We start from the raw sequence: 52,012 nt of genomic DNA on the forward strand, positions 1-52,012 counted from the left end.
CAGCTGAGCTACGTAGCCATCTTTTTTCGCTTTGCCTTCATCGGCGGTGCGGGGCGCATTATGCGTATATCAGACAGATGCGTCAACTGCTTTTTTAAAAAAATATGCGTAATATCGCTTGTTTGTTTGGCTTGTAATCATATTGATGATAAAACCAACGATGTTGGTGAAATTATCCTCCAAGAAGATGTTGCAACAGTACACCATTGAGCATCGCTCGCTTTGTTAAGGCAAATGCACCAATTGCGGAACAGTGATTTAGTTCAGAAACAACGACGGGGAGATCTTCACGGAAGGCTTTTAACGACTGTGTGTTGATGCAGCTTTGAATAGCCGTAAGCAGAACTTGCTCAGCTTCCGTAATATCACCAGCAATAACTATTTTCTGGGGATTAAATAAATTAATGGCGATGGCAATAGCTTTACCAAGATTGTGCCCTACTTGCCTGATAACTTCGACTGCCAGAGGATCTCCCTGATTAGCTGCGAGGCATATGTCACGAATAGTGCAGCTATTTAAGGTTAATTTGCTTGGAAATCCCTGCCGTAATTGATGCTGTACTTTAGCCTCTATTGCTGAGTTAGATACAATAGTTTCCAGACAGCCAAAATTTCCGCAATGGCAACGTTCACCCAGTGGTTCGATTTGGATGTGACCTATTTCTCCCAGATTGCCACGTTTATTGAGCAAAATATTATTATTGATGATAACTCCTGCTCCTGTACCACGGTGAACGCGTACCAGAAGTGAGTCTTCACAATGGCGGGTGGCCCCGAAATAGTGCTCTGCCAACGCAAGGCTGCGAATGTCATGCCCGGTAAAGCAGGAGATATTGAAATGTTTCCGTAGGTTTTGCACCAATGGCCAATTGTCTACTTTTATGTGTGGCATGTAACGAACGATGCCGTTATCGGGATCCACCAAGCCGGGAAGAATGATTGAAATTGCGATCAATTCACGGATCCGCCGCTGATTTTTGGCAATGAAATTCTCAATGGCGCAGATAATCCGTTTTTCGATTTCCTGTTGTGTACTCTCCTGTACGGAGTAGTGCTCTTCGGCTAATTGTTTGGCACTCATATCAAATAATGCAATTGTCGCATCATGGCGTCCGAGCCGTATGCCAATAGTATGAAAGCGGCTGGTTTCTGTAACGATAGAAATAGCCCGACGCCCGCCAGTAGAAGCTTGCTGGTCAATTTCTTTTATCAGGCCGCGTTCTAATAACTGACGTGTGATTTTGGTGACACTGGCGGGCGCAAGCTGGCTTTCTTCTGCAATTTGAATACGGGATATCGGGCCATGTTGGTCTATCAAACGATAGACCACCGCACTATTGAGCTGTTTAACCAGGTCAATATTACCGATTTGCTTCTGTGCATTATGGTTACTCATCAGACTCTATGCTCACGATAGTTCAACTTCGTTTCCGATGTTTCCATTATCAATATCTTTGTTGGCTATGTTTTTGTTCGCTGTTTTTTCGTTAACCACGTTTTCGTGGACTATGTTTCCGTTAACTATGGTCTTGCAGATTTTGAAATTATGTGTGAATGCGGTCAGGTTTGCGACTTTGCCGACTTCAATCGTACCGAGGTGTTTATCAACACCGATGGCTTTGGCTGGATAAAGAGTTGCCATCCGCAATGTTTCATCCAAAGCGATACCGACATGTTCAACACTATTCTTGACGCTCTCTATCATTGTGACTGAGGAGCCGCTTAGTGTGCCATGTGCATCGACACATAATCCATCACGATAATATATTGTTTTATTAGCAAAAGTGAATTGCTCCAGGGTATTTGTCGCTGAATCAAGACCGGCAGGGACGATAGCATCTGTCACAAGAACTAATTTTTCATTTTTCAATCTCTTGGCGCTACGGATATTTGGCCATGATACATGCATACCATCACAAATAATGCCGGCATAGACTTCAGATGTATCATAAATAGCGCTGATTAGCCCAGGTTGGCGGCCGGAAATGGCAGGCATGGCATTATATAAGTGGGTAGAAAAAGTAATGCCATTACGGAACCCTCGCCGGGCCTCTTCATAAGTTGCATTGGAGTGACCAGCAGAAACAATAATACCCGCTTCAGTTAATTGGTGAATGCACTGCTCTTCGACCATCTCAGGAGCAAGGGTAATCTTGGTGATCACATCTGCATTAATACACAAATAATTGACCATCTCAGATGTTGGTTTGCGTATGTAGGCTGGATTGTGAGTCCCTTTTTTTATCGGATTGATGTAAGGCCCTTCCAGATGTAATCCAAGTGCCTGATTAGGATTGTTGACTAAGTAGATACGCATCACTTCAATGGCTTTAATCATCAGTTCATCAGGGCTGGTGATAAGTGTAGGCAGAAAACTGGTACAACCATGACGCTGATTAGTTTCCTGCATAATACGCAGCGTCTCTTCCGTAATGTATTCCAGCCGTTCATTATATTGAACCCCCCCACAGCCATTGACTTGCAGATCAATAAATCCGGGAGAGAGATTTACACCGTGTAAATCGTGTTTTTCAATATGTTCCGGTAATTCATTTTCTGGACAGACTTGCTTAATCAAACCATCTGCAATGATGACAGCATGTCCGTCCAGTCTTTCGTGTCCGGTATAGATAATACAGTTAGTTAAAGCGTACATTCTGGTCTCCTAATCGCCTGAATTAAGTACTAACTGGCGAACTCATTAAGAATTTCCGCCTCTAGCTGGTGAAAATATTTCACTGTTTTTACTCTTAACTCCATCGTTGCAGGTTCATCACAGACGATGATCGCTTTTGGGTGTATCTGCAAACAACTTACTGTCCACATATGGTTAACGTTGCCTTCAATTGCAGCTTGCAGGGCCAAGGCTTTTTGGGCCCCTGTCGCCAAAATCAAGATCTCTTCGGCATCCATTAATGTACCTACACCAATGGTTAAAGCATATTGGGGAACTAAGTCCACATTATTATCGAAAAAACGCGAGTTAGCTGTTCGCGTTTCCAGCGTTAACGTTTTAATCCGGGTACGTGAAGAAAGGGAGGACGCCGGTTCGTTAAAGGCGATATGACCGTCATTACCTACACCGCCCATAAACAGATGGATTTTTCCATACGACTTGATCTTATTTTCATAACGTAAACATTCAGCATCAACATCTTTCGCATTACCATTGAGTAAGTTTATGTTTTCTTTTGGGATATCGATGTGATTAAAGAAATTCTGATGCATGAAAGTGTGGTAACTCTGGGGATGATTTGCAGGAATACCGACATATTCATCCATATTGAAAGTGACGACATGCTTGAAACTGACTTTTCCTGCCTGATATAGCGCGATGAGTTCTTTATAAGTCGCCAGTGGTGTACTGCCAGTGGGCAGGCCGAGTACAAAAGGATGCTCTGTTGTTGGATGAAATTCGTTGATTTTACTAGCAATGTAGTGTGCAGACCATCGACCTACATCACTTGTATTTGTTAGGGGGATCAGCCTCATGATGACCTCTTTAAGCATTATTCATGGTTAAAAATGGAACCATACAAACCGTTGTCGAGGAAAGCCGTCTATCATACCTGTTCTTTGTAATGGTTCTACTTGTCGAAAGTTGAAATGTTATTTTTTATAGTAAAATAAGTTTTTGATTAAGGCCATATTTTGATTAAAAAAATATCAATTGTGGTGATTTTTATCACATATCAGAAGGATTTAATTTGTGATAAAAAATAATTTTTTTAGAATAAAAATATTTTAATAAGAAACACATAAGTGATGTCATTACATCATTCATTAAATAAAAGACTCCATTAATGGAGCTTTAAGGGGGCGTGAGTGAACATTCTAAGTTACTTACAACGGATTGGCCGGGCATTGATGGTGCCCGTGGCAACATTGCCCGCAGCGGCAATACTAGTTGGCGTTGGATATTGGATCGATCCAACGGGTTGGGGGGCCGATAACCCTCTGGCAGCGCTGCTTATTTCATCAGGAAATGCCATTCTCGAAAATATGGCAATATTATTTGCGATTGGGATTGCTTATGGTATGTCGAAAGATAAGGATGGTGCTGCCGCATTGACTGGATTAGTCGGATTTATGGTTGTCCTTAAACTATGCTCTCCTGCAGTCATCGCAATGATTAAAAATATTCCGATTGCTGAAGTGCCAGTCGCATTCAGTAAGATCAATAACCAGTTTGTTGGCATCTTAGTGGGCGTTATTTCAGCCGAACTTTATAACCGTCACAGCCATATTGAATTGCCTCAGGCATTATCATTTTTCAGTGGCCGTCGTTTAGTGCCTATATTGAATTCCTTCTTGATGGTCCTGCTCTCTTTTATCTTGATGTTTATCTGGCCTGTGATTTATAGCTGGCTGGTGGCATTTGGTGAAAGTATTACTAATCTTGGCTCAACGGGGGCAGGGCTTTATGCCTTCTTTAACCGTCTGTTAATACCGATAGGTTTACATCATGCCTTGAATTCAGTTTTTTGGTTTGATGTTGCGGGGATCAATGACATCCCTAACTTCTTGGCAGGAGCAAAATCTATTGCTGAAGGGACAGCCATTCCCGGTATTACCGGGCGTTATCAGGCAGGTTTCTTCCCCATTATGATGTTTGGTCTGCCGGGAGCGGCATTAGCGATTTACCACTGCGCGCGTCCTGAAAACAGAGCAATGGTTGGCGGTATTATGATGGCAGGCGCATTTGCTGCATTCTTTACTGGGGTAACGGAGCCACTTGAATTCTCTTTCATGTTTGTTGCACCTGTACTTTATGTCCTGCATGCCATTATGACGGGGATTTCAGTCTATATTGCGGCGACTATGCACTGGATTGCTGGTTTTGGTTTCACTGCTGGCTTTATTGACCTTCTGCTCTCTTCACGCAATCCGTTGGCCGTTCACTGGTACATGCTTATTCCACAAGGTTTGGTCTTCTTCTGTCTCTACTATGTGATATTTCGTTTCACGATCAAAAAGTTCAACCTGTTGACACTGGGGCGTGAATTGTTCTCCACCGGACAAACGGATGGTTATGATATCGATATGGCTGCAAAAACCATTGGCCCAGGTAATATTGAGGAAGAAGCGTATAAATATATTGCAGCAGTAGGCGGTTCAGGCAATTTAACGGGTATTGACTCCTGTATTACCCGTTTACGCTTATCAGTAAAAGACTCAGGTTTGATTAATGAACAAGCAGTCAAGCGGCTTGGCGCTTCCGGGATTATCCGTCTGAACAAAGAGAGTGTTCAGATTATTATTGGAACCCGCGCAGAATTGGTCGCCAATGCCATGAAGAAGGTTATCACCAAAGGACCTATTGCGGCTGAAACAGAACACCAGGCTTCAAAGCCTGACATTCAGGTAAAAAAAGATCGTAAGTCGCAAGAAAAAGTCATTTTAACCTTAATGGCTCCTGTAACAGGTGAATTGGTTAAATTAGAGGATGTCCCGGATGAAGCTTTTTCCAGCAAATTAGTGGGTGATGGGATTGCTATTAAACCGACCTCTGATACTGTTTTTTCACCGATTTCAGGTACGATAGTGAAAGTGTTCGATACTAATCATGCACTGTGTATTGAGGCAGATGACGGTGTTGAAGTGATTATCCACATGGGCATTGATACCGTTTCTTTACAAGGTAAGGGGTTTGAGCGTTTGGTTGAAGAAGGTGTAAAAGTGACAGTAGGGGAGCCATTATTGAAATTGGATCTTGAATACCTGAACACTCATGCTAAGTCAATGATAAGTCCGATTGTTATCAGTAATATTGATGACTATGCGGGTATCAGTATCATGGCTGAACGTCATGTTATTGCTAAAGAATCAAATTTATTTCAGGTAATGAAATAGATTAATCTATTTCTCCTTCCAGGCTAACGGTGATCGTTTCGACGATCACCGAATGATATAAAAATACTTCATTTGAATAGTTCTAATAATAAAGAACAATAAAAACTAAATCATTTTATATATTTATCTAATTTATCATTGATGTTATTGGATTTTTATCAGTTAAGAGTGTAAGCAGAGCGCTTAATAAGAGAAGGTTATAATTTTTATTTTTGGATTAGGAGGGAAAATGTCAGGGTGTTTTTCTGAAGATAAAATGAAACAATATTTGAAGTATTGGGATGATAGGGGTTATATCATTATTGAATCTGCGGTGAGCAGGCAACAAGTACGGGAAACAATATCGGATAAAAACAATTTTCATGATAGTGATATAGCAAAAATAAAACAGAATTATTGTGATGTTATGGTCATTTCTAATTGTGGAAACTATGGGAAAGGATACAGCATTCGGCGAGGTGTTGATTTGGCAAATGGAAAATATATCTGTTATACCAATATTGACTTCCCAATAAAAGAATCTGATTTTTTTAATGCCTATAATCAGATTAAATATAATAATATTGATTTAGTGATAGGGGAGCGTTTTTTAAACAATAAATCAAAGGCTAATTTTTACCGAAAAATAACCAGTAAAATTTTTCTAAAATAAAAGCGCTTATTACAGAGAAGACGAAAGCTATTATCGTTGTGCATCTTTATGATGTTGTTTGCGATATGGATCCTATACTCGCTATTACCCGTAAATATAATCTCAAAGTAATAGAAGACAGCGCCCAATGTTTGGGAGGTCAATATAAAGGTAAACCTGTCGGTACAATTGGTGATGTCAGTACATTTAGTTTCTGTCAGTCAAAACATTTTACCCAAAAGAGTAGACATCGCCTGAATCAGTCAATTATCGTGATGTTGTGTGTGAGACGGTTCGCTCTTTATTACCCCGAACAATCAGCCTGTATTTGCATCCTGGTTGGAGCGAAGAGCATATTATTTATTGTGCGGATCAGTTAATTGTGGTGCTGGAAAATCATCGCATTTGCTGATCTTACTTGGTGCTATTATTGAACGCCCCATGAGAAAAACGACAAGCCATTTTTTTATAATGGCTTGTCAGTATCCTTCACAGTTTTTAACGGAAAGTTAACGATATTGTACATAATTCATTGTACATAAATCGCTTTTTAGTACTAACTTTGCCCTTTTCGTCCATTTTCCATTAACTAAGTGTTGTTTCTCGGTTCAGCTTAATAGATTATAAAGGGTTTATTGAAACGCTTTTTGCATTGAGGAATAAAACGATGAGTGAGGCAGATGCTCGCCCGACAAACTTTATTCGTCAGATAATTGACGAAGATTTAGCAACTGGTAAACATACATCCGTACATACCCGTTTCCCACCTGAACCTAATGGCTATCTGCATATTGGACATGCGAAGTCGATCTGCCTGAATTTTGGCATCGCACAAGATTACCAGGGGCAATGCAACCTGCGTTTTGACGATACTAACCCGGTTAAAGAAGATATTGAGTACGTTGAATCGATTAAAAATGACGTCCAGTGGCTAGGATTTCAGTGGAGTGGTGATATTCGCTACTCTTCTAACTATTTCGATAATCTGTATGAATATGCGCTTGAATTGATCAATAAAGGTTTGGCGTATGTCGATGAGTTAAACCCAGATGAGATCCGCGAATATCGTGGTACGTTAAAAGAGCCGGGTAAAAATAGCCCGTACCGCGATCGCAGTGTGGAAGAGAACCTTGCCCTGTTCGAAAAAATGCGTGCTGGTGAATTTGCTGAAGGTAAAGCTTGTCTGCGGGCAAAAATTGACATGGCTTCTCCATTCATTGTCATGCGCGATCCGGTTCTGTATCGCATTAAATTTGCAGAACATCACCAATCTGGTAATAAATGGTGCATTTATCCGATGTACGATTTCACCCATTGTATTTCTGATGCCCTGGAAAGGATCACTCACTCTATATGTACGTTAGAGTTTCAGGATAACCGTCGTTTGTATGACTGGGTATTGGATAACATCACCATTGATTGCCATCCACGTCAGTATGAGTTTTCTCGTCTCAATCTGGAATACACGGTGATGTCCAAGCGTAAACTGAACCAGCTGGTGACAGAAAACGTTGTTGATGGTTGGGATGACCCACGTATGCCAACGATTTCCGGCTTGCGTCGTCGTGGCTATACTTCTGCTGCGATCCGTGAATTCTGCCGTCGTATCGGGGTGACTAAACAGGATAACAACGTTGAAATGGCCGCGTTGGAATCTTGTATCCGTGATGATTTGAATGAAAACGCGCCGCGTGCTATGGCAGTTCTTGATCCGGTAAAACTGGTGATTGAGAATATGCCGGAAGGTGAAGTCATTCTGACAATGCCTAACCATCCAAATAAACCAGAAATGGGTAGTCGTGAAGTGCCTTTCAGCCGTGAAATTTATATTGATCGCGCAGACTTCCGTGAAGAAGCAAACCGTCAGTATAAGCGTTTGGTTCTCGGTAAAGAAGTTCGTCTGCGTAACGCTTATGTGATTAAAGCTGAACGTGTCGAAAAAGATGAAAAAGGTAATATCACTACTATTTATTGTCACTATGATGAGCAGACGCTGAATAAAGATCCGGCTGACGGTCGCAAAGTGAAGGGGGTTATTCACTGGGTCAGTGCCGCACATGCTGCCCCTGCGGAATTCTATCTGTATGACCGTCTGTTCAGTGTACCGAACCCAGGGGCAGAAGAGGATTTCCTGTCTACGATTAATTCAGAGTCATTAGTGGTACGTAAAGGTTTTGTTGAACCGGGGCTGGCAAAAGCACAGTCGGAAAAAACGTATCAGTTCGAGCGTGAAGGGTATTTCTGTGCTGACAGCAAACTCTCAAGTCCTGAACGTTTAGTATTTAACCGTACTGTAGGCTTGCGTGATACTTGGGCGAAAATCTCTAAAGAATAATGTAAGTTGAATACACGAAAAAAGCGTGATTATTATCGCGCTTTTTTTATGCTTAAAAGTCTCGTAATGAAAATTAACTCCTCCTGCCAAGATTAAAAATTGCCTTATAGTCACATTTTGTATAGGGTTATTTCGCATTGATGCTATGTTGCGCAAAACCGTTGTACAAAACCGTTTTGTGATATCAAAAACAGTCTTCTGTTCTGGGCCAAAATAAAAAACTCGGACGAGGTCATTAATGAAAAGCATTAAATTACACACTTTAGCAGCAATTATCATGGCGGCTGGGTTCACGGCAGGTACTTATGCGGAAAATATTCATGCGGAAATGTCATCACAGCAGATAGTGGATTCACTTAGTCAGTTAAGCGTGAATTTTAGCATCGTAGACAACCAGGCCGGATCACATGGGACTGATTGTGCCATCTTAGGTGCAAATGGGGCCGCTTGTAATCGGGTTAATATCACACTGACCAATGGCGATCAGGTAATTGATTCTGCCGATTGGGCACTCTATTTTCATAGCATTCGCCAAATTCTGAACGTTGATCATGAGCAATACAAAATCACGCATATCACAGGTGATTTGCATAAATTAGAACCGACAGAAAAGTTCAGTGGGATCAAGGCCAAAGAGAAGATCTCACTGCCTATTATTGGTGAATACTGGCAGATTTACAGTACAGATTTTATGCCACGCTGGTATGCCACTTCCGGTGATGCGATTCCCAAGGTACTGACTAATACTGATACTGAGGATCTGAGTGCATTTTTATCTGATTTTAAAGGGGAGCAGTGGAAACGAACGACGACAGATAACAATATCCTGATGACACCTGAAAGCCGTTTTGAGAAAAACAGCCAGATGTCATTAATGGATGAGGTTAAATTGCGTGGGCAAATTATCCCAACGCCCAGAAAATTGTCCATTCATTCACAGGATGTCAATTTGTCTCATGGAGTGAGATTGGAACTGGGAGGGTTGAGTAACGCTTCAATTCGGGTTATCCGAGAGCGTTTTGCTGATTATAACATTAAGTTAACCGATAGCGGTTATCGGGTTGCGACTCAGATTAATGCTGACAAATTTACCGGTGATTGGCGGGTTAAAGGGGCTTATTCCCTGAATATCACGACTAAGGGAGCGCAAATTGTTGCTTTTGATGAATCCGGTGTATTTTATGGACTGCAATCACTGTTTTCTCTTCTTCCGGCCAATGGTGTACCGAAAATAGCCACATTAACAGCAAAAGATGCACCCAGATTTGAATATCGGGGGATTTTTCTCGATGTCGGACGGAATTTCCATAGTAAAGAAGCGGTCTTGCGTCTGCTCGATCAAATGGCGGCTTATAAACTGAATAAATTCCATTTCCATTTGAGTGATGATGAAGGCTGGCGTCTGGAAATTCCCGGTTTACCGGAATTAACAGAAATTGGCAGCAAACGTTGTCATGATTTAACTGAGACACAATGTTTGCTACCGCAATTAGGCTCAGGGCCAGCAAGTAATAATATGGGAAGTGGCTATTTTAGCCGTCAGGATTACATTGATATCTTGAAATATGCTAAGGCTCGTCAGATAGAGGTGATCCCAGAAATTGATATTCCGGCCCATGCCCGTGCAGCGGTAATGTCTATGGAAGCCCGTTATAAAAAGTTGGTGGCAGAAGGAAAGCTACAGGAAGCCAATGAGTACCGTTTGCTCGATCCGACGGATACCTCAAATACGACATCTGTACAGTTTTACGATCGCCATAGCTATCTGAACCCGTGTATGGATTCTTCCAAACGTTTTGTTGACAAAGTCATCAGTGAAATTGTTGCCATGCACAAAGAAGCCGGGACATCACTGAAAACATGGCACTTTGGCGGTGATGAAGCGAAAAATATTCGTTTAGGGGCGGGTTATCAGGATAAAGATGGCCCAATTGAACCGGGTAAAGGGATCATAAATAAAAAAATCGAAGACAAACCATGGGCAAAATCTCAGGCTTGTCAAAAAATGATTGCGAAGGGTACTATCAAAGATGTTGATGAGCTGGCCAGTTACTTTGCGATTGAAGTGAGTAAGATTGTCAATGCTCATGGTATTGAGGCGATGCAGTCATGGCAGGATGGTCTGAAACATGCAAAATCGGCGAAAGACTTTGCTACTCAGTATGTTACGGTAAACTTTTGGGATACGCTCTATTGGGGAGGTTATGATTCCGTTAATGACTGGGCAAACAAAGATTATCGTGTCGTTGTTTCCAGTCCTGATTATGTTTACCTGGATATGCCGTATGAAGTCAATCCGAAAGAGCGGGGCTATTATTGGGCATCCCGTTTTAATGATGAAGCCAAAATCTTCAGTTTTGCACCAAATAATATGCCACAAAATGCCGAAACTTCGATGGATATCAATGGTAATTACTTCAATACCACCAGTAATAAACGTTGGCCGGGGGCGTATGGAATGTCAGGGCTATTATGGAGTGAAACGGTACGTACTGATCAGCAAATGGAATATATGATTTATCCGCGTTTGCTGCCGCTGGCGGAACGTGCATGGCATCAAGCTGAATGGGAACAGAATTACCAACAGGGCAGGGAATATAAAGGCGGAATCACACGGTATATTGAAACCGATAAACTCAATAATGATTGGCGTCGTTTTGCCAATTTAATGGGGCAACGTGAGATGGCAAAACTGGATAAGGCGCATGTTGCATATCGATTACCAATACCGGGAGCAAGAATTGTGTCAGGGACATTGGAAGCAAACATTGCCTTGCCGGGGCTGGCAATTCAGTACTCGTTGAATGATGGTAAAACTTGGGAAATTTATGATGACAGACAAAGACCGCACGTTGAAGGTAATGTGAAAGTCCGTTCTGTTAGCACTGATGGTAAGCGTTTTAGTCGAATTGAAGACGTATATCAAAAATAATCGCCTGTAAAAAAAGCAACCTGCCGATTAGCTTAGGCTAATCGGCAGCAGCTTCTTTTGACAAGAGCAGATATTGGAAGTGAGTAGTATGTATCACTTCTTACCGTGCCTTCTTATCATGCTTTCTCATCATGTAACGTACTATCTTTGCGGCAATCACCTGTAGTACAGTGACCATACAGATAGAGACTATGATTTGACAACTTGATTCCATGACGTGCAGCAATATCTTTCTGACGTTCTTCAATGGACTCATCGCTGAACTCAATCACTTTACCACAGTCGAGGCAAATAAGATGGTCATGGTGATGTTGCTGAGTGAGTTCAAAAACCGATTTACCGCCTTCAAAATTATGGCGAGTGACAATGCCGGCATCATCGAACTGGTTCAACACGCGATAGACAGTGGCGAGGCCAATCTCTTCACCGATATCAATCAGTTTTTTATAGAGATCTTCCGCACTGACATGATGGCATTCTGGGTCCTGTAGCACTTCCAGAATTTTCAGGCGAGGAAGTGTTACTTTAAGTCCAGCATTTTTCAATGCTTTATTGTTGTCGGTCATGCGGATTCAGTCCTGTAACTTGAGTTTAGTGAACTTGTGATACTTGGGGTATCGTGAGAGAATCATGATTTAGTTTCACGCTGTAGATTATAGGCATGGATATTGAAAATGAAAACCATGCCCACCTCGCTATCATGACACATAATTCAAGAATTATCCCGCGCAAAAGGTAATTGTTTCCTTATATACACACGCGGATATCTTTTATGCGCCGAGGATCTCTGACAGGCTCATTTCAGTCTTAATCTGCTGTACCCAAGCATCAACACGCTCTTCGGTCAATTCTGGTTGGCGATCTTCATCAATAGCAAGACCAATGAAGTGATTATCGTCAGCCATACCTTTAGAGACTTCAAAATGATACCCTTCAGTTGGCCAGTGACCAACAATAATTGCACCACGAGGTTCAATAATATCGCGGATGGTGCCCATAGCATCACAGAAATATTCTGCATAATCTTCCTGATCACCACAACCAAACAGGGCAACTAACTTCCCTTCAAAATTGATCTCTTCCAGAGTTGGGAAGAAATCATCCCAGTCACATTGAGCTTCGCCGTAATACCAGGTTGGAATGCCTAGCAGCAGGATATCGAAGGCTTCAAGATCTTCCTTGCTGCTTTTGGCAATATCGTGAACTTCCGCAACATCAGCACCGCCCAGTTTTTCTTGGATCATTTTGGCAATGTTCTCTGTGTTGCCAGTGTCGCTGCCGAAGAATATACCTATTATTGCCATAAAGTAGATTAACCTCTTGTTCTATTAGTAGTGTATGAAATCTATACACGTCACGCTGAAATCAGCAGGAAAAATAGCAGTTTTATTAAAATGAAAAACGTTATTTTGACCAAACATCAGTGACAAGTCTGTCAGATTTGTGTGGTGACGCCGCTTCATTCTGTTGAATTAAAGCCGTTAATTGGTAAGGCGATTCTCTGTTGCCAGTTGAGCCAGCAACATCTGTTCAATCAATTCACTGCGGCTGATATTGCGCTGTTTTGCCAGATGGTTGAGAGCGCCAACAGCATCTTCATTGAGTTTTAGTTCCACCCGACGCAGTCCTTTGACTTTATCCCGGCGCAACTGGTTGCGTTTATTGATCCTAAGCTGTTCATCTCTGGACAGCGGATTTGTTTTAGGTCGCCCTGGCCTGCGTTCATCTGCGAACAAATCCAGTGTGGTGCGATCAGTTTGTTCTTTTGCCATAAATTCGATTGATAAAGGGCGTGTACCAATAATATAGCGGGCAATGATACCTTAGCTGGACGCGTGTCGCTACTGGTTGATGGGAGAGATTGTTGGTTGATTAGAGGGATTGTCGGGTTCAGCTAAAATTCAGACATAATAATGTCGGGAAAGTGGTGTATAGCGTGATGTATAACAAGTACGGTGTGAAAAAGAAATAAAATGGAGAAAAAGAGTCGCATTGGTCTGATTAAGGCAAATGCCTTAATCAGAAAGCGGTTGTAAGAGTTATGGAGTAAAGGCTTTTCGTATTAAATAAATAAGAGCATCAAGGCCTTCACGCCATTTAAAATCAGATCCCATGATTTGCCTTCCGATAGCACCGTCAACGGCGATCATCAACCAGGAAGCAGTCTGTTCAGCATTAAGTTTTTTATCAATTTCCCCATTCTCAATGCCTTTATTGAGTAGTCGCGTAAAACGCTCCCGGACTTTTTTCTCATTCTCGATAAATATCTTATTAATAGCAGGATTCCGGCTGGCCTCAGCGATAATCTCAATACTAAGGCGTGCATAGCCGGGTTCGTTATAGAGTTGTATCAGCTTTTCCAACAATTTTTCTATTGTGGCAACCACTGAATTTTCATCATGACAGGCAGCTAAAATTTCGTCATAGTCGTGACTGTCTTCTTCTGCAATCGCTTCAATAATGGCACTCTTGGTTGGATAGTAATGAAACAGGTTGCCGGGACTCATACCTGCTGCTTTGCAGATTTCTGCTGTTGATGTTGCATGAAATCCCTTCTCGATAAAACAGGAGATAGCCGCATCAATAATATGTTTACGTTTGGCTCGCTGTTTTTCGGTCTGTTTTTTCACCTTATATTCCTCCAAAGGCTAGATACAGAATCAAATTGATTCATCTATCAATGATAATTGAGATCGTCTTTTGTTACCGATGACAATTTTCTAAGATATGGAACGATATAGTTTTTAAAATCATCCACATAACTGTAAATAACGGGCACAAACAGCAAACTTAGCAATGTTGAACTGAGTAACCCACCAATGACGGCAATCGCCATCGGCGCACGGAAACTGGTATCTGCGCCGCTGGTGACTACCAGAGGGATCATCCCGGCAATCATGGCAATTGTTGTCATGATAATTGGCCTGACACGCTCTCTTCCTGCCTGAATAATGGCGTCAGTTCGTGACATACCAGAGCGGGATTTTTCGAGAATAAACTCAACCAGTAAGATTGAGTTTTTGGTGACAATTCCCATTAGCATTAATATGCCGATAATAACGGGCATATCAATCGTGGCATTATAGATAAGTAAAGCGATAATGGCACCACCGATAGCAAATGGCAGGGCAATCAGAATCGTCATGGGTTGTAAGAAATCTTTGAACAGAATCATCAGAATAGCCAATACCATCAGGATACTAAGCATCATGGTGGTAGAGAAACGTTCAAACATCTCATTCATGTATTCAATATCACCATATTGGATTCTTTTAACTTCTGGTGGCAATTTTTTCAATGTTGGTAATTGATTGATCTGCTCTAGTGCAGTGCCAATTGCGATACCATTCAGATCAGCCTCAATCACAGCTTTACGCTGTCTGGAAATGCGTTCTATAGTGTCAGGCCCTGAACCAAAGGAGATATCAGCGACCGATTTTATCGGGACATTAACCCCAGATGTGCTGTTAACGTACATATTACTTAGCACATTCAGATTATCCCTGTCCTCTTTGGATAATAAGACACGGATCGGAACCTGTCTGTCTGGTAAATTAAATTTAGAGACATTGGCGTTGATTTCACCGATAGTTGCGGTCTTAATCACTGCACCAATAGCATCTGTTGTTACTCCCGCTCTGGCAGCCTCAGCAATATTCGGGGTGATGATAATTTCCCGTTTGGGTAATGGTTGCAAAATTTGAATATTCTTTAATCCATTCAACTGCATCATTTCCTGACGCAACTGTCTTGTTGTCTGAGCCAGAATTTCTGGATAATCACTGGCTAAAACAATCGAAACATCCCGATTTCCATCACTACTGCCAAAGGTATAGCGAATATCCGGCGTTGCATCTAAGATAGGCGTCAGTGACTGTTCAAACTCTTTTTGTGACAATTTGCGATCATTGATGGGCACTAAATTGACGATAATAGTGCTTTTGCTTTGATTAATATCGCCGGCTGTTCCTTCAACACCTGCAATAGAGAAAATATCTACAATTTCTGGACGGGCTTTAAACTGTTTAATAATCTGCTGTAAAAGTTTATCGCTTTGCGCCACCTGTGTTCCGGGTGGGGCTTCAATATCTATTCTAGCGATACTGATATCGGATTTAGGTAAAAAGCCAGAGGGTAATAGCTCAAGCAGACTGAGTGAACCAAACAGAAAAACGACAGCTAATGCTAAGGCTGTTTTGCGAAATTTTAGTGTCTTATCCAGAATGGCAACATATTTCTTGATCCATTTCGGTGTTTCGGCTTTACCTGTTTCACTGTTTTGTTCAGACAATGCTTTTTTCGTTGATGCCTTTTTCGGTAATAACAGATAAGCGGACATCAGAGGAGTTACCATTCTGGCAACCAGTAAGGATGATAAAACTGCCGCAGATACGGTAATGCCGAAGGGGACAAAATATTTACCTACGAAACCGCCAACAAAGCTGACCGGCAGGAAAACAGCGACAATCGTAATAGTAATCGCGATGATTGCGAACCCAATGGCATTGGATGCCTTGATCGCTGCAATATAAGGCCTTTCTCCTCTTTCAATATATTTTTCTATGTTCTCTATTTCGACTATCGCATCATCAACTAAAATACCGATTACCAGCGTTAATGCTAATAATGTGATGCTATTTAATGTGTAACCAAATAAATGCAGAATAACAAATGTGGGTAAAATAGATAATGGCAACGCAATTGCTGCAATTAAAGTAGCACGCCAACTTTTCAGGAAGAAAAACACCACAATGACTGTTAATATTGCACCTTCGATTAATGTCTGCATAGTGGCGTTATAACTGGCCACTGTGTATTTCACATTTGATGAAACAAGTTTAATGTTAACATCAGGATTCTCGTTTTTAATTCTCTCTAATGCTTTTGTGACTCCTTTTTCTACCACGGTATCACTTGAACCTTTAGTGCGGAATACGGCAAAACCAATAACAGGTTTACCGTTCAGACGGGAAATAGACGTTGTTTCTGAATGGGAGTCTTTAATCGTGGCAATATCGCCCAAAGTGACCCAGTTATTATTCTCTAAAGGAAACTTTAATTTACGCAGATAATCTAATTGATTTTTGGCTCCTAAGATACGGATAGAATGACCTTGCTCTGCTATAACCATTCTCCCGCCAGGAATATTGGCATTACTCTGGAGCAATAACCGATTAATATCTGCAACACTGATCTTTAACGCAGCCAGTTTTACCGGGTCGGGTTCAACCAGTATTTCTCTGTTTGTCCCACCCGAACGGCTTATTTTTTGTACCCCTGGTACAGTTAATAGATGCTTACTTAATTTGTCATCAACAAACCAGGATAATTCGGTTAAATTTTTACTCTTTGACTGAACGGCATAATTCAGAATAGCTCCGCCTTCTACATCAATACGGTTTATTAAAGGCTCATCTATATTTTGAGGTAATTCTGCCCGAATTTGGGTAATTTGCTCACGAATATCATTAACGGCGACATTAGGATCAACCTTCAAATTAAATTCAATAACCGTTATAGAGACACCATCAGTAATGGTTGAGTTAATATGCCGAATTCCCGGTAAGCCAGAAACTGCCCGTTCGATAGGTTGAGTCACTGCATTTTCTAATTCAGAAGGTGAAGCACCACTTTGTGAAGTGGTTACAGTCACAACCGGAAAATTAATCACAGGGTTGGCATTAATGGGTAACTCAGAAAAGGAAAATAACCCGGCGATAGTGAGAGCCAAGAAAATAACAATAGTGGGAATTGGCTTTCTGATAGCCCATTCTGATAATTGAAACTTCATCTTATTTTCCCTGTGATTTAATGGAAACAGTATCCATCTCTTGTAGGAATGGAGATGCAGAGACTACAACTTTATCGTTTGCTGATAACCCAGACTTTATTTCAACCCATTTATCAAAAATACGCCCTATATTGACCTGCTTTTTCTCCACCGCATTGTTTTTACCCACAACATAGACGTCTGCTTTGTTTCCATCAGTGATACTCACTGCACTATAAGGAATGGCATTAATATTTTCTGGTTTAAGCTGAAAGAGAGCATAACCGAAATCGCCTAGTTTGATATTTGTGGGAACGTTATCAAGCGTGATCCTGATGAGCCCTATTTGAGTAATAGGATTAATCTTTGGTGATACATATCTCACCTTACCCGTTATTTTATCCCCTTCAGTAAGAGAAATGGTTGCAAGTGAGCCCACCTGGATCTGTTTTAAGTCAGAAATATAGGCTTCAGCCGAAAATTCGTATTGGTTATTGTCGATAAGCTTAAACAGGTAATTACCATCAGTGGTCATACCAACTGTGGCAACACGCTCACTGATAATTCCTGCTTTGGGAGCCAGAATAGTTGTTTTGGCACGCTGGCTTTTTTCTTCTTGTAATTGCGCCTGTAATTGCCGGTATTCGGCTTTTGCCGCATTTAAGGCTGCTAATGCCGAATTAGCCTCCATTTTATATTTTTCAAACTCACTGGCAGTAATGACGCCGGTTTTGATCAGCGGTTTTGCCCGTTTCAGGTCGGATTGTGCCCGATCGTTCATGGCCTCATTCTGTTTTATCAGAGCCAAAGCATGTTCCAGATTCGCTCTGGCCTGTTTGACTTTCTCATCCTGAATGGGCGTTTCCAGTGTAGCCAGAACATCACCTTGTTTGACGTGATCGCCTTCTTCTACCAGGACATCAGTAATGATATGCTGAGTCAGTGACGGGCTTATGATAATTTCATTTCTTGCTACAATAGATCCTAATATATTAATTGAAGGAGTAAAGGGAACTGCCTGCATCGTTGTTGCTGAGACACGCATCTGTTCTTGGGATGCTTGGGCATTTGTGAAAACGAGCACAGAAAAACAAAAGCCAAGAAGAGATAACAAATTTCTTGCCATTTATCGTCCTTACTAATGACTGAAGATGATCGCCTAAATTAGCGCCTATACTTTAGATAGATTAGTCTATCTAAAATTTGCGTGCAACCTGTTTTCATCATGCTTTGTGTTAACTATATTTTACCCAGAATCTATCCCCAGATCAGGGCAAATGGGTCTCATTTCTTGGCGTGAGCTTTTTAAGGTGCGAATGACTGTGTTAATGCCGACTTTTAGAACCCAGGCTGTGTCCCTGATGCTGGAGTTATTTATTGCCATATCAATAACTCGCTTTTCATACCGGGATGACAGGCTTGATAGGTAGCGTTTAGTTGGAAGGTTTTGCTCTCACCCACAATAAAAAGCAGGGAGTTTATCACAATATCTAATCATCGGGAGCATGACCTGATTATTCTAAATCCCCCGAACTGCACGATAAGATCATTGGTACATTCATTGATCGTAATTGCTATGTTTGACATACATCAACATAATTAAATATATAACCTTTTTTTATGTTCTCCAGCTCTGTCGCAGACAATATGTGATATTCACGCGCTTCTATACAACCATCTCCTTGTTATATTGTGATATTTATTTAAACTCGAAATGACGCAATTATATTCCTTCCCTTTGTTTGGTATCAAAAATGTACTAACTGGATTTTTTAAATCTTTATCAAGACTAAAAAATATATTAATGTCTGGCTCCATGCTGCCAATAAATTCATATGTATTACTTATCCCTGCTGGCGATAGAGTCACGACTAAAGGTCTGGAATGGCCTGGAGGAATAAACTCCGAGCTGGCAGACATTATTCCAGTCTTTGTATTTATGTTATACCTATTGTTCACGTTTAAACCAACGTATTTTGATCCAGAACTTGATAGTTTTTTAAAGCATTCAGCGTCATATTGAGGTGCTAAAGCACCATTCTGTAATACGGTATAGACAAATTTCAGTATAACTTTAGCTTCTCCCTCAAAAGAATTAGCATGAATTTCTTTAATTTTTTTCATAAATTGACTCCATTGTAATGGTAAATTATGTCTGAATTAGATTAATTAACAAACTCTCAAGCCGATTATATATTATGGTTCATATACAGAATCTTAATAATTAAATCTTTCAAAACATGTATCCAATATTTTGTTTTTACATGACTTTCTTTGCGGTGTTTTGGAAGGCATCCTTGATTTTGATATTAGTTTGGTGACTCAATCGTAAGACACTGGGTTATTCTAAATCCCCCGAATTGCACGATAAGAGCATTGGTACATTCATTGAACGTAATTACTGTATTTGACATGCATCAACGGATTAAATACATGACCAAATCAGCCATTATGGTGATATTTTTGTCGATACTCTTTTGGTGTCAGGCCATTACAGCGTTTAAATAACTCTCTGAAATAACGGGTATCTTCATAACCCACTTCATGACTGATTTCTTCAATGGTTTTTTGCGATTTTTCTAGCCAGTGTTTGGCCTGTGACAGACGTATCTGTTGGATATATTGGATCGGTGTTTGTCCTGTGGCAACTTTGAATCTGCGTTTCATTTGCCGTTCACAAAGATGAATTTTATTTGCCAAATCAGCAACCGATAAAATTTCAGAGGGGGAAGAATGCATCCAATCTTGCAGCTTGTGAATGAGTGGATCTGAATGTTGACGATAAGGGACAAAACTGACTGAATCCTGGTTTTCACTTTCTCCAAACAGGAAATGTGCACAACGTTCTCTGGCGTATTGTCCATAAATCAGCTCCACAATATTCATCATGCAACGGGCATCTTCATAAGCACTGGAAATGCAGAACCGATTATTGTCGCAAGTGATTTTTTTGTTGGTATACAGAGGAATATGGGGAAATAGCTCTTTGAATTCAGCAGCGAAATGAGGGTGAATAGTTGCACTTGTTTTTAGTAAGCCTGCGCTGGCCTGCATGAAAGTGCCGGAACAAATGGAAACAACAGGAATATGCTTTTCACCCATGGCTTTCAGCCAGTCGATTATTTCCTGTGAACAGTGGTGTGGTTGCCATTCAGGAAAACCCAGTGAGCCGATCAGAATAAGGTCGGGTTGTGTATCATGATAAAGGCTGCCCTGAAACGTTGAGGCAGAGCCAATCAACAGACCATGGGGTTCATCCATTCCCTTCTGAGTAGGATAAATAATACGAACATCAGGAATAGGGCCGCCAATAGCATTAGCGGCAATAGTCAGTATTTCAATCGGCATAGCAACCGATGTGACTGAAGTATGTGAAAATACCAGAGCTGTGATAGAGAATTGTTTCATAGCCATATTCTCTTCCTTAAGAACATCTTACAATGTTGGGTTAATTTCGTTATTAAGATGAAACAAGCCTCCCGCCTTCAATGAATTTTTCAGAATGATAGTCAGCTAGTTTGCTGATTCCAAAGTTGTGCATAGAGCCCATTTTGTTGTAACAGATCATCATGTGAGCCTGATTCGATTATTTGCCCTTGATCTAAAACGAAAATTTTATCTGCGTGGCGAATGGTGTTCAGTCGGTGAGCAATGCTGATAATTGTCCGATCCCGGCGGATCTCAGGCATATTGCTCATAATGGCAGCTTCGGATTCATAATCCAGTGCGGAGGTTGCTTCATCCAGGATCAGGATCTTGGGTTCATTCAGTAATGCTCTTGCCAAAGCGATACGTTGCCGTTGGCCACCAGACAGATTGCTGCCTTTTTCACCGACCGGATGGGTGAATTTATGGGGAAATTGATTGATAAAATTGATAGCCCCAGCCAGAGTTGCTGCTTGATAGAGTTCTTCATCACTGGCATTGGGTTTACACAGACGGATATTGTCGGCAATGCTACCAGAAAACAGAATGCTTTCTTGTAATACCACGCTCATATTGCGTCGCAGCGATACCGGATCGGCAATGGCCAAATCCATGCCATCCACTAAAACCTGGCCATGTTGTGGTATATACAAACGTTGCAGCAATCGGGTCAGGGTGCTTTTGCCTGAGCCGGATGGCCCTGTGATACCGATAAATTCTCCTGCCTTGATCGACAGTGACAGATTTACCAATACTTCGGGTGTATCTTCATGGTAACGAAAACGGATATTTTTGAATTCAATCTGACCTGCCAGCTCAGGAGAAGACGCTAATCCTTGTTTGCTGTTCTCCATGGGTTCATCAAGAATATCGCCGACACGTCTTAGAGCGATCAGAGTATGTTGGAAATCCTGCCATACTTGTGCCAATCGCAGGATCGGTTGTGTGACATGCCCGGCCAGCATATTGAAAGCAATCAGCTCGCCGGGAGATAGCTCTCCTGCAAGTACGCTTTTGACTCCCCACCATAGCAATAGTGCTGCGACAATTTTTTGGATCAACGTGATCCCCTGTCCTGCGGCAAGCCCGCTTTTCTGGGCTGCAAAACGCTGGATTAACTGTCGGCTCAACACTTTTTGCCATTGGTGCAGAAAACGTTTTTCCGTCGCTGTAGTTTTGATTGTTTCAATACCCGTCACGGCTTCCGTTAAGAAACTGGTCGCATTGGCATCAGCTTCGTATTCCGCTTCTACTTTATGCCGGATGATTGGCCCTACGGTGATCCAGAGCAGGAAATAGAGTATCAGAGAGCCGATCACTATCCATGACAGCAGGCTGGAGTAATGGAACATGACACCAAGGAATAGGATGATAAAGATCAGATCGAGCAATAACATCAGGGTAGAACCCGTCAGAAACTGGCGAATTTGCGCCATTTCTCTGACACGGGCGATGATTTGCCCTGTTTGACGCTGTTTGAAATAGGGCAGGGGTAAACCCACCAGATGGCGGTAAAGTCTGCCGGAGAGTTCTGCGTTGATTTGGCTTGCCATATGCCCAAATACAGTGTTGCGTAAAAAACCGTACAAGGGTTCTGCAATGGCGAGTGCCAGCATTGCCAGACCGAGAACATGCAGACTGGAAAAGCTGCGTCCCACCAATACTTTGTCGATAATGTTTTCAAACAACAGAGGTGATGCCAATGCAAAAAGTTGCAGCACAATGGCCAGCAGGAAAATATCCCGTAACTGTTTTTTCTGTCTGAAAATGGAGGGATAAAACCAGCTTAAGCCAAATTTGACCTGTTTTTTAGTTAGATTTTTTTCAGCGACAAGCAAGATCTTATATTGGTCATGCAAATCCTGAGTTTTTTGTTTTCCCGTAACAGGATTGAGAACGGTAAATTGACCCGCGTTGGCATCCAACAATACCCACCAGCACTGTTCCAGTTCAACCAATGCCGGCAGAGGTAAAGTTGCAGCCGTCTTTGATGTCAGCAAATCAAATTTACTGTGTAGCCCGATAGCATCAGCCGCTTCCCGTAGTTGCCAGTCTGTCAGTTGCAGCGAATCTAACCCCAGTGCATGGTGCAATTGCCTGGCATCAGCAACTTTGTGGAATTGTTTTCCCAGATAAGCGACACATTCCAGTGCACGATTATTGGCATGATTTTCCGTATCAGTGCTATTTTTATTAATACTATTTGTAAAGGAAAAAGTCTCTGCCATATTATTTTTCCCTCAGCGCTTCAGACTGATATTCCTGAATCGGGCTGAGCAGGTAATCAATCACTCGCCGTTGATCAGTCTTGATGTCTGCAACAATCGACATCCCTGCCGTAAGCTCGACGGGTTTACTATCAACCATAATATTGTTTTGCTTAAGGCTGATTTGAGCCGGAAAAACCAGTCCCAATCGTTCATCGATAGTGGAGTCACGGGAAATACTCAGTAATTTTCCTTCAATAGTGCCATAGCGTGTATAAGGGAAAGCATCGACTTTCACTGTTACCGACTGACCGGGACGAACAAAGCCGATATCTTTATTCAGGATCTGGATTTCGGCGAGTTGTACATGGTCATCTGGAACGATCACCATAAGATTTTGTGCGGGTTGCAGTACTGCTCCAAAAGTATGAACACTTAATTGCTGAACAGTACCCGTAACAGGAGAACGTACAACAGAAAGTTCTTCCCGCTCTTTCATTTTTGATAGCTCTTGTTTCAGTACAGCCAGTTGTATTTCAGCCTGCTTTCTTTTTTCAAACCAGTCCCGTTCTTTTTGTGCTTTGAGACTTTTCAGGCGCTCTTCAAAGCTCTTGTATTGAGCCATCAGAACATTAAGTTCTGATCTTTGTTGAGTGAGCAGCCGTTCTGTTTCCAGTAATTCCTTTTCCTGTTCCAGATATTCCATTCGGCTTATAACTTGCTGCTGACTCAGTGTCTTTCTTGCTTGTAAGCGTTGACTAATATTCTGGCGCAGATTAGTCAGCGCCTTCATATCGCTCTCTTTGGCTTTTTGGGAAGAGAGATTGACATCCATTTCAGCATAGGTATTGGTAATAATAGTGTCGAATTCCTGCTTCTCATGAGCGTAATGTGCCAGGATTTTCTGCTGTACAGATATCGGCTGCTGCTGGAAAAGAGGCGAAGATTTAGGGTCATGTTTGTCCAGCAATGCCTGATAACGGATCTTCTCTTCAGTAAAATATTCGCGCTGCTCAAGCAGACGTGCAATATCCTGATTCACACCGAGTGTATTTAATGTCAGTAGTTCTGCTCCCTTTTCAACATGTTGCCCGTTGGTAACATGGATCGCGATCAGACGACTCTGTTCATAAGCCTGGATCATTTGTGAACGACCAGAGACGATCAGGCGCCCGGTTGCTGTTGCCTGTACATCTAATTTTCCCAGATATGCCCACAGGAGAGCTGCCAGTACACCAATACTGAGTACAATCGCCGTATAACGAGCAAACGGAGAAGGTGGGCGTTGTGACAATGCCAAATGGGTTGGCAGAAAATCATAATGTATTGAAGGAGCACGCAGGTGTTTTAGCCCCTTACGCAAGATGGCTTTAAACATGGGAGGGGCCCTCCTGTTTCAATTCCTGTTGTAGTTCTTGTTGTAGCTGCCAGAGTTTTCGATAGTGTTTGCCATGCTGCAAAAGTTGCTCATGACTTCCTTGTTCGCTGATCTGGCCTTGATGCAGCACAATTATCCGGTTGCACTGACGTACAGTGGACAATCGGTGTGCAATGGTGATGACGGTTCTACCTTGTGCAATATTTGCCATATTGGATTGAATGATGGCCTGTGATTCATCATCCAATGCGCTGGTGGCTTCATCAAGGATCAAAATTTTGGGATCAGAGAGCAGGGTTCTGGCAATCGCCAGACGTTGTCTCTGTCCGCCTGACAAAGATTGCCCCCCTTCTGCAATAACGGTGTCATACCCTAGTGGTAGTTTGAGAATAAAATCGTGAGCACCGGCCAGTTTTGCCGCTTCAATTACAGCGGACAATGAGGCATCCGGCCGTGATTGCGCAATATTTTCCTGTACGGTTTTATTGAACAGAAAGTTTTCTTGCAGCACGATACCTATTTGCTGCCTTAATGATGCAATATCAATCTGTTGCAGCGGGATACCATCTAAGGTGATTTTTCCATGTTCCGGGGTATAGAGACGCAAGAGCAAGCGGGCAAGGGTGCTTTTTCCTGAACCGGATGTACCAACAACGCCAAGCGTTTCTCCTGCCCTGATATTCAGCGTGAAATGGTTAATGGCTGGAGGAAGATCAGGTTGGTAACGGAAAACGATATCGGAGAATGAAATTGTGCCTATTAGTGTCACCTGCTCCTTACCTGATTGTTGTTCCGTCGGTAAATTCAGCATATCCCCTAATTTATCGACAGCAATGCGTGAGCGGATAAATTGTCCCCAGAGCTGCACCAGTTTGGTCAATGGTTGTTCGGTATGATTGACCATCATATTGAAAGCAATCAATTGACCGATAGTCATGTGCAGGGAAAGAACTTCTGATGCACCAAGCCAGATAATAATTGCGCTGGTTACTTTTTGTAGCAGCATTACCAGATGGTTGGAACGGTTGTCCCATTGCTGAACTTCATAACTGGTACTGACCATATTTTCGGTCTGGTTATCCCAACGATGTGTAAAACGTGGTTCAGCGGCAAGGCTTTTCAGCGTCTCGGCTCCTGCAACGGTTTCAGTCAGAAAAGAGGTATTGAGTGCAGCATGAGTGAATTGTTTCTCTACTGCTTTTTCGATCTTGGGTGTAACCCACCAGGCAAGTAAGGCATAGAACGGTATAGTGAGCAGAAAGATCAGAGTTAATTTCCCGGAAATCAGACTCATAACGTAAATAAAAACGAACATGAACAGGACATCAATACATAATGTAAACATCGAACCTGTCAAAAATTCCCGGATAGTTTCCAGTTCCCGTACCCGTGTGACAATTGCCCCCACCTGGCGGGTTTTGAAAAACAGTAAAGGCAGACCAAATAGATGCTTGACCAGCTTCAGCCCCAGTTTGATATCAATCCGATTGGCCGTGTGAGCATATTGGTATTCGCGTAATCCTCTCAGGACAACTTCAATCAGTCCGGCGACCACCAAACCAAATATCAAAACATCTAATGTCGAAAGTGCCTGATGTACTAATACCTTATCCATGACAACCTGAAGGAATAAAGGAGAAATCAGGGCTAAGATTTGCAAGATGAAAGAAAACAACAATATCTCAGACAGATTTTTCTTCTGTCTGACAAATTCTGGGATGAACCATTGAATATTAAATTGGCTACTGTTTTGTTTTATTTTTATCCAGTGGCCACTCCATGAATTGATAAGGTCTGTTTTATCTAATATTTCTGGTTTTTCTTGATGGGGTTTTTGAATTAACACACGATGTTCATCTGATTTTGCCAGAATAAAAGGGTTTCCATCATTATCGAATAGAATAGCTGGTAAAGATAATGTATTAATTTTCTTATTTATTGAACGCTTATTCTTAATAGATATATGGTGTTTTTTCTTTAATTTATTTAAAGAAACATGATAATTATCATTATTATTGCTTATGTTTTTATCAGATATAATCGAGTGTTCGCCATTAGATATCATTATTATTAATTTAATTAATGATAATGTTGTTTTTTCTATTTCATTCATGCATGGAGATCTATTTGTAATGAAAGCCAAAACTCAAATTAAATAAGCAACAAGAGAGAGAATATGGTATCTCTCGATAAAAAAATCTTAATGAATTTAATAATGAATATTATCTGCTATTAATGGGGATATTAACGTAGGTAATTAGGACAAAATATGGTGGTTAAAAAGACATTTTAATATTTATATATTGATTTTAAAAAGTAAATAGATATATTTTCGATCAAAATCATCAATAGATTACTTGGTTTTCTTCTCGCTTGTTTCACTTGTCATTTTGCAATTTATGTTGAAGTGTATGTCTGTTTTCAACCTTCAATACTCATTAATTAACTCATGTTGTAACGGTGTTTTTGGTGCTACTTAACCTATTAGGTAGCATGTAATAGAGGGATTTAATGATAAAATTATCCTAATCAAGATAAGGTTCATTTATCATTTATTCTCTTTTAATTTAATATGTTCTTAACATTGGATTAATATTTATTTAATGGATAATGATATGTCTGAAAAATTCGTTCAAACAATTTCAAGCGTTAATTACAATAAAGGTGTGTTTTCTCTTTATTTTGTTGGTCAAGATCCTCATCAAATGGCAAATGGGGTACTGGCGGAAAACGATAAAGAATTGGCGTTAAAACAAGTTATCCATATGCCGGTATCAGGTTTTATGTATATGGTTTCTATGGTGAAAAGTATGCTCGAAGATCCACGTATGGAAGCTGAAATCAATAAGCTGATTGCTGCTGGGTTTTTGCCGATGCCAGAGATGGACGAAAATGCAGCACCTGTTGAAGTTGAACAATCTGTAAAACCGACGGCACGTAACACGAAAAAATCAAAATAAAATCAGTAAAATCCTACCAGATAGTTGCTCGATTATGATGATCACACATCAACCAGCAACACTGAGTCAGACTGAAATACAAGCATTAATTGGTGGGGTGATGTTACTTTGTCAACATTCTCCCCTGCATCGACGCTATTTAGTTGCAGAATGGCAACAACGTATTTTACCGTCATTTCAGCTCAATCAGTTTTGCTATTACGAAGATGAATACCAACGCCCAGTTGCTTTTTGTAATTGGGCTTTTTTGTCTGACAGCAGTCGGGATGCAATCCTTTCCGGTGAACGGGAAATCATGCATGAAGACTGGCGTTCTGGTCAGCATATCTTTTTTCCAGAAATGATAGCGCCTTTCGGACATGCGCGTGACATTGCCTGCGATCTGCGCCGCCGTGTTTTTGCAGCGTGGAAAGGGCAGAAAGCCTGTACTGTCCGGGGCATTCTGGATATTAAAAATGACCGCTGTATCCGCCGGGTGCAGTGGTTTACTGTTTAATTTTTTTGCCCAACACCAGGAATATTTATGGGGAAATCATCTAATCGAAGTACTGAATACTTCTTTACCGGTAAATACGAAGATGATAATGACGGTAACACAATACACGCCATCGGCGTTGGTGGCGTCATCAATGCGTACGGTGGTAATGATTACATTGTCGTCGGATCAATTGGGGCTACAGTCAATACTACATGGGGACATGATACTATTGTCGGCGGCGCGGGTTATCTGAATATCAATGACACCAGTGGCTCTCTGACCGTAAAAGGCGGTGCGGGATATGCTACTATTAATAAAACACATAACGGAACGGTAGAGTTTGCCGGGGCTGCCGGTGGGTTGCAAATCAACCACACCGGTGACAATGGTGCTATCAATTACTCTGGTATATCTGGATACAATGGCATCACCCGCAAAGGTGTGCGGGGAGATATCCAGTTTAAGGGGGCTGCTGGTTATAACAACCTGTACTCCGATGTTGAACAGGGGAATATCCATTTCACTGGTGCAGGCGGTTATAACAAGATTGTTCGTAAAGGTGCTGACAATGATTTCAGCGGTGAAGGGATAGAATACGCTGATGCCGGAGAAATCGTTCTGAAAAATGCCACCATGAATGGTTCATGGATTGGCAGCGATCATCAGGTATCAGGCCTGAAATCAACACGAGAGCCGAACACGTATCTGTTTGCTTTTGCAGATGGTACTTATACTAAAATCAATAAAGTTCAGCTTCGTAATGATCCGGCAACGGGAAAACTGATCTATCACTCAACCTCTTGGTATAAAGAAGGAAATCACCTTAAAGGGCTTGAGAAACAAGATATCTCTGCTCAGGGTGGTTTTGTGGATGTTAATCTTGACGGCGCATATACCCTGTCAAATCTGGTTGTTGAACGTCAGCAACTTGTCACAATTCAGGCAGTACAGCAGAATCTGACGGAAAACGCATGGGTGATTTACGGTAATGGTATCCAGGTTAATGCGGCTGATATTGTTTTGTCAGATGCCAGAATGGGCGGATATGCAATTTATCAGGATGGCACGACTGTCGATGTAAAAGCGGTCAAATCTAACCGGATGCCAAACACCTATGTGTATGCCAAAAAACTGGGCATATATACCAAAATTGTGGTAGTTGAGTTAAGGAATAATCCAGAAACCGGAATACTGCAATACATCGCCCGCCCTTGGTATAAGGAAGGTGATCACACTGCCAATCTGGCAAACGAAATCATTTCTGCGGGCAATGGTTATCACAGTATGGGCACCGGAGGTTATTCACTGAGTGATCTCCATTATAGCGCCAAAGTGGTACACACAGTGAGTGACCGTGTTGCCAGGACACACGAATATAGCGAGCAGTCGCTATTTCCGGCCACTGAACGACGTGAAAGTTCGGGTGATGTTCGTTATGAAGGTGCTGGTGGCGGTAACGTTATCAAATCTAACGTGACAAGAGGTAATGTCTACTTTGACGGTGCCGGTATTGCCAATTTTATTGAACATACTTCCGAATTCGGTAACACAGAATTTAAGGGGGCGGGTGGCGCCAACGTCATCATCAAAAAAGGCCAGGAAGGAAACCTGAGCTTTAATGGTGCCGGTGTTGCCAACGTACTTCTTCACCAGGGAAAGCGTGGGGATATGGAAGTCAATGCTGGCGGAGCAGCAAACGTACTGGTTCGCGTTGGTGATGGTCGCTATCTTGCTCATCTTCTGGCGGTCGGCAATATCTCTATCCACAAAGGTAATGGCAATAGCCGCGTTTCAATGGGAGGGGGTTTTAATACTCACACTCAAATTGGTCATGGGGATGCGGTCTGGTCTGGTGTGGGTGGTGCCAATGTCCTGACTAAAATGGGGCAGGGCCATGTTTCTTCTGTTCTGGCCGGGGGAGCTAATATCCTGACCAAGATAGGGGAAGGTGATCTCGAATCTGGCTCGTTCGGCGGTGCCAACTTTATTACCCATATTAGCAGTGATAGTGATACTTCTAATCCACTTTCTTCTGATACAAAAGCAGTCGCACTGGGCGGTGCCAATATTCTGACCAAAAAGGGCAAGGGCAACCTCTTGGCTGTTATGGGAGGTGGTGCTAACGTCCTGACGCATGTTGGTGATGGAACAACTTCCGGCATCATGTTAGGTGGTGCCAATATTCTGACCAAAGTTGGCAATGGCGATACTACCGGCATCATGTTGGGGTTGGGTAACGTCTTGACCCACGTTGGTGATGGACAAACATTGGGTGTGATGGCTGCGGCGGGTAACATCTTCACTAAGGTGGGAGATGGTGAAACCATTGCCGCCATGTTAGCAGTCGGCAATATCTTTACCCATGTCGGAGAAGGGAATGCGTTCGCAATGATGGCGGGCGGCGGCAATATCTTTACCAAAGTGGGTAATGGTAATGCGCTGGCGTTAATGTTGGCATTTGGCAACGTATTTACTCACATTGGTGATGGCACCAGCGTTGCTTTGATGATCGCCAAGGGCAACATTGCGACGAAAGCCGGTAATGGTGACGCACTGGCTGCGATGATCGGCAAAGCCAATATCTTTACTCAGATTGGTCACGGCTCCACTTTTGCTGCCATGATTGGCGGTGCAAACGTTCTGACCAAAGTCGGCAATGGCTTGACGGCGGCATTGATGATAGGCAAGGCCAACATTTATACACATGTGGGTGAAGGAACCAGCATCGGTTTGTTTGCCGGTACGGCTAACATCATGACGAAAGTCGGTGATGGCACAACATTAGCTGCTATGTTCGGTAAGGCTAATGTTATGACTCACGTCGGTAATGGCCTGACAGGTGTGCTTGCATTGGGCAAAGCCAATATCGTGACAAAAATCGGTGACGATTTTATGGGCGTCGTTGCTGCTTCAGAGGCCAACGTAGTGACGCATGTTGGTGAAGGAACAACGGCCGCTTTGTTGAACGGTAAAGGAAACATTCTGACTAAAGTGGGTAATGGAACTGCTGTTGGTCTGTTGGTTTCTAAAATCGGCAATATTATGACTCACATTGGTGACGGAACCACAGTCGGATTTGCCAAAGGTGAAGCCAACGTCATTACCAAAGTGGGTAATGGTTCGGGCGTCAACGCAGTTTGGGGCAAAGCCAATATCCTGACCCATTATGGTGATGGAGATCGCTACAACTTTGCCAAAGGTGAAGCAAATATCATCACTAAGGTGGGGGAAGGACAGGAAATCACTGTTGTCCAAGGGCAAGCCAATATCGTTACTCATGTAGGTAATGGGGATGATTACACCGGTGCTTGGGGCAAAGCGAATGCGATCACGAAAGTGGGTGATGGGCGTAATGTCGTACTTGCTAAAGGTGATGCCAATATTGTCACTCAGATTGGCGAGGGAGATAGCTTCAACGCGTTGTGGAGTCAGGGCAATCTAGTCACCAAAGTGGGTGATGGCACTCAAGTAACTGCGGCTAAGGGCAAAGGCAATATCATCACGACAGTCGGTAACGGTTTGAGTGTAACGGCGACGCATGGCGACCTGAATGTGAACACCAAAGTCGGTGATGGCGTCTCTGTCAACGTGGCTTGGGGGAAATTCAATGTCAATACCCGTGTGGGGGATGGCCTGAATATCTCCGTCATGAAAGGGACAGGCAATGCTAATATCCGTGTCGGTGATGGCCTGAACGTTAATGCCTCTTATGCCCGAAATAATGTGGCAATTCAGGTAGGTAACGGTGATTTCTACAGCCTTGCCGTGGCCGAAAGTAATACCCAGAGCAATAAGTTAGGGGCACTGTTTGATAACATTAAGCAGACAGTGCTCGGCACTGCTGGTAGTCAGGGCATCAATTATCTGGTTAATGGTGATGAAGCCAACACATCGGGAACCCATAAAGGGCGTGGTGCCATTGACTTGCCAGAGGTTTCCTCACTGAGTGGTTTCAGACTGACAGAGATTGATGAAGTGACTTCTGAGTTGGGCGACAGCCTGAAAGGAACAGTATCAGAAGTGAATACGCCAGACACTGATGCAATCCAGAATGCTCTGAGCGATGAAACGCAGGGGTATAACTTAATTACCAATGGTGATTTTGAGCAGGGTTCTGTGGGATGGCAGTCCTGGCAGTCCACGAGTGGGGTTGAAGCTGATTTTTCTGCTGAGTCTTATGGGCTAAATAAGAAGGGACACGGTGAGCGTGTCAGTGAACTTGATACCAATACTAATACCCGTATTTACCAGGATATTGACAACCTTACCGAAGGAGAGTCCATCACAGTTAGTTTTGACTTCGCAAGGCGTACCAATATTTCTGCTGATAATGGGATGTGTGTATTCTGGAATGGCGAAATTGTTTTTTCAGTTTCCGCAGGTGAGGCAGCATGGAGTAACAAAACCTTAACTCTGAAAGCACAAGAGGGAAGTAACCGACTCGAATTTGCAGGTACTGGCAGAAGTGATGGTTTGGGTTACGTTTTGGATAACGTTGTTGCTCAATCTGAACTGTCAGGCAGTAGCGTTGCTAAGCATGTGAAACAGGATAAGGCAGCCCAGAATGCCTTACAGGATAAGGAAAAAGCAGAAGCCGATCGTCAACGTCTGGAGCAGGAAAGAGATAAGCAACTGACAGCGGTTTCTGGTACTCAAGCACAACTGGAAAATACCGATCTGGAGGCACTGGAGGCTAATGGTCAATCGCAGCGTGATTCTATCAATGATGAAGCACAGGCAGTGACCAACGCGTTGATGGCAAAAACTAAAGGATTAGAAGCGTTGAATGATCATGCGACGCATCATGGACAATCCGGCAGTCAGTGGCGTGATCAGTTTGCTGATGGTTTGTTGGGAAATCTGCAATCCCAACTGGATATTGCAAAAGAGATTGCACAGCAGCAACTAGATCACTCCCAACAAGCCTCTTCAGAACGACTGGGTGATATTAAAGACGCAGTCACCAAATCTGAGTCAGGTATCCTCAAAGGGGAACAAAACCATCAGCAGTCTTTACAGGACATCGAGAAAACCCGTGCCGACATAGAATCGCGGGAACAAGAAGCTATAGCTCGCATGCAACAGGCTGAACAGTCTGCCCGTGATGGAAAATCCGCAGTACAAAAAGCAGAACAGCGTGGTCAACATGCAGTGTCTGCGGCGGAGATAAAAACGGCACAAGTACAATCTGATGCTAAAGGTGCGAAACTTGATGGCAATAGCCTGCCGAACCGGGCGCAAGCAACGGGAAGCGGATTGTCAGTTAAGGGGCAATCCGCGACTTATACTGGAAACGCGTTTGAAACAACGGTTGAAAATCACGCCGAAAAAGTCAATAGCTATATTGATTCCGACTCTTCTGTTGAAACAGAGGAGGGACTCAGTATGGAGTTGCAATATCTGGAAGAAGATCTGAACGAACTTGACGATGCAAAAGAAGCGTTAGATCGTTTACAGATTAATGCCGGAGTGCGTATCAGAAAGCGGCAGACTAATCTTAATGCTCAAAGTGAGGAAACTGCGCAGTCATCGGCTGATAGCCACGTTTCCGTCAATGCTCCTGATACCTCTACTGATACATCTGCGTCTGCCAGCAGTATGGCGGATAGGCCTGTCAATTCTGTCAGAAAAGAACAGAAAATTTCTGGTTTGGATCTCAGCGGGCTAAAAGCACTGGGGGAAACGCTGGCACAGCCGGAAGCGGCAGAGACATCAACAGACTTTGGGGCAGCGATCAGAGCACAGAAAGTGGCTGACGTTTACCGCTGGCTGGACAGTGATAACGATGTGGCGACCGAAAACTACATTCCAGTACCGGGCTTTGAACGTGTGGATGCAGATATCCCTGACGATCTCAGACAAAAAATGGTGAATTTTGTTGAAGGTTACCTGAACGGAACTGAAAACAGTGTACCGGAAGAACAGAGATCTTCACTGGCGAAACTGTTCGTTGATGCCACAATCGACTATGACTGGGATAAGCGGGTCGAATTTATTTCAAGACTTGAGCACTATGGCTATAGTTTTGAGCCTACACATGGTGATAAAAGCATCGTGTCGTTCTGGTCTGGCAAGAACTTTAAACAATACCGCGACATTCTTGACGCAGCCCAAACGGACGGTAAAAAGGTCGTTTACGATACAGATGTAGAAGGTAACTCTTTTGCTATTCAACTCAACAAGATATTGATGCGTTGGGGCGGCATTTTCCTTGATTCAGATAATGCACAGCAGAATGCACTACAATCAGTCATTAACGCATCTACACTGAGTAATACGGGTTTCTGGAGTTCCCTGTATGCAACCGGATCACGTGATGATGTCTATGTCATTGCTGAGGGTGGCCTGCGTTTGGGCAACTATTTCTGGAATGTTGAATTGCCAGTGTTGCGTCAATTACAGCGTGAAGGATTAGTGGGAGAAATCCGTCTGCTGGATAAAGCAGCCAAAGAGTATCAGGGCGTACCGCTTGAAGAGATTGGCCGCAGGCTGACAGAAGCGGGCGTTTCCGTAAAAGCACGTTTTGACTTACTTAGCCTTAAAGAACAGGAAAAACGCCTTGCGTTGAACCCTGACAGATATCAGCCGGATACACTGATTGATCTGAATATCAAAACCAGCGCTATCGACAATCTGCTGAATCAGGCATTGCCATTCTATGGATTACGTACAGAGCGTAATTTGCTGGTACGTGAATCTGATGATGAGGAAGGTTTTGAAGTCCGCCCTTGGCCGGGCAATCGTGATAATGGTTCTGAGAACGCAAGCTTCAAGACCATTATTGTAGAAGATCAGGATGATACAGCTCAGATTAAAGCTATTGAACGTTTTATCCTCGCCAACTATGACAATTATGCTCAACTGCCTGATAAGTTATATCTGGTGGATGATCGCATTGTTTCCCATGATAACGGACGTACCCGTATTCTGGCTGAAAAAGTGGAAGGTAGCTGGCGTTACCAACCGAAAACAGATTTGATGTCTGTCAGTGAATTGCAGGAAGCGGCTTACGTTAAAGGCAAAATCCGTGGCGACAGTTATCAGAATGTACTGGATGCGCTCAGAAGCTATGAAAATGTGCTGCAAGAAAGTAAAGATTATGACCTTCATGCCATTGAAAAACTTTATGATTTACATCATGAGGTGGACGGTTATCTGTTGGGGCATCCGGATTCAGAACGTGCGCCAACACTGAAAAACTTGTTGTCACAAATTAATGTGCGGATTGACGAGTCAACGACGCTTGCAGAATCTACTGTAGAAAGTTCTGGGAAGGGCAGTTTCAGTGAGCTGTATAACAAACTGGGTAATGCCAACCTGAAAGATTCGAAACACCTTTATATTGATGAGCAGGGCGATTTTGTTACCCGTGGTAAATCCAATATTCAGATTGCCACGAAAACAGAAAGTGCAGAAAAAGCGATTGAGCAAGTCAAAACATCCATCACCAGAGAATATGGTCAGTCAGTGACAGAAATCGTTTTCTCAAATCTGAATGCCCGTGACCTGGCGAAAGATGGCAAGGGAATTGATATCTCTGGTTTGAAAAAGATACATCAGGCCATTGAACAGCAATTATCGCCGATCAGCGCCACTTTGTTTATCTGGAAGCCAAGCGATCACAGTCGGTTAGGCCATGCAGCCCTGCAAATCGGACATGGACGTATTGAAGTCAGTGCAGAAAATGCAGAGGAATTTAATGAGAAAAACTATGTCAGTTGGTGGCCGAAAGGTGGCAAGTCAACCAACATTGGCCGCATTTTTGATGTTTCCTCAGCGGAGTATCCGGATGTAAAACTCCGTTGGCGTGACCTCAGCCAACCGGCAGGACAAAGTGGAGCGCTGGCGCTGGATGTCTCTTCCGAAGAAAATGATAACTTTGGCTTGCAGGATGGCGCACGTAAGCTGGAAAGATTTATTGAAAAGTTACAGGTAGCAAAAGGCATTGATGCAAGATTTGAAGACATCAGCGAAGGTTTTGCTATGGCTGCTTTGGCGAATCCTAATCTGTTGAAATCTGCCGGCATACCGGAGCATATTGCGCGCCCGTATATGCAACAGTGGGAAGATGGCCGCATAGATATGTTTGAAGTGGGTAAGGGATTTGCCGAAGCACTGCGGACAGTAGCAAAACAGCATTCACCTGAACTGACTGAGAAACGCATTGCCAATGTGATTCGTCAATTTGCAGAGTATGAACTGAGTAATATTCAGGACTTTAAGGCCAGTGAACCCGATCAGGGACGTGTCTTCCGTATTAATCTGGCAGGCTTGGATGCGGCAGCGATGCAGGCGGAATGGCATAAAATCAGCCAGAATCCTGATGCCCGTTACCAATTACTGACAGGTAACTGTTCAAGTATTGTTGCCAAAGTTCTCAAAGCGGGAGGAGCGGATCAGGTCATCGGACATAAATGGCGGCCACATTTTGGCATTTGGACACCAAATGAGTTGTTCAATTATGCGCAGGCATTGCAGGAAGCGCAGGCTGAGCACATAGTCAGAAAGCCAAACCGTCTGATCGGTGAAGATTTGACAGTGCCGGGTAGCAGCGAAAGCAAAGATAAAAACAAGGTACTGGAAAATGTCGCCATTGATAATGATGGTACGCCACCACGTGAGCGGGAACCATTTAACCCGATAGCACGCTTCCTGAATAACGAACTTTATGGTGCTAAAGATGCCCGCCGCAATGTCAATGAAGATACCCAGATATTGCTGGATCACGCGGTTAATAACGGCACAGCCGATAAAGTGACATTACGAGGCAGTGCCGGACGCCTGACAGGCTATTACCATCTCTCTGCTCAGGGAACAGAGGCATCTACAGAACAGAGTATAACGAAAAAAGTTGTACTTTTCATTCATGGTTCCGGTTCATCAGCGGAAGAACAAGCCGATGCTATCCAGCTTCACTACCAAAAACAGGGTATTGATTTGCTGGCGGTCAATATGCGGGGTTATGGTTCCAGTGACGGACATCCGAGTGAAAAAGGGTTATATCAGGATGCCCGCACAATGTTCCACTACCTGGTGAATGATCGTGGCATCAAACCAGAAAATATCATCATTCATGGCTACTCAATGGGAGGCCCGATTGCGGCAGATCTGGCCCGTTATGCAGAACACAGTGGACAACCAGTATCCGGTCTGTTGCTTGATCGCCCAATGCCGAGTATGACCAAAGCCATTACAGCCCATGAAGTACCAAACCCTGCTGGGATCACAGGGGTGCTGGCAAAAGCGGTGAATGGGCGGTTTTCGGTTGAAAAAAATCTGCAAGGTATCTCGAAACAGACACCAATCATGTTGTTGACCGATAGCGAAGGGTTGGGGTCTGAAGGTGAAAATCTGCGTTCCAGACTCGTCGCAGAAGGTTATCAGGTGTCGGGTGAACATACTTTTTATGGACATGAAGATAGCAACAGATTAATGAAGCAATTTGCGCGGCAGATTGTGACTAGTCTGTTTGATGTGCAACATCAGCCTCATAAACCAGAAATACTTAAAGATATCTGGAGTGAATTGAAAAGCGTTGGTGAAGTGCTGAAACCACAGGTAAACAAAGCAGGCATAACCACGTATGATATCCGCACAACAGAAGATTTTCTGGCAGGTTATAAGCAGGGCCATGCCAAACAGATCGTGGATGGATTCCGTTCAGACATGAGCATCAAGCAATTGGTGGATCTGCTGGTTAAAGGAAACTGGAGCGCAGAACAAAAAGGTGCTTTGACATGGGAAATTGAAAGTAAGGCCTTAAAAGCCACTTTCCAGGAGAAAGCTGAGAAATTCCACCTCTTGTTCCGTGATGTAGCTTCTGCGGGTATTGCTGATACTAAGGCAAATGAACAGCCTGCACCACAGACATTGTTCCTGAATCTGTCCAATGATGGCTATGGTGGGCGTTGTGACCCATTATCAAAGCTGGTTCTGGTAGCGAAACAGCTTGAAAACGATGGTCAGGACGGCGTTGCCCGTAAATTACTGGAAAAAATGTACTCCACAGCCGCCGTACTCAATAATCCAGATCTGTATTCAGCGACTGAACTCGCTAATGCCAATAAGTTCTTGGGGTCTTTGGCAGCCCTGCATGCCCGTAACCCGATGTATGAGACATTTATCAAAGTATGGGAAGAAAAGCTGGACGGCGAGCGGGCACTGACTGTTAATGGCGTAATTAATAAAGTGACTGCGGTAAATACCGATGGTAAACCGGTTCTCCTTGAACTGGATGCGCCCGGTCATGCGATGAGTGCGTGGGCGAAAGGCAGCGGTGAAAATCGTGTCTATGGTTTCTATGATCCGAATGTCGGTATTATCGAATTTTCTTCTGCCGAGAAATTTGGCGATTACATGACACGTTTCTTCGGCAAAACTGGTTTGAATATGGAAAACAGTTACAAGATGCCGAAAAATAGCGCGGGTGAAGCTGTTTTTTACCGTGTAGTGGTGATGGATGGCGGTGTACTGGCTACCTATAAACCCACACACAATGTCAGCATGAGGGATATCCTTGATCTGAACGTGTTTGATGAAACGCCGATGAAAGCACGTGCAGAACCTGAAATTACCGATGTGGTGAAATCACCACTTAAGGACAATCTGCCTGAAAGTGTTGACCGCGTGGTTGACAATAAAAATGTCGAATCATGGGAACGCGTTACCGTCACACCACAGGCGGAAGGTGGTGAAAGCCGCTTTGATGGTCAGGTTATCATCCAGACAGAAAATGATCCGACGGTCGCCAAAGCGGCGGCAAGTTTGGCAGGTAAACACCCTGATACCAGTGTTGTTGTCCAGCTTGATGCAAATGGTGAGTATCGTGTGGTTTACGGTGATCCTGCTAAATTGTCTGGCAAATTACGCTGGCAGATTGTTGGACACGGGCGTGATGAATCAACTCAGCATCTGACTCGCATGGCGGGATACAGCGCTGACGAATTAGCACTGAAACTGAAACAATTCAGTACAAACTTCAAACAGGCAGGTATACCGGAACATATCAGCCTTGTGGGCTGTTCATTGATCCGTGATGATAAACGTGACGGTTTCGCACGACGCTTTATTTCAGCACTTGATGGGCAAGGGCTCCGCACTACCGTGTCAGCACGCAGCAGTGAAGTTGCGGTAGACAGCATTGGCCGTAAACATACCCGTGATGTTCAGGAGCAATGGGTTCATAAGCTGGTAGATAATAAAATTGTGTTGGGCTGGAATGGGAAAGGGGAAGTGGAAACTCATTCTGAACGGATCCGTCGCGGCATCTCTGAAAATGATATTATTCTGTCCCGTGTGGGGCACGGCAATGCAGAGGCCAAACCGCAAGGGGCGATTGCAGAAAACAGCGAAACATTCCATGCGCCGAAGCAGTATGAGAATGACAAGGCACTGCAAAATAATAATGCACCGAATGCAGCATCTTCTGACCAGCATCTGAGCTACTCCGGCAATATTCAGGTACAAGTAGGGGATGGAGAATTTACTGCTATCAACTGGGGAACCACGAATGTCGGGATCAAAGTGGGAACAGGTGGCTTTAAATCTCTGGCTTTCGGTGATAACAATGTGATGGTTCACATTGGTCATGGTGACAGCAAGCACAGTATAGATATTGCTGGTTATCAGGCATTTGAAGGTGCACAACTGTTTGTGGGTAACCGTAACGTCAGTTTCAACCTGGGACGTAGCAATGATTTGATTGTGATGCTGGAAAAATCCATTCCGACACCGCCATTGGTCAACCCATTTGATGGTGCGGCACGTATTTCCGGCGTATTGCAAGATATTGCCAGCTCACAAGGTTCATCGGATTGGCTGGCAAAGCAGGATCAACAATGGAGTCTGGAAGGTGCGAAGAAATATGTCAGCGATCTGTCGGGCCTCGATCTGACCAGCAGTGTCAAATATGAAACCCTGACTGAACTCAACACAGAGAATGAGCGTAGCAGTCGTGGTCTGAAAAGCGATCTCGAAAGTACCCTGAACAAAAAATACAACCAATGGTTGGGAGGAGTGGGTAATAAACCTGAACCGGGAAGCCTCAGTCGGGCAGATAAGTTCCGGCAGGCAAATGAGAAACTGGCTTTCAACTTTGCTGTTGGTGGGCAAGGCGCTGATATTCAGGTGACAACCGGCAACTGGAACTTCATGTTTGGTGACAATATTCAATCAATACTGGATACCAATCTGGGTTCACTGTTTGGTTTGATGACTCAGCAATACACCTCAACAGGTATGGCAAAAACCACCTTTACATTCAGTCCGACGGATCTGCCACGTCAGATCAAGAACAAGCTATTGGGAAATCTTGCTGGCGTCAAAGCTGATACTACATTGGCAGATATTTTTGGGGTCGATTACACACCAGATGGACGCATTGTTTCCCGTTCCGGTCAACCCGTGGATGGTGTTGCTATTCTGCGGGAAATGCTGGAGATCATCGGAGAATTCAGTGGTGATCAACTGAAAGCATTCACTGATCCGGACAAATTACTTGATGGCTTAAAAGCGGGGTTAAATACGGGTACTGATGGTATTAAATCTTTCGCAGAAAGCCACGGATTGAAAGCGAAAGCGCCTGTTGACGCAAAGGAAGGCAAAATATCCCTGAGTGAAGGTAATAAGCCGGCTGAGCAAACCGAAGCTGAACGACCAGAACGTGCATTTGGGTTTAATGCTCTGAACCTGCCAAATCTGTTTGCGACTTTGTTCAATCAGGATAAACAAGCGGAGATGAAATCTCTGGTCACTAACCTGAAAGAGAACCTGACAGCCGATTTGTTGAACATGAAGGACAAAACGTTTGACTTCCTGCGCAACAGCGGTCACCTGCAAGGTGACGGTGATATTCACATCTCCCTCGGTAACTACAATTTTAACTGGAGTGGTGATGGTAAAGATCTTGGTGCGTATCTGGGAGATAACAACAACGTCTGGGGCGGCCGTGGCGATGATGTCTTCTACTCTGTAGGAACCTCCAATATTTTCACTGGGGGTGAAGGTAATGACGTGGGCGTTCTGATGGGGCGCGAAAATATGATGTTTGGTGGTGCAGGCAATGACGTTGCTGTACTGGCCGGACGCATTAACTACGCCTACATGGGAGAGGGTAATGATCAGGTCTTTGCTTTCGGTGAAGGCGGTGTGATTCAAGGCGACAAAGGACGCGATTATATCGTGGCGTCAGGTAACTTCAACCGTATTGATGCCGGTCAAGATCAGGATTATGTCGTCACTATTGGTAATAACAATCAGGTGGATTTGGGAGAGGGTGACGACTTTGCGACCGTATTTGGTAACTATAACCAAATTGATGGCAACAGCGGCAGTAACTCTATCAAACTGATGGGATATCATGCGGTAATCAATGGTGGTACGGATAATGATCATCTGATCGCCGATGTGGTTTCCAAGTTCAGCCAATTTAATGGTGGTGACGGCGATGATCTGCTGGTACTGGGTGGATATCAGAACCGCTTTAAGGGAGGAACGGGTGTCAATAGTTTTGTGGTCAGCGGGAATGTCATTGATAATGTGGTTGAAGATATCAAACAAAGTGACAAGATCGTTTTCAACGATATCAACTGGCAAAACGTGTGGTTCCAACGTAGTGGCTACGATTTGGTTCTGTTGACCAACCGCAATGTCCGGGATAGTTCGGTACAGGGGCAGTTTGAAACGGTAGGCTCTGTGACCTTCAATAATTACTTTCATGGTAACCGTGCGAATATCGTTACCCTGATGAGCGATAAAGATGCACAAGGCGAACGCGAATATAAGGCCCTGTCTGACAATGCTGTAGATACGTTGGTGCAGGCGATGAGCGGATTCTCCCCGAATATCGGTGCCAGCAGTTTTATTGACTCGTTTGATAGCCAGACGAAGTCAACCATCATCACTGCCTGGACTGATACGACAAACGGGAAGTCTAAACTGGCCTGATGGCGGAAGGCATTCTGACATTTAAAATTTCTAATAACTATTTTAATTAATAGCAGTGGCCCACAATAGAGTGGGCCACTTTTGTCTGAATACATATTAACTTAACGGAGCTTAGTGATTAGCACTGGAATCAGTATCATTCCCCATACTAGTATCAGCAAAAAGCTCTGCAATATACCAATGGTCTTTACTCTGATCTTGCCTCAAAAAATATTGCCTTCCATCAATGGAGAAAGGAACCAGATATTGATAATTCGTATCCCATGGATTTTCATGCTCATTTACCGTATCTGGACGTCCTTTAGGAAATATATAAGCAGTAAACCAATAGTTGTCATAAAATCTTTGCCCTGCATAATAGTATTTATCTTCAATAATATATGTAAATTCTGGGTAGTAATAATATTCCCAGGTATTAAAAGTATTCTTTTTACCTAGCTTTCCATCTTTACTTAACTCATAAGTAAAAGCATTATTATTTACTTTTGTATGGATATATATATATTCTCTATCTTCCATTGAAAAGAAGAATGTAGCTTCATAGAAATTATCCCAGCTATCTTGTTCTGTTGGTTTCCCCATTTTTCCATTCGGAAGAACTTTGTATATAATATAAGGATATTTGTTGCTGCTATTTTTAACTTGACTATGAAGATAAATAAATTGGCTTTCACCAGCTTTATATGTAAATCCTACATCGTAATAACTATCCCAGTAGCCACTATCTACGATTTCTTTTTGCCCTTTTTCATCTAGTTTTGCAATAATCCAATAGGATTTATATGTATTTGATGACTTATTAATAAAATTCTTAGCTAATCCAAAAAAATATTGCTCTTCCTTAAGAACAAAAGGAAACATTAAATCATAAAAATTTACCCACTTCTGCCCAGTAGAAGTTTGCTCTCCCTGCTGCCCGCCTGCAATCAGCTTATGAACAGTCACCAGATGATCACATTCACGCTGGCGCAAAAGATACTGTTGATTATTAATGGAATAAGTAATAATTATTCTAATATATATCCCTCCGCTGGGAGGAGAAGCTTCACAATCCAGATTCCGCTGAAAATGGATTTGTTCTATTGCATGCGCTGTTTTGCTGGTTTTCAAGAAACCAGTGAGTGTTACAGTTTCACCATCTTCATTTGTGTCATAAAGTTCAAAACTCGCATTTCCTGATACGTCAGTATCTACAGAAGTGGATTGAATTACCTGATTTTTTTCAAAAGAAGCAGACCCTGTAACATTTAAATCCAACTTACGCTTGATGAGATTTACCCCTGAGCCCGTTCCTGTGAGAGTCGCTTTAACCTTATTACTCTGCACACCATCAGCCATTGCATTGTCACTGATTACATTAAAGTTAAGTGTGTAATGTGCTGTAGCTTTCAAATGGTAGGGTTGTATACCAATTTGTCTGCCATTTTCTTGAAGAAAGACAGTCAACTGACCATCACCACCTACATCCGGGCCTATGATCGAGACAGAGGCTTCCCCTGTCCCATCTGTATGGCAAGCCAATTTTTTTTGACCTGTATCCTTACCATTAACGACAAAGCTACCTAATGAGCATTCAAAAATTAGGTTTAATTCAGTCAATGTAATAAATTCTTCATAAGCTAAAATCTGAATATTAACAACCGAATTTCCTTGGAATAGCTCATAAGATTGAATAAATTTCAGTGAAATATTCATATTATTCTACTCAAAGTGTAAGAGGGTCAACAAAAACAATAGTATTGCTAATCTGATCCATAGAAACACCACTAACATTAATAGTGAAATTAGTTCGAACAGCTTTCTCGGATGTCAAAGGATAAATTAATATCTTATTACTATCGGGATCAGATATTTCTAAAATGTTATTAACACCATTAATCTTAATATCAGGACTATTGAAACTCACTTTAATGGAAGTAATTTTATTTGATAAAAGTTTGATGAGAAGAAAACATTGACAAATTCCATCTGCGACACCATAAGAACTATAGGTATAAGAAAGCTCTTCCCCTGAAGATAGCATCCAATTTGAAAAATCCAGGGGGACTTTATAGGCAATAACAGGATCTTCATAGTTAAGACTTAACACACTGTTTCTAGTAATATCGTCACTATAGATATGAAGGTAACCCACTCCATTCGGATCTATATTATCTACCACTGTATTATGTTCACCATTACTAAAGTAAGCATTTGTTAGTTGAGCATTAATTGGTTTACTATTTAAATCAGTATATATAACTGCTGTTAGAAAAGGTTTTATATCGGGATTGTCATTAGAAATAGAGCCAATATTTTTAGTTGTTTGTACCTTAACATTGACAATATCTAAATCATTAAAAATGGAAACTTGCGTATAATTGGATGTTATTTTCTTAGAGGAAGAAAAATTCGCAAGAATAGATTTTACTTCTAAAAAATTAACATTATTTGTTTTAATCGTATAATCTGCATAACCACTATTTATTTGATCATGGCTCAATATTATATTGTCGGAATTAAGAACCATCAATTCGACATTATTTTCTCCCAAAATTTTAGCGGTAATAACTATAGTGTCATAATCCACCAGGTCTTTAAATTTAGCACGAACTCTAATTCCACCTTCAAGCTCGATTTTATGTAAACATAATATGGAACTTTTAGCGTCAAGGAAAATAATTTCATTGTCGGAATAATCCATCTTATAATCTCCTATAAGAGTGATATTTGATGTTGGTGAATAAATATGATTACCGTCTAAATCCTTTACCATATATTTAGCTTCACATAAGCCAGATATCTCTATTTCATTCACATGAAACAATAAAAGATAGAAATCCTGTTTTAGTTGATCTGGAGTGACATGATAAGGAATACTTTTCACTTTAGCATTGATATTATCTTTTAAATAAATCTCCCCTTCTATTTTATCTAATAACTCTACGCCTTCATATGAATTCACTTTCATCATTATATAGTTAATATGCATTGCTATAATGTCAGGTATAATAATTATTCCATTTGAATTACTTTGAGGGAATTCAGGAGCTGACAAAGTAATTTTTTCATTCATAAATCACCTTTCTAAAAGTTATTTTAAATATATAGTAAATAAAATTAAATTTTAGCTTAAAAAACTCTGGAAATTTAATAGAGTAATAAATAATTTAATGATTAATTTTCATTGAATTATTTCTAATAAGGTATTATCTCTATATTGTTACATTTTAAAATGTAACAATATGACCAGACCAAATGCCGCCATATGTCACATCACTATCATTATCATCACCAATTTGGTAATCAAAGAAGATCTCTCCATCGCGATATGGAAATGCCAAGTTATTATTTAATAAATTATAAGGTATATTAAATTTCAATGTTGCTGTTTTTTCACCTGCGTTATCTGGTTGATAGGGCATACTACCTTTAAAGACATGTTTTATCGTTCTGGTACTCGAATTAATATATAAAGTTAAAATGATTTCTGAGCCAAATTTTACTTTAGTATTCTCTTTGTTATCATTAGTTCCTGTTATTCTGACAAACAAACCTGCATCGTCTGAGTTGTGGGTATGATTAGATATCTTTTTGTTATTGATATCGCCATCCTGTTCTATAATTTCATCAAAACTAGAATAAACCTGGCAAGGTTCATATATTCTATCAATATCTGTCCACGGTCTATTGGGCCCTCCTCTGTAAGTGACATCAGCAGGGAGAGATTTAGCCATTATAGAGCCACTTGACTGAATAAAAAAATACGATAGTTTTGATATATTATTTTTTTCTAAAATAAAATAAGGTAACTCCATTAAACAGGGGGAATTTTTGTTTTTATTAAGAACTCTCATGTAGTACTTATATTTTTCATTAACAAAAAATAATAAAAAATCACCAATTTCATGATCATCACATGGTGACATATCTACCCAAAATTTACTTTCTCCTTTTGATATTAAATTACCATCAACAGCAGTTATTATTTCCAAAGATTGACGATAGTTTTTAATGTTATCAACAACAATAAAAATAGGATTTTTAGAGAAAGCATAGTCGGTTGAGTTTGGTATTGCAGAAGATAATTCAATCACTAAGGGTAGTGATTTTCTGGGGGAAATATAGAATTCCACCTTGCCTTTATTGTCTGAGTTGACAAAAATCCCTTGGAAATCGCCAAATTTATTAACATTTATTTTTTTACTTTTATCATTATTATAAATATTTACTTCTCCTAACTCATTAATGGTATTAGTTTTTATAAATACAGGCACCCCTGATAATGTTTTGCCATTTTTATCTCTTATCATTGTATGAATTTTAGTTGATATAGAGTCAATTTGAGAGATATTAAATGATATCGGAATTGCCAAAAATGGGTTATCAATATTTAATCTCACTGAATTTGAATCAATGGTTCTTACTGTGCTTTGCAGCGTTTTAGGTTGAAAACCACTAGATGAAGTTTTTACACTAAAATAAATTTTTTCATATTCCGTTATAGAGTTAAGTACAGTAAGAATGACTGTTGCTGCAGCTTTTTTTTTGCCTTGATCTAGTGTTAAGGGGATAGCATCAGGTGGTACAGTAATATTATTGCTATTATAAAATGAGATAGTAGAACCATCATCTATATTGTCATCAGATGATAGTGTCACTGTAAATAAAAAACTTTGCCCTATTATTAAATTACCATTATCAGGTAAGGAAAATTCCATTGTATTAGACATATCTCTATTTCCTCATCTATGTTATAAAAATGGGATATGCCAGTATTCTTTCAAGTTATCTCTTTGTTGATTGCATTTACCCATCCCAGTAATATAGCAAACTATATTGCTGGGATTTATTCCCTTGCTCTTACAATGTAACTCAAAAATTTATTGGCTATAGTGCTTATTCTTTACAATGAATTAATTATCACGTGTGGTCTGGCACAGTGCCAATATTGCCATTCCAAATTGCACTATATTGTTTTGTTTCATCTTTGAAGAATTCATAATCAAAGCTGATATTACCTCTCCAATTCACACCAACGATATCATCATAAGGAATGTGGAAGAAGATAGAGTCTTTATTCCCGATACCACCAATATTTTCTAAGCCAATTGGAGTGGTATAAGAAAGTGTAAAACTTTTATTGTCTGAATTTACGTATATATTTAGGGTGATGTCTGATATGCTTAATGGGACTGGATTTGTTTTTGCTTTTTGAACAATAGTATCAGAACGTAAGATCTCTATAAATAATCCTTTATGTTTATATCCAGGATATTGCATGATATTACTATAACTAATATCATTATCAGGAGGTATAATATTATCTGGGCCAACACCAAGACTAGTATGAACTCTGCAGAGTTCGTAATCTCTTTTAACATTTGACACAGGTTCATAAGGGACACCACCTAAATAAGTCACTGGCAATTCTATAGAATACAATGCATCCCCATTCAGCTTAATTGCAGTATAAGAAAAATAAGATGTATCACCTTCTTTAAAAATAGAGTAAGGTAGTTCTATGTAATTAGGAAACTGTGTGGTTGGATCACTGATATTTACAGAATGACCAGTATAAATTTTATTAACGAAAAATAAAATGGTATCACCTCTTGATGCGCCTGGGTAACTATTTATAATTGTTAAGAAACCCGACTCCGAAATATTTCCAAATAAATTAGTAGGATCTTTACCAACAATATTGGGTATTCCTATAGAGTTTAAATAACCTACGTTAATATAGTTAACGGCATAAATGGTATTCTTAGCTAGAGCCATAGCTCCATTTTCATATTTGGTTTGAATAAGAGTCAATAAGTTAAGTACACTTACCAGTGACTCTTTAGTATAGAGATAAAACTTCACTATACCCCTTTCATTCGACGCGATAACTAACCCTTTACCTGCAGGTCCAATTTTTTGAAGAGAGAGAGAATTGCTATTGCTGGCATCCTTAAAGTCAAACTCTTCCATTTTATTTTGCTGTTGTGATGTTATAAATACAGGCGTACCAACCAACGCTTTGTGAGTATTTTTATTTTTCAACGTCGTATATACTGCTGTATATTGTGACTTAATGGAATTACTATCTAGTGGCACTTGTAGATAAAATTTCTCAACAAAAAGTGCTAATGAATTTATATCAATTTCATTAGCTTTACCCATAAATTTTATAGGTCTAAAGACAGTGCCAGTAGTAGACGTTGCAGTCGTATTTACTGTAAATTTAATATCTTCATTATCTGTTGCTGTCGGGAGTACTGTAAACCCTAACTGTGCAATGGCTGTTTTTGTATCATGTGAGGTAATCAGAGTAACAGGAAAAGGATCGAATTTTATATTACTACTTTGATCGCTTATAACTACTACCCCTCCCAAGTTAATAAATCCGTCCGTACTTAATGTGACAGTAAAACTAACATATTGACCTATGACTAAATCAGCGTTTTTGTCAATTGAAATATCCATTGGCAGTCTTGGCGTTTTAGCTTTACCCATAACTTTTTGACTTGTAAACTTAACTCCACCAGCCTGAGCATCGGTTTCTACTTCAAATGTAATATCAGTACCGACCGGTGTGTTCGGGAGGATTGTAAACCCAAACTGTGCATTAGCTGTAAGATCTCCCTTTTTGTTCTTAAGATCAACAGAATTTGAATCGAATGTTATATATCTATTACTAGTATTTTTTATCGTTACTTTATTTCCCGTTGAAATACCTTGATTCGAATTTAATGTTACAGTAAATGTAACATGGTTGCCTATAACAAAATCATCTTTATTAATAGCTGAAACTGTCATTTTATTAATTGGTGATGTCATTATATTACCTCATTTTTTATTAATTCTGGCTATGGATAATAATGAATGGAATAACTTATTTATGTTGAAAGTGTTTTTTCAAATTAATGGTTGAGTTTGTTTTTTACATTAAATAAATAATAACTAAAAAACCAATGAAAAAAAGTTATCAGTTGATAATTTTTTTTCATTGGTGAAATACTATATTATTTTATAAGGTTTTTTCATTTTATGGGCTGTTTTATATTGGTCAAATAACATAAAATAATACCATTTAATGCCTTATCAAAAGTATTGTTAATAAAATCATAAATTCTGTACTTTTGCCGAATAGCAGAGTTGGTATTTTCTACTACAATAGTGGGTTTATTTTTATCCAACCCGCTGATAAAGCTAAACACCCCCCAATTATATAAATTACCAAATTCATTAAACAGGCTATAAATATTGGTAGGGTCAGAAGCCTCTTTATCTGAAAATAGCTTAGGTTTTATATCGTTGGGAGAAGACGTAATATAACTACAAACAATATTATCAGTTATATCATGATACCCCTCACTAGGAGGGGGGATAAGTTTTCGGGTAGACATTTTATATTCATAGAATTGAATTTCTCCAGTGTGTTTTTTTATTGTGGCAGTTATTGTGGCATCGCCTGTCGCGTTAAATTGTATGGGGCCCTTTTTGTCAGCACCAATTGATAACATCCCTTTTCCATAGGTTGGTGAATAAACATCTTTTATACCATAAATGATTTCATCTTTATTAAAGGGACCAGAGCTTTCGGATGCTCTCAATTCTCCTCGCAAAGTCCAAAAAATGTTATGCGGATGACGTTTACCGCTTTTATTATCAAAGTATTTGTTTTCATTAGTATAGGTGTTATAAGCATACAATACCGCAGGTTGAGTAACCGGTGTGAAGTCCACGTTTTTATCTGCCTCTTTACTGACAAAAGTCTTTGTATCATCACTACTTGATCTAGGTATTGTTAATGTGACCTTAACATTTTCAACACCAACAGAACTATTCAATTTTGCGTATAAGTACCCATTCTCATCGGGTTTAAATTTATCTCCGCCTGTTGGGGAATAGGGAGTGGGTGGAGGGAGTTTTTCTTTATCTATTCCGCCGTGATCGTGTGTCCATTGCACATTTTTTAATGTCTGAGGAGGAATATGTTTTTTGTTCTTAGATTTTTCTACAATTAATGCCCTGTAGTAATATTCCTTTTTTCCATCACCCATTAATGGTTTTTGCTTATCAAAATTGGTTACTTCAACACTGGAAATATCAAATTCCACCGGTGCCGCGAAGGTGACCGTCGGCTCCAAGGTAGCTAACCCCTCAACAGTGACTTTTATCTTAAATGCCCCAGCGGTTTTACTGGTCATGGCTGTGTTGGCTTCACCATTAGCCCCAATTGTCGTGTTGGAGGGGGAAAAGCTAACTTCTGCCGATTCAGAGGTAAACGTCACCTTCTTGTTAGCTTCCGCGTTGCCATCTTTATCCTTTGCGACGACAGTTAGCGCATAAGGGGTGTTAATCTCCAGTGTGTCTGGAAGCGATCTTAGAAAAACATTGGCCTTGTCAAAAGAGACTGCAGGCTTCTTTTTCGCGACGACGGGAGGGCTTCCTTCAATAGACAGGGAGACAATAATGTCTTTTTCTTCTTTCCCGCCCGTCATAGATAACTCGGCGGTTAATTCCCCTTTGTCGTTATCTATTTGCACACTCCCTTCGGAAGCCTTTAACGTCAGTCCATCGACAGACTTATCTTTATTCCAAACCACATGAGAGATAATAGTTCCCTTTTTCACATTCTGATCATGCTTATCCACGATAATCGCTTTATAGATATATTTACTGGTCCCATCCGCTGTTAAATTGCCATCCTTCTCAGTATGTCCTTGGGTCGTGATGGTCAGGGTATTATCTTTTATTTTGTAACCCTGCGGTTTCCCTTCTGGCACAAAAAACTCAGCCACTGGGATTTTCCGATGATCAAGCACGATATGGTGATTTCGTTCTACTAGATCATGACGGCTACCTGACAGGGTACGCATTGATTCCACATTATCGGATGACAACTGCGCACTCAACGGTACACCCATTCGGTAATTTAAACTTGCCAGAAATTGGGTTTCAGTCCGATTTCTTTCCCCCTGTTTATAATCCATCCCAATGGTTATCAAGGGGATTGGCGTATAAGTTATCCCCAGCTTGACCAGACTGGGGTTTTTCTGTTTGGTCTCCCGGTTAAATAAAGTCACGTTCTCGCCAAAATATTGCTCATAAGATAATTTGCCCCCGAGATTAGGGTAAACAGGCAGGAAGAATTCTCCATTAATATCATAGCCATTGGCGGGGCGTTCATGATACTCTTCGAAGGTTCGCGAAATTTGCCAGTCACTTAGCCGATAATACGCGTTGGCCGCCAGCTTGATATAATCCCCCCATATTTCACCACCTAATCCCAGGCGCTTATTCTTACCCGTAATGTCATGATCATGAAAGGCATTTAGGCCATACATCCAGCCCTGATAAAAATAACGTCCCCCAAAACCAACGTTAATTGTATTCCGGCTGTCTTTGTTACGGTAACCTAATTGAGAAAAAAGTAGCGAGCTGGTTTTATTATCGTAAAGAGGTAATAACAGATCTAATGAATGATTTTCCAGTTTGCCTTTTCTATCCAGACCAAAGTTAATTTTAGCTGTGCCGAATTGAGATAACCACTTCTGGGCTTCAGAGGAAACAGTGCTATTAAATTTACCCAAAGCATAGGATGTTGCCTGTTCTACGAGTTTTGAAGGGGAAGAAGATAAAATATGACTTACCCTTTGGACATTGCTGCCAATAACATGTGGTATATCAAGCTCTGAGGTATCATTAGTTTTTTCTAAATGAGTATGCAACTTTTCCGGTTTTATATTAGCTTCCGCTAAAGCGTTAATTATTGTAGAAGGCGTAAATAATGTATAGATTAAAAGGAAAAAACCAATAATTTTACTTGTACATGATGACATATATCAATACCTCAGAAGTTTTTATATTAGCTGAGACCTTTACCTGATTTTTCATCTCTATAACAGTACCCATTTTTTTACTTATTAATAATAGTAAGAAAATTTAAATTAGCATAATTCAAATTAACTTCATTCAAAATAATTATCACATAATCAACGCTGGTTTTGGCAAGCTTGGGAACCCCGTATAAAACACATTGTGGATCATGTTATTGGTGATCGCAGCAGGAAAACACGGGAGAAATTACTGATGCTTCTGTTCCCTTTTATTAACCCGGTGTGCAAA

At 41.4% G+C, this 52,012-nt stretch carries 27 protein-coding genes and 4 pseudogenes; 11 read left to right on the forward strand and 20 right to left on the reverse strand.

What is annotated here, in order from left to right; translation table 11 throughout:
- Positions 1-210 (forward strand): hypothetical protein (locus tag AAC147_RS00010; RefSeq protein WP_231571308.1); only part of this gene is annotated, 210 nt, incomplete at its 5' end.
- On the opposite strand, the gene nagC is transcribed toward AAC147_RS00010, so the two are convergent.
- The 3 genes and pseudogenes from nagC to nagB all read right to left on the reverse strand — a co-directional run bounded on the left by nagC (position 173) and on the right by nagB (position 3,492).
- Entirely contained in the window at positions 173-1,396 is a 1,224-nt protein-coding gene (gene nagC / locus AAC147_RS00015) for a DNA-binding transcriptional regulator NagC (protein ID WP_047678729.1), read from the reverse strand. The genes AAC147_RS00010 and nagC overlap by 38 nt on opposite strands.
- A 108-nt stretch (positions 1,397-1,504) precedes the next feature.
- Positions 1,505-2,656, reverse strand: a pseudogene (gene nagA / locus AAC147_RS00020) (N-acetylglucosamine-6-phosphate deacetylase); the annotation flags it as partial.
- Positions 2,657-2,685: 29 nt separating this feature from the next.
- Positions 2,686-3,492, reverse strand: coding sequence for a glucosamine-6-phosphate deaminase (nagB, locus tag AAC147_RS00025; protein ID WP_047678732.1), 807 nt, complete (start codon positions 3,490-3,492; stop codon positions 2,686-2,688).
- A 333-nt stretch (positions 3,493-3,825) separates the two neighbouring features.
- Here nagB and nagE point away from each other — a divergent pair, with 333 nt between their 5' ends.
- From nagE to AAC147_RS00050, 5 genes are all read left to right on the forward strand, one after another.
- The gene (nagE, locus tag AAC147_RS00030; RefSeq protein WP_231571309.1) at positions 3,826-5,853 is read left to right on the forward strand and encodes an N-acetylglucosamine-specific PTS transporter subunit IIBC; all 2,028 of its coding nucleotides are present in this window, start codon (positions 3,826-3,828) and stop codon (positions 5,851-5,853) included.
- A 229-nt stretch (positions 5,854-6,082) separates the two neighbouring features.
- The gene (locus tag AAC147_RS00035) at positions 6,083-6,505 is read left to right on the forward strand and encodes a glycosyltransferase (RefSeq protein ID WP_047678734.1); all 423 of its coding nucleotides are present in this window, start codon (positions 6,083-6,085) and stop codon (positions 6,503-6,505) included.
- 38 nt (positions 6,506-6,543) lie between these two features.
- Entirely contained in the window at positions 6,544-6,864 is a 321-nt protein-coding gene (locus tag AAC147_RS00040) for a DegT/DnrJ/EryC1/StrS family aminotransferase (protein WP_072032479.1), read from the forward strand.
- A gap of 287 nt (positions 6,865-7,151) precedes the next feature.
- A complete protein-coding gene (gene glnS / locus AAC147_RS00045) occupies positions 7,152-8,819 on the forward strand; it encodes a glutamine--tRNA ligase (RefSeq protein WP_047678736.1) in 1,668 nt (555 codons plus the stop codon).
- A gap of 238 nt (positions 8,820-9,057) precedes the next feature.
- Positions 9,058-11,751, forward strand: coding sequence for a beta-N-acetylhexosaminidase (locus AAC147_RS00050; protein ID WP_047678738.1), 2,694 nt, complete (start codon positions 9,058-9,060; stop codon positions 11,749-11,751).
- A 116-nt stretch (positions 11,752-11,867) separates the two neighbouring features.
- Here AAC147_RS00050 and fur read toward each other — a convergent pair whose 3' ends face one another.
- The 8 genes and pseudogenes from fur to AAC147_RS00085 all read right to left on the reverse strand — a co-directional run bounded on the left by fur (position 11,868) and on the right by AAC147_RS00085 (position 19,645).
- Entirely contained in the window at positions 11,868-12,317 is a 450-nt protein-coding gene (gene fur / locus AAC147_RS00055) for a ferric iron uptake transcriptional regulator (protein WP_038259894.1), read from the reverse strand.
- Positions 12,318-12,521: 204 nt separating this feature from the next.
- Entirely contained in the window at positions 12,522-13,055 is a 534-nt protein-coding gene (gene fldA / locus AAC147_RS00060) for a flavodoxin FldA (RefSeq protein ID WP_047678742.1), read from the reverse strand.
- Positions 13,056-13,232: 177 nt separating this feature from the next.
- Entirely contained in the window at positions 13,233-13,523 is a 291-nt protein-coding gene (gene ybfE / locus AAC147_RS00065; protein WP_047678744.1) for a LexA regulated protein, read from the reverse strand.
- Between the two features lie 267 nt (positions 13,524-13,790).
- A complete protein-coding gene (locus AAC147_RS00070) occupies positions 13,791-14,381 on the reverse strand; it encodes a TetR/AcrR family transcriptional regulator (protein ID WP_047678746.1) in 591 nt (196 codons plus the stop codon).
- 47 nt (positions 14,382-14,428) lie between these two features.
- Positions 14,429-17,542, reverse strand: coding sequence for an efflux RND transporter permease subunit (locus tag AAC147_RS00075; protein WP_047678748.1), 3,114 nt, complete (start codon positions 17,540-17,542; stop codon positions 14,429-14,431).
- A 1-nt stretch (position 17,543) separates the two neighbouring features.
- Complete coding sequence (locus tag AAC147_RS00080) at positions 17,544-18,647, reverse strand: efflux RND transporter periplasmic adaptor subunit (RefSeq protein WP_047678751.1); 1,104 nt, start codon at positions 18,645-18,647, stop codon at positions 17,544-17,546.
- A gap of 145 nt (positions 18,648-18,792) precedes the next feature.
- A pseudogene (locus AAC147_RS19975) lies at positions 18,793-18,970 on the reverse strand (IS1-like element transposase); the annotation flags it as partial.
- Between the two features lie 207 nt (positions 18,971-19,177).
- Positions 19,178-19,645, reverse strand: a complete 468-nt coding sequence (locus AAC147_RS00085) for a hypothetical protein (protein WP_052189365.1) — start codon at positions 19,643-19,645, stop codon at positions 19,178-19,180.
- A 197-nt stretch (positions 19,646-19,842) separates the two neighbouring features.
- Between AAC147_RS00085 and AAC147_RS00090 the strand changes: the two are divergent.
- Positions 19,843-19,932 (forward strand): annotated as a pseudogene (locus tag AAC147_RS00090) (IS1 family transposase); the annotation flags it as partial.
- Between the two features lie 31 nt (positions 19,933-19,963).
- Here AAC147_RS00090 and AAC147_RS00095 read toward each other — a convergent pair.
- From AAC147_RS00095 to AAC147_RS00110, 4 genes are all read right to left on the reverse strand, one after another.
- Positions 19,964-20,929 carry a GlxA family transcriptional regulator gene (locus AAC147_RS00095; protein ID WP_047678791.1) on the reverse strand — a complete coding sequence of 322 codons (966 nt, stop codon included), beginning with the start codon at positions 20,927-20,929 and terminating at the stop codon, positions 19,964-19,966.
- A 101-nt stretch (positions 20,930-21,030) separates the two neighbouring features.
- Positions 21,031-23,175 (reverse strand): type I secretion system permease/ATPase, encoded by a 2,145-nt coding sequence (locus tag AAC147_RS00100; RefSeq protein ID WP_047678754.1) that lies wholly within the window; start codon positions 23,173-23,175, stop codon positions 21,031-21,033.
- 1 nt (position 23,176) lies between these two features.
- Complete coding sequence (locus tag AAC147_RS00105; protein WP_047678757.1) at positions 23,177-24,532, reverse strand: HlyD family type I secretion periplasmic adaptor subunit; 1,356 nt, start codon at positions 24,530-24,532, stop codon at positions 23,177-23,179.
- Positions 24,525-26,645, reverse strand: coding sequence for a peptidase domain-containing ABC transporter (locus AAC147_RS00110; protein ID WP_047678760.1), 2,121 nt, complete (start codon positions 26,643-26,645; stop codon positions 24,525-24,527). Before AAC147_RS00110 ends, AAC147_RS00105 begins: the two co-directional genes overlap by 8 nt.
- Positions 26,646-27,147: 502 nt before the next feature.
- Between AAC147_RS00110 and rtxH the strand changes: the two genes are divergently transcribed.
- From rtxH to rtxA, 3 genes are read left to right on the forward strand one after another with little or no spacing between them, the layout of a single operon-like run.
- Positions 27,148-27,492, forward strand: a complete 345-nt coding sequence (gene rtxH, locus AAC147_RS00115) for a protein RtxH (RefSeq protein ID WP_047678763.1) — start codon at positions 27,148-27,150, stop codon at positions 27,490-27,492.
- A 34-nt stretch (positions 27,493-27,526) separates the two neighbouring features.
- Positions 27,527-27,988, forward strand: a complete 462-nt coding sequence (gene rtxC / locus AAC147_RS00120; protein ID WP_047678766.1) for an RTX toxin-activating lysine-acyltransferase RtxC — start codon at positions 27,527-27,529, stop codon at positions 27,986-27,988.
- A gap of 27 nt (positions 27,989-28,015) precedes the next feature.
- On the forward strand, positions 28,016-41,914 hold the full coding sequence (gene rtxA / locus AAC147_RS00125) for an MARTX multifunctional-autoprocessing repeats-in-toxin holotoxin RtxA (RefSeq protein WP_047678769.1): 13,899 nt from the start codon (positions 28,016-28,018) through the stop codon (positions 41,912-41,914).
- A 111-nt stretch (positions 41,915-42,025) separates the two neighbouring features.
- On the opposite strand, the gene AAC147_RS00130 is transcribed toward rtxA, so the two are convergent.
- The 5 genes from AAC147_RS00130 to AAC147_RS00150 all read right to left on the reverse strand — a co-directional run bounded on the left by AAC147_RS00130 (position 42,026) and on the right by AAC147_RS00150 (position 51,726).
- A complete protein-coding gene (locus AAC147_RS00130; protein ID WP_047678772.1) occupies positions 42,026-43,609 on the reverse strand; it encodes a hypothetical protein in 1,584 nt (527 codons plus the stop codon).
- Between the two features lie 10 nt (positions 43,610-43,619).
- The gene (locus AAC147_RS00135; RefSeq protein WP_047678775.1) at positions 43,620-44,969 is read right to left on the reverse strand and encodes a hypothetical protein; all 1,350 of its coding nucleotides are present in this window, start codon (positions 44,967-44,969) and stop codon (positions 43,620-43,622) included.
- 154 nt (positions 44,970-45,123) lie between these two features.
- Positions 45,124-46,626: a hypothetical protein gene (locus AAC147_RS00140; protein WP_047678778.1), complete on the reverse strand. Its 1,503-nt coding sequence runs from the start codon at positions 46,624-46,626 to the stop codon at positions 45,124-45,126.
- Positions 46,627-46,816: 190 nt separating this feature from the next.
- Positions 46,817-48,718, reverse strand: coding sequence for a hypothetical protein (locus AAC147_RS00145; protein ID WP_047678781.1), 1,902 nt, complete (start codon positions 48,716-48,718; stop codon positions 46,817-46,819).
- 203 nt (positions 48,719-48,921) lie between these two features.
- On the reverse strand, positions 48,922-51,726 hold the full coding sequence (locus AAC147_RS00150; protein ID WP_052189367.1) for an inverse autotransporter beta domain-containing protein: 2,805 nt from the start codon (positions 51,724-51,726) through the stop codon (positions 48,922-48,924).
- A gap of 163 nt (positions 51,727-51,889) precedes the next feature.
- On the opposite strand from AAC147_RS00150, the pseudogene AAC147_RS00155 reads away from it, so the two are divergent.
- Positions 51,890-52,012, forward strand: a pseudogene (locus tag AAC147_RS00155) (IS1 family transposase); the annotation flags it as partial.

The sequence above is a fragment of the Xenorhabdus sp. NBAII XenSa04 genome, assembly GCF_963866145.1.
Lineage (GTDB): Bacteria > Pseudomonadota > Gammaproteobacteria > Enterobacterales > Enterobacteriaceae > Xenorhabdus > Xenorhabdus indica.

Bases quoted from the DNA above. Each gene is read 5' to 3' on its own strand.
- AAC147_RS00105 (WP_047678757.1), bottom strand. From the start codon at position 24,532: ATGTTTAAAGCCATCTTGCGTAAGGGGCTAAAACACCTGCGTGCTCCT.
- fur (WP_038259894.1), bottom strand. From the start codon at position 12,317: ATGACCGACAACAATAAAGCATTGAAAAATGCTGGACTTAAAGTAACA.
- AAC147_RS00080 (WP_047678751.1), bottom strand. From the start codon at position 18,647: ATGGCAAGAAATTTGTTATCTCTTCTTGGCTTTTGTTTTTCTGTGCTC.
- AAC147_RS00100 (WP_047678754.1), bottom strand. From the start codon at position 23,175: ATGGCAGAGACTTTTTCCTTTACAAATAGTATTAATAAAAATAGCACT.
- nagC (WP_047678729.1), bottom strand. From the start codon at position 1,396: ATGAGTAACCATAATGCACAGAAGCAAATCGGTAATATTGACCTGGTT.
- AAC147_RS00145 (WP_047678781.1), bottom strand. From the start codon at position 48,718: ATGACATCACCAATTAATAAAATGACAGTTTCAGCTATTAATAAAGAT.
- fldA (WP_047678742.1), bottom strand. From the start codon at position 13,055: ATGGCAATAATAGGTATATTCTTCGGCAGCGACACTGGCAACACAGAG.
- rtxC (WP_047678766.1), top strand. From the start codon at position 27,527: ATGATGATCACACATCAACCAGCAACACTGAGTCAGACTGAAATACAA.
- AAC147_RS00075 (WP_047678748.1), bottom strand. From the start codon at position 17,542: ATGAAGTTTCAATTATCAGAATGGGCTATCAGAAAGCCAATTCCCACT.
- AAC147_RS00085 (WP_052189365.1), bottom strand. From the start codon at position 19,645: ATGAAAAAAATTAAAGAAATTCATGCTAATTCTTTTGAGGGAGAAGCT.
- AAC147_RS00130 (WP_047678772.1), bottom strand. From the start codon at position 43,609: ATGAATATTTCACTGAAATTTATTCAATCTTATGAGCTATTCCAAGGA.
- AAC147_RS00135 (WP_047678775.1), bottom strand. From the start codon at position 44,969: ATGAATGAAAAAATTACTTTGTCAGCTCCTGAATTCCCTCAAAGTAAT.
- AAC147_RS00050 (WP_047678738.1), top strand. From the start codon at position 9,058: ATGAAAAGCATTAAATTACACACTTTAGCAGCAATTATCATGGCGGCT.
- rtxA (WP_047678769.1), top strand. From the start codon at position 28,016: ATGGGGAAATCATCTAATCGAAGTACTGAATACTTCTTTACCGGTAAA.
- AAC147_RS00035 (WP_047678734.1), top strand. From the start codon at position 6,083: ATGTCAGGGTGTTTTTCTGAAGATAAAATGAAACAATATTTGAAGTAT.
- AAC147_RS00095 (WP_047678791.1), bottom strand. From the start codon at position 20,929: ATGAAACAATTCTCTATCACAGCTCTGGTATTTTCACATACTTCAGTC.
- glnS (WP_047678736.1), top strand. From the start codon at position 7,152: ATGAGTGAGGCAGATGCTCGCCCGACAAACTTTATTCGTCAGATAATT.
- AAC147_RS00150 (WP_052189367.1), bottom strand. From the start codon at position 51,726: ATGTCATCATGTACAAGTAAAATTATTGGTTTTTTCCTTTTAATCTAT.
- ybfE (WP_047678744.1), bottom strand. From the start codon at position 13,523: ATGGCAAAAGAACAAACTGATCGCACCACACTGGATTTGTTCGCAGAT.
- AAC147_RS00110 (WP_047678760.1), bottom strand. From the start codon at position 26,645: ATGAATGAAATAGAAAAAACAACATTATCATTAATTAAATTAATAATA.
- nagB (WP_047678732.1), bottom strand. From the start codon at position 3,492: ATGAGGCTGATCCCCCTAACAAATACAAGTGATGTAGGTCGATGGTCT.
- AAC147_RS00140 (WP_047678778.1), bottom strand. From the start codon at position 46,626: ATGTCTAATACAATGGAATTTTCCTTACCTGATAATGGTAATTTAATA.
- rtxH (WP_047678763.1), top strand. From the start codon at position 27,148: ATGTCTGAAAAATTCGTTCAAACAATTTCAAGCGTTAATTACAATAAA.